At 49.8% G+C, this 57671-nt stretch carries 49 protein-coding genes and 2 pseudogenes (1 of these 51 only partly in view); 17 read left to right on the plus strand and 34 right to left on the minus strand.

From position 1 onward, the window contains the following. Positions 1–1558: the 3' portion of an ATP-binding protein gene (locus tag AB4124_RS01385; RefSeq protein ID WP_441970725.1), read on the plus strand. It extends 1577 nt beyond the left edge of the window; only the last 1558 of its 3135 coding nucleotides appear in the window; the start codon falls outside the window, past its left edge; the stop codon is at positions 1556–1558. Positions 1559–1734: 176 nt separating this feature from the next. Here AB4124_RS01385 and AB4124_RS01390 read toward each other — a convergent pair whose 3' ends face one another. After that, on the minus strand, positions 1735–2415 hold the full coding sequence (locus AB4124_RS01390; protein ID WP_076324129.1) for an O-methyltransferase: 681 nt from the start codon (positions 2413–2415) through the stop codon (positions 1735–1737). A gap of 130 nt (positions 2416–2545) precedes the next feature. On the opposite strand from AB4124_RS01390, the gene AB4124_RS01395 reads away from it, so the two are divergent. Further along, complete coding sequence (locus tag AB4124_RS01395; protein ID WP_441970727.1) at positions 2546–3430, plus strand: LysR substrate-binding domain-containing protein; 885 nt, start codon at positions 2546–2548, stop codon at positions 3428–3430. Here the strand turns inward: AB4124_RS01395 and AB4124_RS01400 are convergent. From AB4124_RS01400 to AB4124_RS01425, 6 genes are all read right to left on the minus strand, one after another. Next, positions 3424–4551: a right-handed parallel beta-helix repeat-containing protein gene (locus tag AB4124_RS01400; protein WP_441971615.1), complete on the minus strand. Its 1128-nt coding sequence runs from the start codon at positions 4549–4551 to the stop codon at positions 3424–3426. The genes AB4124_RS01395 and AB4124_RS01400 overlap by 7 nt on opposite strands. A 213-nt stretch (positions 4552–4764) precedes the next feature. Further along, positions 4765–5694 carry a carbohydrate ABC transporter permease gene (locus tag AB4124_RS01405; protein ID WP_076324131.1) on the minus strand — a complete coding sequence of 310 codons (930 nt, stop codon included), beginning with the start codon at positions 5692–5694 and terminating at the stop codon, positions 4765–4767. After that, entirely contained in the window at positions 5694–6605 is a 912-nt protein-coding gene (locus AB4124_RS01410; RefSeq protein ID WP_076324132.1) for an ABC transporter permease, read from the minus strand. Before AB4124_RS01410 ends, AB4124_RS01405 begins: the two co-directional genes overlap by 1 nt. Positions 6606–6615: 10 nt before the next feature. Continuing rightward, positions 6616–8232, minus strand: a complete 1617-nt coding sequence (locus AB4124_RS01415) for an ABC transporter substrate-binding protein (RefSeq protein WP_441970729.1) — start codon at positions 8230–8232, stop codon at positions 6616–6618. Positions 8233–8562: 330 nt separating this feature from the next. Beyond that, the gene (locus AB4124_RS01420; RefSeq protein ID WP_441970730.1) at positions 8563–10836 is read right to left on the minus strand and encodes a helix-turn-helix domain-containing protein; all 2274 of its coding nucleotides are present in this window, start codon (positions 10834–10836) and stop codon (positions 8563–8565) included. Positions 10837–10988: 152 nt separating this feature from the next. Then, positions 10989–11333: a winged helix-turn-helix transcriptional regulator gene (locus AB4124_RS01425; protein WP_339266984.1), complete on the minus strand. Its 345-nt coding sequence runs from the start codon at positions 11331–11333 to the stop codon at positions 10989–10991. 200 nt (positions 11334–11533) lie between these two features. On the opposite strand from AB4124_RS01425, the gene AB4124_RS01430 reads away from it, so the two are divergent. Further along, positions 11534–12703 carry an MFS transporter gene (locus AB4124_RS01430; RefSeq protein ID WP_441970732.1) on the plus strand — a complete coding sequence of 390 codons (1170 nt, stop codon included), beginning with the start codon at positions 11534–11536 and terminating at the stop codon, positions 12701–12703. Between the two features lie 157 nt (positions 12704–12860). Next, positions 12861–13610: pseudogene (locus AB4124_RS01435) on the plus strand (cupin domain-containing protein); the annotation flags it as partial. 284 nt (positions 13611–13894) lie between these two features. On the opposite strand, the gene AB4124_RS01440 reads toward AB4124_RS01435, so the two are convergent. Beyond that, positions 13895–14128: a hypothetical protein gene (locus AB4124_RS01440; RefSeq protein WP_441970734.1), complete on the minus strand. Its 234-nt coding sequence runs from the start codon at positions 14126–14128 to the stop codon at positions 13895–13897. Between the two features lie 176 nt (positions 14129–14304). Between AB4124_RS01440 and AB4124_RS01445 the strand changes: the two genes are divergently transcribed. Together AB4124_RS01445 and AB4124_RS01450 are read left to right on the plus strand one after the other, a co-directional pair. Continuing rightward, positions 14305–15666, plus strand: a complete 1362-nt coding sequence (locus AB4124_RS01445) for a dipeptidase (protein WP_213643780.1) — start codon at positions 14305–14307, stop codon at positions 15664–15666. A 788-nt stretch (positions 15667–16454) separates the two neighbouring features. Continuing rightward, a complete protein-coding gene (locus AB4124_RS01450) occupies positions 16455–17594 on the plus strand; it encodes a zinc-dependent alcohol dehydrogenase (RefSeq protein ID WP_441970736.1) in 1140 nt (379 codons plus the stop codon). A gap of 210 nt (positions 17595–17804) precedes the next feature. Here the strand turns inward: AB4124_RS01450 and AB4124_RS01455 are convergent, their stop codons facing one another. Together AB4124_RS01455 and AB4124_RS01460 are read right to left on the minus strand one after the other, a co-directional pair. Continuing rightward, a complete protein-coding gene (locus AB4124_RS01455; RefSeq protein ID WP_430203301.1) occupies positions 17805–18176 on the minus strand; it encodes a hypothetical protein in 372 nt (123 codons plus the stop codon). 90 nt (positions 18177–18266) lie between these two features. Then, positions 18267–19187 (minus strand): aminoglycoside phosphotransferase family protein, encoded by a 921-nt coding sequence (locus AB4124_RS01460; protein ID WP_441970738.1) that lies wholly within the window; start codon positions 19185–19187, stop codon positions 18267–18269. Between the two features lie 213 nt (positions 19188–19400). On the opposite strand from AB4124_RS01460, the gene AB4124_RS01465 reads away from it, so the two are divergent. The 3 genes from AB4124_RS01465 (at position 19401) to AB4124_RS01475 (ending at position 21263) form a co-directional block, all read left to right on the plus strand. Beyond that, positions 19401–19898: a DinB family protein gene (locus tag AB4124_RS01465; RefSeq protein ID WP_430203297.1), complete on the plus strand. Its 498-nt coding sequence runs from the start codon at positions 19401–19403 to the stop codon at positions 19896–19898. Between the two features lie 64 nt (positions 19899–19962). Next, complete coding sequence (locus AB4124_RS01470) at positions 19963–20955, plus strand: helix-turn-helix transcriptional regulator (protein ID WP_441970740.1); 993 nt, start codon at positions 19963–19965, stop codon at positions 20953–20955. 5 nt (positions 20956–20960) lie between these two features. Beyond that, positions 20961–21263 carry a putative quinol monooxygenase gene (locus AB4124_RS01475; RefSeq protein WP_076324148.1) on the plus strand — a complete coding sequence of 101 codons (303 nt, stop codon included), beginning with the start codon at positions 20961–20963 and terminating at the stop codon, positions 21261–21263. A gap of 69 nt (positions 21264–21332) precedes the next feature. Here AB4124_RS01475 and AB4124_RS01480 read toward each other — a convergent pair whose 3' ends face one another. Continuing rightward, a complete protein-coding gene (locus AB4124_RS01480) occupies positions 21333–22160 on the minus strand; it encodes an AraC family transcriptional regulator (RefSeq protein WP_076324149.1) in 828 nt (275 codons plus the stop codon). Between the two features lie 119 nt (positions 22161–22279). Between AB4124_RS01480 and AB4124_RS01485 the strand changes: the two genes are divergently transcribed. The 3 genes from AB4124_RS01485 to AB4124_RS01495 all read left to right on the plus strand — a co-directional run bounded on the left by AB4124_RS01485 (position 22280) and on the right by AB4124_RS01495 (position 25529). Continuing rightward, positions 22280–23629 carry an alpha-L-fucosidase gene (locus AB4124_RS01485; RefSeq protein ID WP_379406295.1) on the plus strand — a complete coding sequence of 450 codons (1350 nt, stop codon included), beginning with the start codon at positions 22280–22282 and terminating at the stop codon, positions 23627–23629. 227 nt (positions 23630–23856) lie between these two features. Further along, positions 23857–24741 carry an ATP-binding cassette domain-containing protein gene (locus AB4124_RS01490; RefSeq protein ID WP_430128901.1) on the plus strand — a complete coding sequence of 295 codons (885 nt, stop codon included), beginning with the start codon at positions 23857–23859 and terminating at the stop codon, positions 24739–24741. Next, positions 24738–25529, plus strand: coding sequence for an ABC transporter permease (locus AB4124_RS01495; protein WP_441970744.1), 792 nt, complete (start codon positions 24738–24740; stop codon positions 25527–25529). Before AB4124_RS01490 ends, AB4124_RS01495 begins: the two co-directional genes overlap by 4 nt. A 500-nt stretch (positions 25530–26029) precedes the next feature. On the opposite strand, the gene AB4124_RS01500 is transcribed toward AB4124_RS01495, so the two are convergent. The 5 genes from AB4124_RS01500 to AB4124_RS01520 all read right to left on the minus strand — a co-directional run bounded on the left by AB4124_RS01500 (position 26030) and on the right by AB4124_RS01520 (position 30715). Continuing rightward, a complete protein-coding gene (locus AB4124_RS01500; RefSeq protein ID WP_339267013.1) occupies positions 26030–26827 on the minus strand; it encodes a TetR/AcrR family transcriptional regulator in 798 nt (265 codons plus the stop codon). Positions 26828–26971: 144 nt separating this feature from the next. Continuing rightward, positions 26972–27331 (minus strand): VOC family protein, encoded by a 360-nt coding sequence (locus AB4124_RS01505; RefSeq protein ID WP_441970746.1) that lies wholly within the window; start codon positions 27329–27331, stop codon positions 26972–26974. A 144-nt stretch (positions 27332–27475) separates the two neighbouring features. Further along, positions 27476–28309 carry a carbohydrate ABC transporter permease gene (locus tag AB4124_RS01510; protein WP_076324155.1) on the minus strand — a complete coding sequence of 278 codons (834 nt, stop codon included), beginning with the start codon at positions 28307–28309 and terminating at the stop codon, positions 27476–27478. 16 nt (positions 28310–28325) lie between these two features. Further along, positions 28326–29216 carry a carbohydrate ABC transporter permease gene (locus AB4124_RS01515; protein WP_076324156.1) on the minus strand — a complete coding sequence of 297 codons (891 nt, stop codon included), beginning with the start codon at positions 29214–29216 and terminating at the stop codon, positions 28326–28328. A gap of 98 nt (positions 29217–29314) precedes the next feature. Next, entirely contained in the window at positions 29315–30715 is a 1401-nt protein-coding gene (locus AB4124_RS01520; RefSeq protein ID WP_441970749.1) for an ABC transporter substrate-binding protein, read from the minus strand. Between the two features lie 404 nt (positions 30716–31119). Here AB4124_RS01520 and AB4124_RS01525 point away from each other — a divergent pair, with 404 nt between their 5' ends. After that, positions 31120–31605 carry an anthrone oxygenase family protein gene (locus tag AB4124_RS01525; protein ID WP_339267017.1) on the plus strand — a complete coding sequence of 162 codons (486 nt, stop codon included), beginning with the start codon at positions 31120–31122 and terminating at the stop codon, positions 31603–31605. Between the two features lie 201 nt (positions 31606–31806). On the opposite strand, the gene AB4124_RS01530 is transcribed toward AB4124_RS01525, so the two are convergent. After that, positions 31807–32586: a MerR family transcriptional regulator gene (locus AB4124_RS01530; RefSeq protein ID WP_441970751.1), complete on the minus strand. Its 780-nt coding sequence runs from the start codon at positions 32584–32586 to the stop codon at positions 31807–31809. Positions 32587–32707: 121 nt separating this feature from the next. Between AB4124_RS01530 and AB4124_RS01535 the strand changes: the two genes are divergently transcribed. Then, positions 32708–33568 (plus strand): Hsp33 family molecular chaperone HslO, encoded by an 861-nt coding sequence (locus AB4124_RS01535; RefSeq protein ID WP_441970753.1) that lies wholly within the window; start codon positions 32708–32710, stop codon positions 33566–33568. A 111-nt stretch (positions 33569–33679) separates the two neighbouring features. Next, entirely contained in the window at positions 33680–34366 is a 687-nt protein-coding gene (locus tag AB4124_RS01540; RefSeq protein ID WP_441970755.1) for a G1 family glutamic endopeptidase, read from the plus strand. A gap of 123 nt (positions 34367–34489) precedes the next feature. Here the strand turns inward: AB4124_RS01540 and AB4124_RS01545 are convergent, their stop codons facing one another. Then, positions 34490–35716 (minus strand): amidohydrolase, encoded by a 1227-nt coding sequence (locus AB4124_RS01545; protein ID WP_441970757.1) that lies wholly within the window; start codon positions 35714–35716, stop codon positions 34490–34492. A gap of 33 nt (positions 35717–35749) precedes the next feature. Continuing rightward, positions 35750–36436, minus strand: a complete 687-nt coding sequence (locus AB4124_RS01550; protein ID WP_441970759.1) for an ankyrin repeat domain-containing protein — start codon at positions 36434–36436, stop codon at positions 35750–35752. Positions 36437–36561: 125 nt separating this feature from the next. On the opposite strand from AB4124_RS01550, the gene AB4124_RS01555 reads away from it, so the two are divergent. Continuing rightward, entirely contained in the window at positions 36562–37431 is an 870-nt protein-coding gene (locus AB4124_RS01555) for a LysR family transcriptional regulator (protein WP_215158856.1), read from the plus strand. Between the two features lie 86 nt (positions 37432–37517). On the opposite strand, the gene AB4124_RS01560 is transcribed toward AB4124_RS01555, so the two are convergent. The 9 genes and pseudogenes from AB4124_RS01560 to AB4124_RS01600 form a co-directional block, all read right to left on the minus strand. Further along, entirely contained in the window at positions 37518–39368 is a 1851-nt protein-coding gene (locus AB4124_RS01560) for an ABC transporter ATP-binding protein (protein ID WP_339267025.1), read from the minus strand. Beyond that, positions 39352–41127 carry an ABC transporter ATP-binding protein gene (locus AB4124_RS01565; protein WP_379406283.1) on the minus strand — a complete coding sequence of 592 codons (1776 nt, stop codon included), beginning with the start codon at positions 41125–41127 and terminating at the stop codon, positions 39352–39354. Before AB4124_RS01565 ends, AB4124_RS01560 begins: the two co-directional genes overlap by 17 nt. A 291-nt stretch (positions 41128–41418) precedes the next feature. Continuing rightward, positions 41419–43476, minus strand: coding sequence for a HelD family protein (locus AB4124_RS01570; RefSeq protein WP_441970762.1), 2058 nt, complete (start codon positions 43474–43476; stop codon positions 41419–41421). A gap of 201 nt (positions 43477–43677) precedes the next feature. Next, the gene (locus tag AB4124_RS01575) at positions 43678–44511 is read right to left on the minus strand and encodes an ABC transporter permease (RefSeq protein ID WP_441970764.1); all 834 of its coding nucleotides are present in this window, start codon (positions 44509–44511) and stop codon (positions 43678–43680) included. Continuing rightward, a complete protein-coding gene (locus tag AB4124_RS01580) occupies positions 44511–45458 on the minus strand; it encodes an ATP-binding cassette domain-containing protein (protein WP_076324168.1) in 948 nt (315 codons plus the stop codon). The genes AB4124_RS01575 and AB4124_RS01580 overlap by 1 nt, the downstream gene beginning before the upstream one ends. A 61-nt stretch (positions 45459–45519) precedes the next feature. Further along, the gene (locus AB4124_RS01585) at positions 45520–46338 is read right to left on the minus strand and encodes an NAD(P)H-binding protein (protein WP_441970767.1); all 819 of its coding nucleotides are present in this window, start codon (positions 46336–46338) and stop codon (positions 45520–45522) included. A gap of 53 nt (positions 46339–46391) precedes the next feature. Next, on the minus strand, positions 46392–47282 hold the full coding sequence (locus AB4124_RS01590) for a helix-turn-helix transcriptional regulator (protein WP_441970769.1): 891 nt from the start codon (positions 47280–47282) through the stop codon (positions 46392–46394). Positions 47283–47554: 272 nt separating this feature from the next. After that, positions 47555–47769: pseudogene (locus tag AB4124_RS01595) on the minus strand (transposase); the annotation flags it as partial. Between the two features lie 364 nt (positions 47770–48133). Further along, positions 48134–48892 (minus strand): MBL fold metallo-hydrolase, encoded by a 759-nt coding sequence (locus AB4124_RS01600; protein ID WP_379406276.1) that lies wholly within the window; start codon positions 48890–48892, stop codon positions 48134–48136. Positions 48893–49016: 124 nt separating this feature from the next. On the opposite strand from AB4124_RS01600, the gene AB4124_RS01605 reads away from it, so the two are divergent. After that, positions 49017–49448, plus strand: coding sequence for an Lrp/AsnC family transcriptional regulator (locus tag AB4124_RS01605; protein WP_441970771.1), 432 nt, complete (start codon positions 49017–49019; stop codon positions 49446–49448). 92 nt (positions 49449–49540) lie between these two features. Here AB4124_RS01605 and AB4124_RS01610 read toward each other — a convergent pair whose 3' ends face one another. The 6 genes from AB4124_RS01610 to AB4124_RS01635 form a co-directional block, all read right to left on the minus strand. Continuing rightward, a complete protein-coding gene (locus AB4124_RS01610) occupies positions 49541–50812 on the minus strand; it encodes a Gfo/Idh/MocA family protein (protein ID WP_213643757.1) in 1272 nt (423 codons plus the stop codon). 30 nt (positions 50813–50842) lie between these two features. Continuing rightward, positions 50843–52465, minus strand: coding sequence for an extracellular solute-binding protein (locus tag AB4124_RS01615; protein ID WP_076324173.1), 1623 nt, complete (start codon positions 52463–52465; stop codon positions 50843–50845). Between the two features lie 48 nt (positions 52466–52513). Beyond that, on the minus strand, positions 52514–53398 hold the full coding sequence (locus AB4124_RS01620) for a carbohydrate ABC transporter permease (protein ID WP_113060632.1): 885 nt from the start codon (positions 53396–53398) through the stop codon (positions 52514–52516). A gap of 19 nt (positions 53399–53417) precedes the next feature. After that, positions 53418–54377, minus strand: a complete 960-nt coding sequence (locus AB4124_RS01625; protein ID WP_339267041.1) for an ABC transporter permease — start codon at positions 54375–54377, stop codon at positions 53418–53420. 739 nt (positions 54378–55116) lie between these two features. Beyond that, positions 55117–56154 (minus strand): LacI family DNA-binding transcriptional regulator, encoded by a 1038-nt coding sequence (locus AB4124_RS01630; RefSeq protein WP_441970774.1) that lies wholly within the window; start codon positions 56152–56154, stop codon positions 55117–55119. Positions 56155–56375: 221 nt separating this feature from the next. Further along, the gene (locus tag AB4124_RS01635) at positions 56376–57560 is read right to left on the minus strand and encodes an MFS transporter (RefSeq protein WP_339267045.1); all 1185 of its coding nucleotides are present in this window, start codon (positions 57558–57560) and stop codon (positions 56376–56378) included. Positions 57561–57671: the final 111 nt, after the last annotated feature.

Below are 57671 nucleotides of genomic sequence, written 5' to 3' on the forward strand. Positions count from 1 at the left end.
TGTCGTAAATGGCGTTATCGATATCTTGAAGTATTTGGTCGAAGGAAAAGCCGTAGAGTTGAAAATGAATTTAGACATATCCGAAGCCCTCCCTCTCGTTATGGCCGATGAAAAGAGGCTTGTGCAAATCCTCATGAATGTACTGCATAATGCCATCAAACATACCGAGGAAGGAATCATTGCCGTATCGGCCATCGCCAAGAACGGGCAAATGATCATCGAGGTAACGGACACGGGAACAGGAATGGATCAGGAAACACAGCAGCGTGTATTTCTACCATACGAACAAGGCGATCCCGGATACGGCGACACCAACGGCATCGGTTTGGGCCTTAGCATCAGCAGAGAGCTGGTAGAGCTTCATGGCGGCAGCATGACGGTTCACTCCGAAGTCGGAAAGGGTTCAACGTTTACCTTCACCCTTCCTTTGGCTGATTCGACGGATATTGAGATTTCTCCGAGCATATTGACCGAGCGGCTGGGAGCCTATGAAGAAATGGCAGCAAGCCGGAACAACCTCAACAGCCAGCCGCTCCTAACCGTAGAAGCGCCGTCCATGGAAGAGCAGATGAATATCCTGGCGGTTGACGATAATCTTGTAAATTTAAGAGTGCTTGCCAGCATACTGATGACTGAACCTTACCACCTGCAATTAGCAACTTCGGCCGGAGAAGCGCTGGAATTGCTCGGAACGAAACCATGGGATTTGGTTATCGCAGACGTGATGATGCCGCAGATTTCAGGCTACAAGCTGACACGGATGATAAGAGAGCGTTACTCCTCTTCCGAACTCCCTGTGCTTCTGCTGACGGCGCGCAGCGAGCCCTCCGACATGTATGCGGGATTTCGGGCAGGTGCTAACGATTATGTCACGAAACCGGTGGACCCAATGGAGCTTAAATACCGTATCCAGTCATTAATTACATTAAAGCAGTCCGTAAACGAGCGTCTTCGTATGGAGGCCGCTTATCTGCAAGCGCAAATCCATCCGCATTTTTTGTTTAACACCTTGAATTCCATCCACGCTTTGAGTGAAATTGATGTGGATAGAATGCGAAAACTTAATGAGGCTTTTAGTTCATACCTGCAAATCAGTTTTCAATATCAAAACTCCGGCAAATTTGTCTCACTAACGGAAGAACTCGAACTCGTACGCGCTTACTTGTATGTTGAGAAGGAGCGACATGGTAACCGGCTCCATGTCATATGGAACGTGGATCAGGACGCGAACCTCCTGCTTCCTCCCTTAACGATTCAGCCTCTGGTCGAGAATGCGGTACAGCACGGTATTATCCCAATAGCTAAAGGCGGCACCGTCGAAATCCATATAATCCGTCAGGAGCAGTCCACGCTAATTCAGGTCAAGGATAACGGCATGGGAATGAATAGAGAAAAAGTACAGGAGTTGCTGGATGCTCCGCGCAAGGACAAAAGAGGGATCGGTCTGTATAACACAAATCGCAGGTTGATTCAGACGTATGGGAGCGGTCTTTCCATTCAAAGCGAGGTCCGTGCGGGGACAAGCGTATCTTTTGTCATCCCTGATCCGGAGGAATAGCATCTCTTAACAGAAAAAGGAGGGGGTCCCGTCAGATCTAAGATCGATCTAAAATCTTTGGGACACCCTCCTTTTTTTCAAATATAGACGGATCCGATTGCTTCGGGTTCTTGTTCCTTCTGCCATTAACTTGATCAGGATCGCCGCAAACGAAAAAGATGCTCCAGTCTAGCAGCTCACGATACAACTCCGATATAAAACCCGTCATACCCCTTACTTCCCACCGTTTGAATAGCTGTGCCGGAAATGGCAGAGTGTTCGGACAGCATATCCATGAATTTGCGGATACCGTGCACCCGAGGGTCTGTGCTGTGATGATCGATAACTTCTCCATCCCGGATCACATTATCGCTAATAATGACGGTGCCTGGCCGTGAGAACTGTAACGCCCATTTCAAATAATTCGGATTGTTGGGTTTATCGGCATCGATAAAGATCAGGTCAAACGGCTTCACCTTCTCTTTGGCCAGCTGCTCCAACTGCAGTAGGGCATCGCCTACCCGGATTTCCACTCTATCCTGTAGTCCGGCCAATACCACGTTGGATTTGGCAACCTCGGCATGATGCGGATCGAGCTCCAGTGAAATTAGTTGCCCCTCAGCCCCAATCGCCCTAGCCATCCAGATCGTACTGTAACCTCCCAGCGTACCGATCTCCAAAATTCGTTTCGCGCCTTTGATCTGAACGATGACGTTCAGCAGCTTACCTTGAGCCTTGGATACATCAATTTCCGGCAATCCGGCCTCGCGATTTGCAGCTAACACCTTCTCCAGCACCTCATCATAAGGAATCAAATGTTCTGCGATGTAATCATCCACTTTTCCCCAAGTTGCAGCTGCAGCATCCTTCTTTTTCATGTCCGTTTCCTCCCTTATTCTCCATCTGGATCTTACAAAATCATTGTATGTGATTTATTGTTATAGATATAATATATATTTAAAAGACTTATATAACTTAAATATATGATTGGATAGGAGTGCGGCTCTCATGAATTTACACGCATTACGTCTCTTTTACGTCATCGCCACAACGGGCAGTGTTACCCGTGCTGCTGAATTGTTAAATATAAGCCAACCCGCCATAACAGCCCAGATTAAAAAATTCGAGAAGGAACTGTCCCTTACTCTCTTTAAACCGCAAGGCAGGGGCATCGGATTGACGGAGGCCGGAGCCGAGCTCGTCCCGCTTGCCAAAAGACTCTTCTCTGTCGAACAGCAGATTGAACAATTCTGTCTGGATTACCGCAGCGGTTCGAGGGGACAGATCCGCATGGCGGCAACCTATCTTCCTTCCCATTTTCTCCTGCCGGCCTGGCTTGCGAAATACAAGCAGCGGTACGAAGAAGTAGAAATGAGCATAACCACCACGAATTCAAGCGATGCGCTTAAGCAGCTGTTAAATATGGATGTCGAGCTTGCGATATACGGCGGCCTGCCAGAGGAATCTCTGAATACGATACAGACCGAGGAGCTGTTCCGGGATGAGTTATGGTTTGTCGTATCCCCCGATCACCGTTATGCCAATCAGCGTATCTCTCTGGAAGAGATGATGAGAGAGCCTTTTGTTATGCGGGAGGAAGGCAGTTCAACGCGGGAACGGTTATTTGCCTTATGCCGTACCCATAGCGCACCTTCCCCGCGGATCACGCTGCAATTCAATGGTCTGCACGAAGCAATCACAGCCGTCATTGCCGGATACGGTGCAAACTTTGTGTCTTCACTCGTCGTGCGGGAGTATGTGGAACGCGGCGAGCTGGGCCGGGTCTATGTTGATGGAATCGAGCTGCAAAATATCATAGCAGTTTGCACCCGCAAGCATGAACCGTTATCCGCTGCCGCCATGAACTTCGTGGATATGATCCGGAATCAGTAAGTTACCGTTACATTTCCCCTATACATATTTCCTGCCGGGCTTCTCGTATTCTGATATGCCGTTGCTGATGCATTGTTATAAGCCCCGATCACATACGCGGAAGGGTCTGTCAGGTAAAGCGTATTGTTGGAGAACCCGTTATCGATTCCCCACCCCGGCACGATCTCGTGGAGCTGAAACGCATCCACAATGGTGCTGTTCCCGTTCTGATAAGCCGTATTATTCCGTATGATAGCCCCATTGCCTTTCACATCGATAAAGCTGTCAGCATAATTCGCACCGCTAATTCCCTCGCCATAGAAGATGCAGTTCTCAACGAGCGTTCCCATCGACAGTTCCTTGATATCGATGTGCTCTGCCGTTATATTCGGACCAAAAATAACATTACGTATCGTATTGTAGTGGGTATTCTGGTTGTAGCTCGCTCCCTCTGCAGAACCTACATAGACCCCTTCCCCAAAGCCCGCTCCCGTCTTGCCGGTATTATGAATACGGGAGTTCTCAATGGAGCTATAGGAAGTGCCGTCCCGGAAATGCACCGCTTCGTAACCGATATGGTAAACCTCTACATCCGTGATGCGGGTAAAGTTGGAATTGTCCAGGATGATTCCCTTTTGCGCATTGGTAAACTTTAGATTGCGTATGATCCAGTAGTCGCCCCGAACGCGTAAACTGTAACCAGAACCTGCGGAATACCCGGAAATAATGGCTGGTTCAGCCGGGTTCTGACTCTCGATGACGATAGGCTTCAGGGCAGTTCCCTCGACATCCGTGGAGAAACTTCCCGTGTATGTCCCGGGTGCCAGGACAATTCGCTTCCCAGGTACCACATTCTTCAATGCGCTCTGCAAGCATGACGTTGTGGAACAAGCGATAAGATCCGACGGATCAGGGTTCGATACTTCAGCTACGCTCTTGTAAGCGCTACCAACATTCCAGGGAATAGTCGTGCATTCGGCAAGAGCCGTACCCTTTCTGCTTAATGTATCCTTTCCACCGGATACCACTGACGACTCGGCATTAGCGTAGTCCGATCTAACCCATGTAGACGTCAATAACAGCAGCGTCAAAATGACTAATATCGGTTTGATTAGGCCGCGGTTCGTTCCCGTATTTCTCATCAAACATGCCATCCTCCTTCAAATTGATCATGATATGCATCATTAACATATTAATGTGAAGGAGAATCAAAACATTCCATTCACGAGGTTAATAATCGAACCGACAAAATAAGCAGAACAGAACATGGGGCGTCCCACCAGATCCAGGATCTTTTGGGGCACCCCTTTTTTGTCTACTTTTCTTAAGCTTGATTATTAAATTCGCCGAACGCGTTAACCTTTAATGGAGCCAATCATGACGCCTTTCTCAAAATATTTTTGCATAAACGGATAAATGAGTAGAATCGGAAGCGTTGATACGATAATGACCCCGTACTTGATCTGATCGGCATACCGCTGGGCATATCCTCCTGCATCCCCACCTGTTCCGGCACCGCTTGAGAACACCTGGTTCGACAGCAGAATATCCCGCAGAACGATTTGCAGCGGCTGGAGCTTCGTGTCCCGGATATAGATCAGCGCGGTGAAGAAATCATTCCAATGCCCCACCAAATAATAAAGTCCGATGACGGATACCAAGGCTTTGGACAGCGGCAAGGCCACTTTGAAGAAAAAGGTGAAGTGGGAGCAGCCGTCCATGACGGCCGCCTCATGTAGCTCCTGCGGCAGCGAGTTTTCAAAAAACGTCCGCGCAATGATCAAATAGAACACATTCACGGAGAACGGGAGAATGAACACCCAGATGGTGTTGGTCAGTCCAAGCCCCTTCATCAACAAATAGGTGGGAATCAGCCCCCCATTGAAAAACATCGTGATCACGAAAATGAACATGATGATTCGTCTGGCGCGAAATTCCTTTCTGGACAGCACGTAAGCCGCCGGAAGCGTGAACAGCATGTTAACCAAGGTTCCAAACACTGTGTAAAACAGCGTATTTCGGTACCCGGTCCAAATTCGCATATCCTTGAAAATCTCCTGGTAACCGAAAAAGCTGATGTTTTTGGGGATAAACATAACCTTCCCCGTCGATACGAGCGTTGAGTCGCTGAACGAAGCAATGATGATAAAGTACAGCGGATAGGCGATCAGCAGAAAAATCAAACCGCTCAGAAAACCCAATATGATCTTAAACGCTATCTCCTTACCGTTGATGCGCGTTCTACTATGTTCATGTTCCACAACCGTTTCTCCTTCCCCGATCATTAGAATAGGCTCGTTTCCGACATTCTCTTCGATATCGTGTTCATCGCATACAAGAATACGAAATTGATGAGCGTGTTAAACAAACCGATAGCCGAAGCCAAGCTGAATTGATTGGAGATGATCCCGATTTTATAGACGTAGGTGGCAATGACCTCCGAGACGGGAAGGTTCAGCGAATTCTGCATCAAGAATATTTTCTCGAAGCCGGTCCCGAGGATATTCCCCATGCTGAGAATAAACAGGATGATGATGGTCGGGATGAGAGCGGGAATGTCAACATACCGGATCGTCTGCCATCGGCTGGCCCCATCAATTTTGGCAGCATCATACAGCTGGGGATCAACGGTGGACAAGGCTGCAAGATAGATAATGCTGTTCCAGCCGCAATGCTGCCATATGTCGGAAAGCACATACACCGGGATAAATGTCGAGGTGGAGGCTAACAGATTGATATGCCCCAGCCCCACCGCTTTCATAAAGTGACCGACAACTCCGGTTTCGGAGGATAGCAGCACATTCAGCATGCCGACCAGCACGATGATGGATATGAAATGGGGGAGGTATACAGTGGTCTGCATCAGCTGCTTCATTCTTTTTCTGCGGATCTGGTTAAGGATGAGGGCCAATATGATCGGAGCCGGAAAGCCGAGCACGATCGTAGCCAAACTGATCAGAAATGTGTTGCGCATTAAATCCGTGAACAGATAACTGTCGATGAATTGCTGAAAGTAGGCAAGTCCTCGCCACTCACCGCCAGTCAAGCCTTTGCTGAAATCGTAATCCCGAAAAGCAAGCTGGATGCCGTACATCGGGATATAGTTAAACAACAGGATGACGATAATAGCCGGAAAAATCATAATCCACAGCTGATAATCTCGTCTGAAGGTGTTCTGTCTTTTACGGGATTCCATATCCTCCCTCCTAGTTTTGATTCATGTAGTCGTCATAATATTTTTGCATAATTTCCAAGTTCTGCTTCAGGCCTGCTTTCTCGCTTTCCTTGATGTACGTGTCCCATTCGGATTCCACTCCGCCCTTGGTCACCCATTTGGCAAAGCTGGATTCCGCCAGATTCATCACATTGGTGTTGTTCAGGCTCATGGCGTTATTGTCCATGGTGGAATATTTAATAAACATGCCGGGAAACACGTCCTTGTCGGGATCCACTTCTAAAGCAGCCTCCAGAGGCTCCGATTGTCCCAGCACCTCCTGCATATCGGTGCCGAGCGTCAGCTTCAAGGAATCGGGGATATAAAATGCGCCGTTGTCCGCCATCGTTGAGGTCCATTTCCATGTTCCCGGATCCATCTTGGCATCGGAAGGAGGCAGAACGGCATATGTACCGTCACCGTTATCTTTAATATTCGGACCGATGGATCCGAACAGCACTTGCATACCCACCTCGGGCGCATAGAGCTCGTTGATGAATTTCATGGCCGCTTCCTTGTTCTTGGTCTTGGCGGACATGACAATATGGTTGGGTCCATAGTTCAGCGAGTAATGATCATAGCTCCAGGACAGCTTCCCTGCATAATCTGCAGATACTTTCATCGGCGGCATGGAAGCATACTGCGGTGCCAACTGCTCACCGAAACGGTCGGAAGCCACCCATCCCCAGGTGAAGCCGACCTTCGCCGTGTCCCCTTCGCCGCGCGCAATGGATTGATATTTCGTATAATCATGGGTGAACACTTCCGGGTTGATCAGCCCCGCCTTGTACAGCTTGTTCAGGAATATAACCATCGTTTTGTACCGTTCATCCGTCAGGAAGTTCTTCACCTGTCCGTCCTCCACAAAATAGCCCTGCCCGCTGCCATCTGTCAGCGTAATGCCCATGCTGCCCAAGAGTACCGCAGGGTTAAAATATCCGCCGATGCCTCCCGGCCAATCCATCGGAATCTCGTCACGGGGATCGCCGTTGCCGTTGGCATCGTTCTCTTTGAAGGCAACGAGCACTTCATACAGCTCATCCCATGTCGTCGGCATGCTCAGTCCGAGGTGATCCAGCCACTGCTGGTTAATGAATTGCCTGCTGGCGGAAGCCGGCCAGAACCGCTGATATTTCGGTAGACCGTATATTCTGCCGTCCGACTGCGTTGCAATCACTTTCGTATCCGGTTTTTCATTAAACATGTTCTGTACGTTGGGTGCTTGATCAAGCATGCCGGACAGATCCTGGAAGAGCCCCTGGAACTGCGCAAAATCGGCATCCGTAATCACGTTCGGTCCGATAAACAGATCCGGTATATCCCCGCTGGCTAGCATCGTCCCTTTCTTCTGTCCCCAATCCGCGGTAATCTCCTGCCATTCGATGTCCACGCCCGCCGTCTCCTCAGCCTTTTGCAGCCATTCCATTTCAGCCAGCGGCTTTGTAAGCGGATGCTTGGTAATGATGGCAGTGAGTTTTACTTTTTTGCCTATTTGATCTCCGGGTGTTTCGGCCGATTCGTTAGCGTCACCTCCGCCCCCGCTGCATCCTGCTAATAATAATGCAGAGACGACGATAAGCGAGATGAAAACGTTTACCCTTTTCTTCATTCCATTACCTCCTGATTTGGTTTGTTGGTCTGGTCCATGGGGGAATGTGGCCATGTTTTGGCCTTGCCTTGGGACATATTTCACTCTAAACGGAGGGGAAGAGCCCCGTAAACGAACAGTTTTTTAAGCATCCTCATTTTTTGAAAGCGCTTATAATTAAAGAGGTAAAAGTGCGACCAGTCCGGATCGCTACAGGGAATTCAAATATTGTATATGTTCAAAAATTGAAGCTACTCGGCTTTAAGAAAGCGCCGGCAAAGAAGCGAATAACGAAAAAAGTTTACAAAAGACCGCTGTAAGCTGCCTTATTCGGCATCAGCGGTCTTCGTTTTATGCTTTATGCGTATTTCGATATTGACCAGGTGTCGTACCCACCATCTTTTTGAAGGAACGGATAAAACTCGAGGTGTTGGTGTATCCGACCTGTTGGGAAATGGATTCGAGGGTCTCCTCGCTGTCCCGCAGAAGCTGTATGGATTTCTGGATGCGAAGCTGATCGATATACTCTTTGAAATTTTGCCCCATCGTTTTCTTGAAGTGATGGCTGAAGTTGGAGACCGACATATCAAAATTATCGGCCATCATCTGCAGCGAGCAGTTTGGATCCATTCCTTTCTCCGCAATAAGGGACAGAATCTCTTCCTGCGTTGCCGTACGAGACACGGGGAGCGTTTCGCTGATCATATCGCATAGCTTGGCATAACTCTCCCTGATAATTCCGATCATCTGCTCCAGTGTATAACGGTGGTTAAATGCCGCCTCGGTTAGCCGAAGCAGGCTCTGGTCGTCATGACGGAACCGCTGGAGGCCGTTGAAGATGACGGTAACCGTATTGAGGTACACGCTCCGTATCATATGCGGCGGCAGGCTGTCATTGCTTAAGTAACCGATCATTCGCTCCGCCAAAGAGGACAGCATGGCCGCATCGTTCTTGAGGATCGCAAGCTCTAGGGATTGCAGGATTTCGGCAAAATAGGAGACGGCTCCGGTTTGGGGGACCTCAAGGTTGTCAAAGACCAGCACGGTCCCGGTCTTCCGGATGCGCAGAAACTCCGCTGTGCGGAGCGCCTGCAGGTAGGAGAGATGGAGGTCCACCGGCGATTGGGCAGCGCTAGGCTTGCCGATGCCAATCGCCGTCTGTTGGCCGGTACGCTCCAAGATTTCTTCCTGCAGCCGCTCTAGGCAGGATTTAATAGGGAAATCATCTGTATGGGAGCACGCCAGAATCAATTCCTGCTGATAGATGCTCTTGAAGAAGTAACCCTGGGCATCATCAGGCAGCAGGCCTTCATATTCCCGGCAGCAAGCCAATATCTTGTCCATCCCTGCTCCATCCGCTTCACAGCATAATACGGCAACCGTGAAGTTATCATGACGAAACTGGATGCCGACCATGCAGGCTTCCTGTTCAAAGTTCTCCCAGTCTGGAATATGCCCACTCACCAGCTCAAACAGCAGGTTATCCCGCATAATTGGCAAAGATCCTCTCACATGCTCATCCAGCTTGCTGTTAGCCTGCGAAAGCTCCTCCAACGTATACTTGATCGTATCAATCTCATTCATCGGTTTTCGCTCCTGCGGTTTAAACACATGTACGGCCAGATCAACCAGACGTCGAATTGGCTGGTAGTTCTTCCGGATGGATACGTAGATGATGAACACTTCAAGCAGCAGAATCAGCCCGACAAGGATGGCTGTATTCAGCTGAATCGTCCGAATGCCCTGCAGGGACTTAGATACCGGCAGCAAACTCACGTATTTCCATCCATTCTTCTCCGAAACCGAGGACGATACCAGATAGTCCGATCCGCTGATTGTATGAATACCCGAGGAGGAAACTGACTCTTCCCCTAAGTCATGCACAAGCTTCTTGAAATCATCGGAGGATTGGTATGACGTGTCATTGGAGGATACCAATCGCCTTCCCTGGCCGTCTAACACAAAAAAATCGCCGCTATAGGTTTCCGAAACGGACTTCATCATCCGGACAATCGTATCCTCCCTGACCATGATCATGACGGCTCCGGGGGAATTCGAGCCCCCTACCGGCAGCGGCTGAACGAAGGTCAGCATTCTGACCCGGTTATTGCCGGGCACAACCACATTCTCCACAGGCCTGACGATAGGAGCATTAAGATCATTCAGGGTCTGGATCATATCTTCATGCGCCCAGTTTTCATAATAGTAACCGACACCCGGAATGGAGAGGTCGTCCAGACTGTATGCGCTTCCAGTTTTGGAAAACAAATAACCGATGTTCTTCACATACAGCAAGGTGTTGTAAATAAAAGCATCGGTTGCATTGTATTTTTTCATCTCATTGGCAATAAGCACCCGCTGGTAGTCGCTTTCCTCCGCCTTATACATTTTGAATTCCCGGTTCTGCACCAGCTCAAACGGCAGATTGTACACATACCTTGTAAACGTATCCATCGATGTCATAAACTGCTCCGTAATATGCGCATTCCAGTCCATTTCCTTCTCTTTCACCACTTCTGCCGAATAAGGATAGTAATAGCACAGAATGACAATCACGGGAAACATCAGCACAAGCAAATAGGAAATCAATAATTTTGTCAGCAGGTTAATCTTATGGATTCGCAAGCGGCGACCACCTCCCTATCCTTCATACCCAATCTGAAAATGTTATCTATAAGAATACGTAATTTTCAAAAAAAAGAAAACTCATTTCCTGTTATAACCTTTGGAAATGAGTTTTTTGATATGTGTACTATTTTAGTGGCATGTGGCAGCAGTCAAGAGGATTGTTCCACTCCCCATTTTTCGGCCCACTTCTCCATCTCCTTCAAAGAATCCAGGAAGTCCAGCCCCTTCTCGGTCAATGAATACTCAACGGATATCGGAACGGTAGGGAATACCTCACGTCTTACGATACCGTTTCCTTCCAAATGCCGCAGCACATCCGTTAAGGATTGCGTCTTGATAATAGCTGCATCCCGATGAAGCTGGTTAAAACGTTTCGCTCCTTGAGCTAATTGCGCGATGACAAGAAACGCCCATTTGGCTCCAAGAATTTGCAGCACTGAGCAGATATGATTGAACGCCGGCGTTTCCTGAAAGTCTTCTTTAACCGGTTCCACTGCCTCACCCCATTACTAACTAATCGTAAGTTAGTCAAAATGATTGGATAATATCCAAATACTTTGCCTTCTTACATAATATATGCGTCTTACTTATAATACAAACACAAAGAGGTTTCAAGTTAATCCAACTCGCTTGCGGCATGTGCTAGCCATGATCGCAGAGGGTAGTGATCTCCTAACGAAGGGATGAATTAAATATGAATCGATTTACGATATATTTATTGGCGCTTGGGGTTTTTCTTACTGCCACCTCGGAACTGGTCGTCTCCGGTATTCTGTATGCAATCGCAGACGATCTTCATATTTCCTTGGCCTTTGCCGGCCAGCTGATTACCGCTTATTCGCTTGCTTTTGCGATTGGAACACCGATTCTGGTCTCGCTCACCGCTCGGTTCAACCGTAAAAAAGTGCTGCTCGGCTCTCTTTTGCTGTTTATTGCCGGCAGTCTCGTTTCCTATTTCAGCACTGAAGTCTGGATGCTCATGGGTTCCCGCATCATCCTGGGGGTAAGCTCAGGAGTGTATCTCGTTGCCGCAATGGGGACAGCAGCCAAGCTGGTATCACCGGATACATTAGGCCGTGCCATCGGCACCATCGTGCTAGGTTTCAGCAGCGCCATGGTACTTGGCGTACCGATCGGAATATGGATCACGAATCTGCTGAACTGGCAATCGATCTTTCTGCTGCTGGCTCTGCTCAGTCTGCTGGTCGCCTTTATCCTGATCAGACTCCTGCCGGATGTTGAAGGGGACGCCCCCGTTCCCTTTCACCAGCAATTCAAAGTGCTGGGGAGTCTCGTCATCATGAGCGCGCTGCTGCTTACGTTCTTCCGGGAATCCGGCAACTCGGTACTGTTCACGTATGTTACGCCATTTATCCAGGATATCTTCCATATCGCTCCCTCAGGCATCAGTATCATTATGCTCGGTTTTGGACTATTTGGAGCGATCGGCTCGAGGCTCGGCGGATATGGGGTCGACCGGTTTGGGCCTGCGAAAGTGATTACCCTCAGCACGCTCATTCATATCGCGGTATTCGCATTTCTTCCGCTGCTCATAGGCCAATCGTTTATAGGACTCGGGCTGATGGGAATCATGGTGCTGTCCATGTTTGCGGCGGGTCCGGCCGTTCAGAGTTATTTTATACAGAAGGCACCGTGCTCCTCCAATCTGATTCTCAGCTTAAACACCTCCATTGTGCACCTCGGGTTAGCCGCAGGCGCGGGTTCAGGAGGCTTCATGGTCAATACGACATCCACGCTTCAATATCATCCATGGCTCGGTGGATTCGTGCTCACACTAGGCCTGGCTGCAGGACTTGTCAGCTTCTCGGCCGGTCGAAAGACATGGGTTCCAAAATCGGCTTGACCTCACCCGCTCCATCATATGAAATTTGCCCAAGCCACCCTGCCAACGGGTGGCTTGCATGCTGCTGGTTCCAAAAATGGGCTCACGCATGATTGCCCATGGGAATAACGTATTTTATGGGTCAACGCCTATTACAATATGAAGGGCAGGAATCACAGTGGCAACCTCTTATATGGATTTCACCTCACCGTCCGTTCAGTATACTTATGATATGAGCAATAATCCGTTTTTCAAAAAAGATAGCCGAAATTATATTAATTCTCTCTCCATAAAAGAATTGAACACGCTCGGCAACGCTTCCCTGCTGGATATATACCTCAGCACCGGAAACGTGATAGAGCCGCATATCCATCAGAATGCATCGGAATTGGTGTATGTCATTTCTGGTGCAGTCATCGTCTCTATCGTCAATCCATTTACGAAGGAGCTGCTAAACTTTACGTTAACGCCCGGTCAGGTTGTGCTCGTGCCCCAAGGCTGGTGGCATTATGAAATGGCGACGGTTGACAACACCCACCTGATCGCGATTTTTGACGCACCGGTGCCTGAGTTTATTGGAGGTTCGGATCTTTTGAGATTGACGCCAGCCAGCGTGTTCGCTCACACCTACTGCCTGGATGAAGCCAAAGTCAAGGATACCCTAGCTCCGATTACCGATACGGTTATCATCGGCCCGCCCAACGACTGCTCGCAGCAAGAGCAAGTGCAAGGGCAGATGAAACATCCTCAGCATTTGTCACATCATAATCAGCACTATTATCATCAAGAAACATCTGGTAATCGTCGAGACTATGAGCTTCTTCAGCAGCAGCAACAGCAATACCAACAACAGCAGCTGCAATTTCAGCAGCAGCAGCAGCAACAGCAATATCAGCAGCAGCAACAGCAAACGATGTTCCAGCAGCAATTTCAAACTCAGGATCAACCGCAGCATGGAGCATATGCTGCTGAACCGCAGCGAACAGCAGGTCCATCACATGAGCAATTCCGTTCACAACAACAGTTACAAGAACAACAGCGGCAGCAATTCATCCAACAGCAGCGGCAGCTGCCATTCTTACAGCGCCAGCTGATTGGAAATGGCTGGGATCAATTCTGATCAACCTTTTGGTGATAGGTCCTCGAGCATAATACGCAGCATCACTATTCGTCAGTGATGCTGCGTATTTCTCTTTTTTATATGGAATTATATTATTTAGGAAGACGGGATGCTCCCGTTATTTTCAGCTTCCGACACGCAATGTTCTCAGGCCGTGTAACCGAAATGGACCACTGAATGCCCGATGTCAAATTCACCAGGCTTAAATAATATCCATGTCCTGCGCCTGTATCGATCCCCAGCTTACCCTCGCCATACCAGAGCTCCTCTGGCGGTACACCTAGACGAAACGTAGAAGGGTGGCCGAAAACAATCATTTTATCCATGTAACGTGGCGACTGATGAAACGGCTACGGATCTCCGTCAATTCTTCCGGCTTTTGCGCATGACAAGTTTCAAGATTAATCCCGCTATATTTCGTATTCCTCGAAAAACGGTTAGAATAGTAAGGTACGGCATCCATCGAATGCCAATGAGAATTTTGAAGGAGGATCCCTATAACATGAGCGTTGATTATAAAGCGTATTTCGCTGAACACCGCGAAACCCATCTGAATGAGTTGAAGGAATGGTTGTCCATTCCGAGCATTTCGGCCCTGTCCGAGCACAAAGGCGATGTGGCAAAGGCTGCCGAGTGGCTCGCAGGCAAGCTGACGGAAGCAGGCCTTGAGCATGTGGAAGTTCATCAAACGGCAGGACATCCTATTATTACGGCAGACTATCTGCATGCCGAAGGCAAACCAACCGTGCTCGTATACGGTCACTATGACGTACAGCCTGTAGACCCGCTTCATCTGTGGGAAACGCCGCCCTTCGAGCCGGCTATCCGTAACGGAAAATTGTATGCACGCGGAGCAACGGACGATAAAGGCCAGCTCTTCCTGCATGTCAAAGCCGTTGAAGCCATTTTGAAGCAAGAGAAAGAGCTTCCGGTCAACATCAAATTCTGCATTGAAGGCGAAGAAGAGGTGTCCAGCCCGAACCTCCCGCTCTATCTTGACAACAACAAGGACAAGCTGGCCGCAGACGCCATCGTGATCTCGGATACATCCCTGCTCGCACCTGGCAAACCGGCCATTTCCACAGGCCTTCGCGGATTGTGCTCCCTAGAGTTGTCTCTGGAAACAGCCAATACCGACCTTCATTCCGGTACATATGGCGGCGGCGTACCTAACGCCTTGCATGCCCTCGTCTCCCTGCTCTCTTCGCTTCATGACGAGCAAGGCCGTGTCGCCGTAAAAGGCTTCTATGACGGCGTGCTCGAGCTGTCGCCTGAAATGCGCGAGGAATTTGCCAAGCAGGAATTTGACGAGGATAAGCTGAAGCAGGATCTCGGCCTCGATTCCCTGTACGGTGAGGAAGGATTCTCCTTCGTTGAACGCGTGGGAGCGCGTCCGACCCTTGAGCTGAACGGAGTATACGGCGGATTCCAGGGTGAAGGCAGCAAGACGGTTATTCCGAAGGAAGCCCATGCCAAAATTACGTGCCGCTTGGTGGCGGACCAGGATCCGCAAGCGGTCCTCGACGCGATTGAAGCCCACTTGCATGCCCACACTCCAGTCGGTTCGAAGATTACGTTTAAACCGAAGGAAAAGGCATTCGCCTTCAACATAGATCCGTCCCATCCAATGCTGCAAAAAGCCGCGGACGCCTTCGAACATGTCTACGGCACGCGTGCCCTCTTTACAAAGGATGGCGGATCCATCCCGATCGTCGAGAAGCTGTCCAGCACGCTTGATGCTCCTGCCGTCATGATGGGCTTTGGCTTGCCGGACGAGAATCTGCATGCTCCGAACGAGCATTTGAATTTGGAGAATTTCGATAAAGGTTTGCTGACGATCGTTGAGTATTTGAAGCTCGTGTAAACTTTTGCCGCCAACGGCCAAAGCGTAGACGCCAACATCACCTGGACACCGCGACCTTCACGCGAGAAGGAAAGCCCAAAGAGTAATCGTAAAGATCCTAAAAAAGAACGCGTATGGCGGGATAACCGAATCCCTGCCAATACGCGTTCTTTGTTTTTAAGAAAAGTCCCTTATGCCATCCACATACCGACCATCGGACTGCGGCTTCGGTTTACCGAAGAAAATCGGCCATGGGGTGTGTCCTACAAAAACTTATTACTGGCTGCTATCACCAAACAGGTAATTTCATCAGCAACAAGCCGCTGCTATCACCAACAAGCCACACTATCACAATAAGCCGCATCTAACGGACCACAGATCCGTTATTTGCACGATTCAGGCGATTTTCTTATCCTAACGGACACCAAGTCCGTTATTCAACCCTTTCGCCGCGGGAAAACGGACTTTTTATGCAAATAACGTACCTCATGTCCGCTAGGATCCCAGTTTAGCTCTTATCGGATCAAATAACGGATCCTGTGTCCGTTAGAATTCGAAGTTATCCACTTATCGAACCAGCAGTTATCACCGTCCTATGTCCGGTAAGCCCGAAAGTATACATTTAACACGCTTGCCGTCGGGCTCTGTTAACACCGTGACTTTACTCTGTTTAGCATTGACCGTTCTTCAAACAAACTATGTTTTTGCGCATAGCAGCGCAAATGCATAAATAGCGATGGGGATGTTAATAAAAGTGCATATCGGGTATTAAAAAGAGAACATATGTACATCGCATGAGGAGGGAACAAATGAGAGCAGTCACATTTCAAGGCGCAAAAGATATTCAGGTCAAAGACGTGCAGGATCCATCCCTTCAGACACAGGATGATATTATCGTCCGCATCACCTCTACAGCCATTTGCGGTTCCGATCTTCATATATACCTCGGGACTATGCCCACGACTAAAGATTTCGTGATCGGCCATGAGCCCATGGGAATCGTAGAAGAGATCGGTGCTAACGTAACCCGCGTAAAAAAAGGCGACCGCGTCGTTCTTCCGTTCAATGTTTCTTGCGGCCACTGCTACTATTGCAATCATGATATGGAGAGTCAATGCGACAATTCCAATGGCAACCCGGATGTCCATACCGGTGGATACCTGGGTTACACCGAACGCTATGGAAATTATCCTGGAGGGCAGGCTGAATATCTGCGCGTACCGTACGGGAACTTTATGCCGTTTGTCATCCCCGAATCATGCGAACTGGAGGATGAGGCGCTTCTCTTCTTGTCCGATGTTCTGCCTACTGCCTATTGGAGCGTGGAGAATGCCGGCGTGAAGCCAGGCGATACCGTCACGGTGCTCGGCTGTGGACCGGTCGGTCTGATGACCCAAAAATTCGCCTGGATGAAGGGGGCTAAACGGGTAATCGCCGTGGACCGCCTTCCCTACCGGCTGCAAAAAGCAAAGCGGATGAACAATGTTGAGATCTACAATTTTGAAGACTATGATGATATGGGCGCGTACATCCGCGAGATCACTAAGGGCGGCACGGATATTGTGATCGACTGCGTTGGCATGGACGGAAAGAAGTCAACCATGGAAGCCATTGGTCAAAAGCTGAAGCTCCAAGGCGGAACGTTAAGCGCAATGGATATTGCCTTCGATGCCGTTCGCAAATTCGGCACCGTTCAGCTGACCGGCGTGTACGGTTCATTGTACAACATGTTCCCGCTGGGCCATATTTTTGAACGAAACATTACCCTTACCATGGGACAAGCCCCTGTCATCCATTATATGCCGGAGCTGTTCAGGAAGATCACCGCCGGGGAATTTGATCCAACCGAGATTGTATCCCACCGGCTTCCACTGGAACAAGCAAGCGATGCCTATCGGATATTTAGCGATCATGAAGAAGACTGCACCAAGGTGGTTCTGAAGCCGTAGCGTCAATTCAAAGCTACAAGAATAAACCAAACATTCCCTGTCACAACCTTTGGATTGGATAGGAATTGCTTGGTTTTTTATGTCCTGTTTTGATGGAGCTTAGTGAGTGAGCTTAAAATCTTCTCGGATGAGTGTTGGACGCTTCGACATGACCTCAAGTCTCAAGGGATGCGTGTCGTCAACGGCTAACATATTCGCCGGGTAGGCTGTCTATTCATTCGCTTTTCTGGGATTCACCCGGATGATCGTTCCGCACGGATCGGATATCCAGTAGCCTCGCGAGTTCTCGTAAACCTCCACCTCATCCCTGCGATCCACCTGATGCTCTCTCAAATATGAAGCGGCGGTCTCGGGATGATCCGTATTGACCTCTAACCAGACATCCTGCTGAGCATAGTGAGTCATGCAATCCAGCCATAAATTATTCGGGCCGTGCTGAAAGAGGTGTGAACCATCCTTGAAGCCTAAATAAGGCAGCCGCAAAACCTCTTTGTAAAAATGCACGGTTTCCTCATACTTGTACTTCGGAATTTTAAGGGCAATATTGTTTCCGCCGACAAACTGAATATCCGCTGATGACATGAGTACAAACCTCCTTTTGGGATTTGATGTCATTGTATCATGCAGCATCACCGAAAAATTCTTCTGGATTGCTATCCTAGCAGCGTTGGTTTAAGACGACCTCGCCATTGGTTTATACCAGTTGGGCATATGCGTCTGGAACCCCTCATACCAGTTCAGCACCTCTTGAGCCTGATTCACCATAACCTCCACTTCCTGCTCTCCGAATGGAATCGCCCAATGAATCGAGGAAATCTGATTGCTCGCGATATAAAGTGCCATTAATCTGAAAAATGAATCCGGTACCTCACGTCCTTGAAAATATCCGTGAATACGACCGGAAGCGAACCACGGGCTAATCGCGGCATCCCACGTAATCCGATTAAACTCCTCCCAAGGGTCACCATAATCCGCCCGGTTGAAATCGATGATGCCCAACTCACCTTCAGGAGTAACCACCATATTGCCGACATGATAATCCCCATGCTGAAAAGCACGGGGCCGCTCATCAAGCAAATACCGATGCTCCTCCATAAAACGAATGATGTTCTCAGCACCTGCAAGCTGGAAGCCACAGTTCTTATAATTTTTGATGTACCTATCCATTTTGGAATTATAATAATCCGCCCATGTGTCAAAGCTGCTTTCAGCCGGAATGCGATGCATTTCGCTCAAATATTGCCCTGCCTGAACGCCAAGCCGGTACTGCTCCTCAGAATCCAGCAATGGAATCGCATCCCTTGCATCTTCTCCCGGAACCCATGTAAACAGGGAAAATACTTGCCTGCCCTCATGGCATACGCCAAAATCAATCGGGCGAGACGTACGCATTTCGATAGAATCAAGCTTTTTTACCGCTTCAAACTCCCACCGCTTTCGCTCATATTGAGAGATGTCGGATAATCGGAGAAGCCACTCCTGGCCTTCCGTATCCTGAACATAGTATTTACGATCTGCCGACCAGCCCTTGTCAACCGTTTGAACGGTAATCCACTTATGAGCCCCTGGGATTTCGCGAATCGCTTCCTGCATGCTGTACACCCCCTATATTCGATAACCTGCACGATCTTTAAATCTCATACATTATAAAGGAAGAGGGTTCATTAGACCATGCAGATCAATCTCCGGCTAAGCATTGGAATAAATAAATTCGTTGCGCCCCATAATCACTGACCGTAATTGTCAGGAATGATGTAATATACTCGACTTACAGCATCCATCCTAATATAAAGCGAGGGTTTACACATGAACATGAGTTTAGAGGATTTTACGACAGAATGGTTAAAAGAGGCACGGATTACGGAACAAGTAATGGACGCATTAACCGACGATTCGCTCAAAACCGCCATGACGGAACAGCATCGCACGCTCGGTCAGCTGGCTTGGCATTTGGTGATGTCGATTCAGTACATGACCATGCTCGGTTTGCAATTTGAGGCCCCATCTCGCGAGCAGGAAATCCCAGGTTCCGCCGCCGAGATTCAGCACAGTTACCGCCGGATCCGGCATGCCTTTCTGGATGCGGTGCAGTCGCAGTGGAGCGAGGAGGATCTTCGCGCAACTCGTGATTTCGACGGAGAGCCTTGGGCAAATGCGGCATTCCTGCATTTTACCCTGGTTCATCAAGCCCATCACCGCGGACAGATGACGGTGCTGATGAGACAAGCCGGCCTGCGAATTCCCGAGCTCTACGGTCCGACTTACGATTCCTGGATCGACAAGGGAATGGACCCGCTCGTGTAGAAAAGATACAATCTACTTAAAAGCAAACATTCGGGATCATCCCATCTGGAAGGAGCGAATCTAGATGTCCAAAGCGGATAATATGCTGTCGATCCTGTGGATGCTCCGCTCGGGCAAGAAGATGACCGCACAGCAAATCGCCGATGAACTGGAAATCCATGTTCGAACGGTGTACCGCTGCATCGATTCGTTATGCGCCAGCGGCGCGCCCATCATCGCCGATTCCGGGCCGAACGGCGGCTTTCGGATCCTCGGACATTTTGCCGAATCCCCACTGATGTTTGATGCAGAAGAGCAGAAGGCATTGGTGCATGCTTCGATCTTTGCCAAAGAAAGCGGCTATCCGTTTACAGACGCACTGCAGCGGGCGATTGACAAGCTGAAGCTTTATACGAACGAAGAGCAGCTTCATCAGATCGAACGGCACAGCGGCGGCGTCTCGGTGTTGCAGCCTCCTGTCCAAAAGGGGCTGCGGCCGCTGCTTCAGACGCTTGAAAGTGCCGCGGCGCACGGGCAAACCCTGAAGATGACGTATTCGAAGGGCAGGGAAGGCGCAAGCGTTACCCGAGACTTCGATCCCTACGGGATCATCCACTGGAAGGGTCAATGGTATGCTGCGGGCTTCTGCCATCTGCGTCAAGAGATTCGCAATTTTCGCGTGGATCGGATCATCGAGCTGGAGCTGACAGAGCATGGATTTGAACGGCCCGCTGATTTTTCGGCCAAGGATGTACTGCTTGGCAGTCTGCTGCCCGATCAAGGCAGCCATGAACCGCTGGTCCATGTCGTCATCCAAGGCCACGAGCATGTTCTGAATGAATTAAGTCAGCATTGGTTATTTGGATATACGCTTGTGAAACGCTGTGATGGAGAAGCTCATTTCCGACTGGATACGTCTTCGCTGACGTCCTATGTTCCCTATTTTCTTCTCCCATATGGCAAATCTTTAACCATTCTGGAGCCCGCTTCTCTTGTTCTGAAACTGTCAGAAATCACGACAAGCATGGCGCTCCATTACGAACGCATGTTAAGCGACATGACCAAAAAGGAAGGGTGAACCCGATGGAGAAATTCGCGATGTACGGAAAGCTGATTGCCCATCCCGGCAAACGGGATGAACTTGCAGAGATCCTGCTCGAAGCAGCAGCGATGCTTAGCGATAACAAAGATTGTGAACTCTATATCGTCAACGTTTCGGACAGCGATCCGAATGCCGTCTGGGTCACGGAATTGTGGAGCAGCCAAGACGCGCATGCCGCTTCATTGCAGGGAGCCGATACGTCCGAACTGCTGCAGCGCGGGCGGCCGCTGATTGCCGGTGCGGAGCCGCTCAGGCTTAAACCGCTAGGAGGAAAAGGTTTTTAGGTAACCCAACCCTGATCAGAAGAATAGAGGCTGTCCCCGAATCGAAATTCAGGGACAGCCTCTTTTTTGCTATATATTGTTCCGGTATTCCGAGGGGCTGTAACCAACCTCTTTACGAAACGTTTTCGAGAAATAGTTCGCCGATTCAAAGCCAGTTGCGTCCGCAATTTCTTTGATGCTCAGAGGGGTCGTTCTCAGCATGAGTTTGGCCTGCTCCATTCGTTTGAGGCTTAAATATTTCTGCGGCGTGATCCCAAAATGGCGTTTAAAGTACTTAATAAAATAATTCGGATGCAAATGCAGCGTCCCCGCCATCTGCTCCAGCGTAATTTCCTCATGCAGGTGATTCTTAATGTACTGCTGCACTTTGTGGAGCCTGCCCATATCTTCCATTTTGTCCGTATGAATCTGCGGGTGCTGGTGCTCGAACACTCGGGACAGGATGTCCAGCATCACCGACTTTTCCTTTAACCGCGCGGCGATGGTACCGGTACGATGCGCATCCACCAGCTGCTGGAATAATGACGGAATCTCCGCGTTCTCCGATAAATCATAGCAATAAGGAACGTTCAGCCAGGAAAACACATCGGAATCACCTACGGTCGCCGAGAAATGCGACCAATATTTAAGATAGGGACGGCCGCTGATGACAGAGTAGGATTGCCTGGTCCGTGCCGGCATCAGAACCAATTGACCCGGAACGGGATACAGCTCCTCATCGCCGATTTTCACCCATCCTTCCCCATCCAGGATAAAATAGAGCTTGTTGTAAGACACGGTGTAGTCGAATTCCTTCCACTCCGGCCAGCACTGCGTTCTTTCGGCCTCCCAGATCTGAACCTGCATGTTCAGGAGCATCTGCTGAATGGCTTCATGTTCATTTCGTTCATTCTTCATCTGCGATTATCCTCTAAAGTTATTATAATACCCGTCAGAGTTAAGTAATTATCTATTCATACTAACACATTCTTGTTAAAATCAAACTCGACAATTCCAAGAATCGGAGGTTTGAATCCATGACAACAACTACCACTCCAACCAATCAAGTCATCCAGGAACGAAACCAGCGTGTGCAATGGTTCCAGAACGACCGTTTCGGCATGTTCATCCACTGGGGGCTCTACTCGATCCCAGCCAGAGGCGAATGGCTCCGAAGCTCGGAACAAATGAGCATCGAAGACTATCAGACCTATTTCGATGAATTTGATCCCGTTGACTATAATCCGCGGGAGTGGGCCAAAGCGGCCAAAAAAGCAGGCATGAAATATGCGGTGCTGACGGCCAAGCACCATGACGGATTCTGTTTGTTCGACAGCAAGCTGACGGAATATAAATCAACGAATACCAAAGCCGGGCGGGACCTCGTGCAGGAGTTTCTGGAAGCTTTCCGTGAAGAAGGCCTTAAAGTCGGCCTCTACTTCTCGCTGATCGATTGGTACCATGAGGACTATCCGGCCTATGGGGACCGCATTCACCCGATGCGCGCCAACGAAGCCTTCAAGCGCGATCCGAAAAACTTCGACCGATACCTGGATTACATGCACGGGCAGGTTCGAGAGCTGCTGACAGGCTACGGTAAGCTCGATATTATGTGGTTTGACTTCTCCTATGGTAACATGCGCGGCGAAGTGTGGCGCGCCACCGAGCTGATGAAGATGATCCGCGAGCTGCAGCCGCACATTCTCATCGACAACCGGCTCGAAGGCAGCGGCGAGAGCGGAGGCAGCATCTATACTACCGATCCTTCCGTTTACAGTGGAGATTTCGCGTCACCTGAACAGATCATTCCGCCGCACGGCGTCGTGGATCAGACAGGTGCCCCGATCCCATGGGAAGCCTGCATTACACTGAATAACAATTGGGGCTATGCAGCCGCCGACCGCAATTACAAATCGGCAACCACGATCATCCGCAAACTGGTGGAATGCGTTAGCAAGAACGGCAACATGCTGCTGAACGTCGGGCCTGACGCGAGGGGCGTCATCCCTAAGGAGAGCCTTGACGTGTTGGAGGAAATCGGTGACTGGATGAGCAAGAACGGCGACAGTATCTATGGCTGCGCGGCCGCCGATTATCCGAAGCCGGATTGGGGTCGGTACACCCAAAAAGGCAATAAGCTGTACGCCCACGTCTTTGAGGAGTCCATCGGACCGATCAATCTCATCGGCATGGCCGACAAGGTGAAGAAAGCCCGTCTGCTCGCAGACGGATACGAATTGTTCCTCAGCCGCCCATGGAGCGCCGCCGAATTCGTCGAAGACGCATTCGTTAATTTCGCGCGGCCTGAACACTTCACCTATCCGCTCCCCGACAAACGCAATACCGTCATTGAATTGGAGCTTTATGACGAATCGGATCGTTCGTAACGATAAGATCGCATATACCATGAACTAATCCCTATAAGAGCCTGACTTGATGATGTTTTGTTACATCGCGTCAGGCTCTTTTTTATGCCCCGACACCCTATCCTCCTGGATCATCATGCAATTCCTCAACGCAAAAAAAATCGTATTGCACAATAACTGTTTATGCAATATACTAATTATCAATTAAACTGTTTATTATGTATACAATTAAGGGAGATGTGCTGACAATGAGTAACTATGCTGTTGAGATTCGGCAACTTCGCAAAAGCTTTGGGCACCAAACCGTGCTGGACGGGATCGACCTAAGCGTGCCGCAAGGAAACGTATTTGCTCTTCTTGGTCCTAATGGGGCCGGCAAAACAACCCTGATCAACATCCTGTCCACATTGGTGACGCCCGAAGCCGGCAGCGTGAAGATTAACGGATTTGATCTCCGCCATCACAAACAGGATGTGCAGCAGTCCATCAGTCTGACCGGCCAATTCGCTGCCGTTGACGAAGTGCTGACCGCGGAAGAGAACCTGCGGATGATATGCAGGCTGTCCGGTCTATCCGCAGCGGAAGCGCGCCTGCGAACTGCCGAACTGCTCGAACAATTCGATCTCGCCGCTGCTGCCGCCAAGCGCGTGAAGACGTATTCGGGCGGAATGAAGAGAAGACTTGATCTTGCGATCAGCCTTGTTGTGCCGCGGCCCGTGCTGTTCCTGGATGAACCAACCACGGGACTGGATACACGCAGCCGCCGTACCCTGTGGGATATCATTCTGCAGTTGAAGAGCCAAGGTATCACCATACTGCTGACCACGCAGTATTTGGAGGAAGCGGATCAGCTCGCGGACCGGATCGCGGTCCTGGATGGCGGGCGAGTCGTTGCTGAGGGAAGTCCGGCCGAGCTGAAGACCCGTGTCGGAGGAGAAGTTCTGGAGCTCCGCGACGAACACGACGAGGTGATTCACAGGATTCCGACAAGCGGCAGCATCGGGGACGTCGCTCAGACGCTCCATGAGTTCACTCACCTGCTACCGAACGAGACGCGCGTAAGTCTTCACAGGCCAAATATGGATGATGTATTCCTGTCGCTAACAGACAAGAAATTGGAGGAAATCGTATGATGAGAGGAACAGCTTCGAACACAAAAACAACGTCCTTTGCGGTCACCCAGAGCGTCTTTATCGGTCGCAGCTTACGTCACAGCATCCGGAACGCGGAGGCGATGATTACGGCAATGATGCTGCCGATCATGTTGATGCTGCTGTTCACCTATGTATTTGGCGGCGCCATTGATCCCAGCGGACAGTATGTAGACTACGTGGTGCCGGGAATCATTCTGTTATGCGCAGGTTTCGGATCGTCCAGCACGGCCGTCGATGTCTCCCAAGATATGACCAATGGCATCATTGACCGCTTCCGGACCATGCCCATTCAAAGCATGAGTGTCATAACAGGACATGTGGTAGCCAGCCTTGCCCGAAACATGCTGGCGACTGGCGTCGTTATCGCTGTGGCTCAGCTCGTTGGATTCAGGCCTTCAGCCGGACTTCTGGATTGGATTCTCGCCATCGGCTTGATCGCGCTCTTCATCTTTGCCTTCACTTGGCTTTATGCCGCCATCGGCCTCGTTGCAGGCAGTCCGGCAGCGGCGAGCAGCTATGGATTTGCCCTGCTCTTCCTCCCCTACCTCTCCAGCGCCTTCGTTCCTACTGAGACGATGCCGACATGGCTGCAAGGGGTCGCAAGCAACCAACCGATCACGCCCGTCATTGAGTCCATTCGCGTGTTGCTGACGGGAGGTTCTATCCAGGATCACATCGGCTGGGCGATAGGATGGTGTCTGTTCATCCTTGTCGGGTCCATGGTATGGAGCATGTGGACGTTTAAGAGAAAAGCCGGTCGACGCTAACTATGCATAGGGTCGACAGCTATCCAAGGATGCACTGGACCACGCACCGTGCGCATAATGGAGCAGTGCGCACGATGTAGCAATGCTTTTTTAAGAGCCAATCTGGACATGGCATCTGCCTTCCAGCGGATGTCATGTCCGTCCCGGAACGATATCAACCAAACCCGACGCTTGATAAAACATCCGCTTTGGGCCTAATCAACCAGCAAAAAAAACCGATCCTCATGCGAGGATCGGTTTTTTTACCCAGCTGCGGCGCGCTTTTACTGCACTCTCTTACGGCAAGCTCTTACTCCACACTCTTACTCCACTTTCTTACTGTACACTCTTACTGCACACTCTTACTGCACTCTCTTACCGCACGCTCTTACTCCACACTCTTACTGCACTTTCTTACTGTACACTCTTACTCCACACTCTTATCTGCATGCTCTTACGGCACTTTCTTATTGCACTCTCTTATCCACCACGACCTGTAACTGTAACTTTGGCCGATATCATTACTTGTCCGACTTTCCCGGCTGTGTCTTGGTCTGGAGATAATGATCAATGCCGTCCAGAATGCGTTCTAACCCGAAATCAATGTCATTGCCAATCGGATTCACTTCCTCGTTGTCTTCCGTATAGACCCCCGACATCACAACCGGATACAGGAACGGAAACCGATCCGGCTTCATAAGCTGTTTCAGCGCTGCCGTATAATCTATTCCACTGAACTGTTCCGGGGTGGAGCCTGCCTGTATGGCGCGGTCCATATCCCGCTGCATCATGCCGCTTGATCTAGCGTAATTGCTTAACAAGAGAATCAAAGACATCCGCTCATAATCATTCAGCGGGAGATCCGTCATGAACCGCAGACCCCAATCGATAAATCGCAGATTGTTCGGCGTAATGGGAATACCCGTAATTGGAATGTCTCCAAACCAGGGGTGATCCCGGAATACCTGCATCGTCGATTTGACGTAGGCCCGCATATTCTCGCGCCAGTCGGCAGAATCTTCCGGCGGAATGGGAATATCGCACGCGGCGTTCTGCATTAGCAGCAAAAGGTCGTCCTTGCTGGAAATATACCGGTACAGCGACATGGCGGTAAAACCCAAGGAGGACGCGATTCGATTCATGGAGACAGCGGAAAGCCCTTCTTTATCGGCGATATCGATAGCCGTCTCCACAATCTGCGACAGGCTCATCTCCCGTTTCGGTCCCCGCTGCGGCGGCTTTACCAATCCCCAGCTAAGAGCCGCCCCTCTGGGCAGCTTGGATCCAATATCCGAATCCATACTCTGATCGTTTGACATAAACAGTGTATCCTTTCTGCATCCTAGCTTCTGATGTCATCGATAATTGTTTATATTATAAACAGTATATCATATATGCTCATCCTTATGTACTGGGTAGCATATAAGCATCAGTGCGAAGATACCGACTTGACCCACGTATACTCAATCATGTGACAGATGCATCAAAATGTTGACCAGCTTCCCGAACGGATCGCGGACAAAAAAGCGTCTTACTCCCCAAGGCTCATCAACCGGTCCATATTCAATGGAAAAGTCTGCCCGCCTCATCGCATCCAGCACAGCCTCTAGCTCATCCACTTCGATCGACAGATCCGGGACGGGCGTGCCGCTGCCTCCCTCGGAAGCAAAGCTGATCTGTATGCTCATCCTCTCCTGCGAGCCATAAGTGGTGAGCCAGCCATGATCCATTAACATATCCAGACCCAGCACATCTTGATAAAACGTCTTGGCTGCGGCGACATCCTTCGTTGCGACATTTGCGACAATGCGTTTAACTACCAACTTATACTCCTCCATTCATCATGCTAAAAATATCATTACATCTACGTTATACACACCCTCATGTAACTACACGACTAGTATAACAAATCCTTCCAATAGAAAAAACTGTTGAGGTTTACTCAACAGCTGATTCGTTAGCTTCCCCTATCCCTTCGTTCCGCCCTGCAGCCCGAAGCCCTTGGACATGAATTGCTGGGAGAGAATGTACATGATGATCGCCGGGATGGCGTACAGCACCGAGAAGGCGGCCAGGCTGCCGTAATCGACCATGCCATACTGCCCGAAGAACTGATAGAGCTTCAGGGAAGCCGGGAATTTCTCAGGCGACTGCAGCAGAATATACGGGACGAAGAAATTGCCCCAACTGCCCGAGAAGGTAAATATCGCCACCGTACAAATACCCGGAACCATCAGCGGTGCCACGACCTTGCGCATTCCCGTAAACACCGAAGCCCCGTCCACCCAGGCGGCTTCCTCCAGATCGCTCGGCACGGAATCCATGAAATTCTTCATCATCCAAATCCCGTATGGCATGGATGACGCTACATAGAACAAGATGACGCCCAAAATATTGTCATACAGCTTCAGCCCCAGGAACAGCTGGTAAACAGGCACCATCACAGCCGTAATCGGGAGCGATGTCATAAATAGAATGGTCAGCATAAAGGGTTTCTTATATTTCATCTGATAACGGGATAGCGGATAAGCTGCAAGCAGCGCCAGAAGAACAACCAATACGGCTTGGCCAAGCGACATCACCAGACCAATCAGGTAAGCGCGCTGGTTCTCGCTGCTGGTAATCACCTCAACATAGTTAGCGCCGGTAACCTTGCTGGGCATCTTCAGCGATTGCATCGCATTCGGATCGACGGAAGCCACGAGCACCCAGAGCAGCGGCAGCACAAAGCAAATGCCGATCCCCGTAAGGATCGCGTACGGCAGAATACGATAGATTAATTTACGTTGTTTGGCATTCATATGATCTCACCTCTGGTTACTCTTTCATCGACCTGATATACAGCAGGCTTAAGACAATCCCGATCAACAGCAGCAGCAGCGAAATGGCGGTTCCATAGCCTAATTGATAGTTCACAAATGCCTGATTGTACATGAAGATCGGCAGGGTCGTCGTAGAATTGCCCGGACCGCCCCCGGTCATCGCATAGATGAGTCCGAACACCCCAAGCGTCTGCAGCGTAACCAGCATCATGTTGGTTGTAATGGTGCTTTTAATGTACGGAATAATGATACGCGTGAAGATTTTCCACTTGGAGGCTCCATCCACCACCGCCGCTTCCTCAATTTCGTTAGGCACGTCATCCAGCGCAGCTTGAAATACCAGCATCGAGAAAGCCGTACCGTGCCAAATGTTCGCAAGAATGATCGTCAGCATCGGGACGGTAAACAGCCAGGTCACTTCCGAAAATCCAAAAAAAGTAATAATTGCATTGAGCGTGCCCTCATCCCCGAAGAAGCTGTACAAGCAAAGAGCGCATACAATCTCCGGCGTCACCCAGCCCGCAAGCACAATCGTTCCAATCACTCGCCGAAACGTCTTGTTCCTCTGCTTCATCAGCAGGGCGATCAGAAATCCCAGCACCTGCTGCCCGATCACCGCCGAGCCGATAAGGAAAACCAGCGTGTTCCATATACTGATTCGAACCGTGGGGTCCTGGAACATCCGGGCATAGTTGTCAAGGCCGATAAACTTAAGCTCCCTCGCCGCTTCGCCGGTTAACGCCAGGTTGGTGAAGGAATAGAAAAATGTTAACAGAATCGGATATATAAAAAACACGAGCATAATCGCGATTGAAGGAAGCAAAAAAAAGAGCCAGGTATACGTTTTTCTTCGTTTCGGGTAAACGTCCACGGACAAACTGCTCATGTGTCTTCTCCTTCCATGCAGATGATCTGAAAAACCGCTTGCCCAAGCCGCCGCGATAAACGGAGCGCTTGAGCAAGCCGGTTCTGTGCGTATATCGATTATTTCTCCAAGATATGATCCGCTCCGACAATGCGGGTGACGTCCTGCGCATATTTATTCATGGCATCCGCAGGCGACGTTCCCGTTGCCACGGACTCTACCATCGTCTGGATCTGTGTCGACACTTCCGGATACTTCTCCTGCGCCGGTCTGAACTCTGCATTCTGCAGGTATTCGGTCGCGATTTCGTTAAACGGCATTTTTGTATATTCCGGATCTTTGGCAACATCGGCACGTACCGTGATATTCCCTGAGGACATAACAAGCTTCTGCGTATTATCCTTGTTTAGCGCATATTTGATAAATTCCCAAGCCTCGTCTTTGTTCTTGGAATTGCTTGGAATCGACAGCGCCCACCCTCCGGCCAGCGTAATGGACCCAGGGTCCTGCCCTTGGCTGGTCGGCATCGGCGCGAAGCCGAGCACATCTTTGTATTCAGGCCATGGCGCCGCGCCTGATTCCATATAGTTGCCCGTAATCCAGGAGCCATCCAGCGAAATCGCCAGCTTGCCTTGCGGCAGATATTCGCGGGAAGCCGTGTTGCCTGCCTGGCCATTCAATACTTTGGAGAGCGGCGGTCCGAGTTTCTCCTTATTAACCGTCTCCACAAAGGTCAGCGCATCGAGAATGCCCTGGCTTTTCGTAATCCATTTGCCGCCGGCATCGTCATACAGTCTTTCGCCTGTTCCGTAGAGCAGCATTTCATAGGTTTGCATGGAGGTTGCTTCGCCTGTAGCCTTGCCCATGTTCATCCAGATCGGCACAACGTCAGGCGCCTTCTCCTTGATCGTTCGCGCAGCGCTTAAGACCTCCTCCCAGTTCTTAGGCTGCCAATCCTCCGGAAGACCTGCTTGTTTGAAAATGTCTTTGTTGTACCAGAGGCCCCTGGAATCCGTATTGTACGGTACGCCGTACACCTTGCCATCGCTAGCGGTAACCCCCTTCTTCATCGCTTCAATGAAGGAACCGTTGCCCCAGTCTTCCCATGCCGCCAATTTATCGTCAAGCGGTTCCAGATAGCCTGCGCTTGCATCAGAGTTCAGGATAAAGGTATCCTCTGTCACAATATCCGGCGCCGTATCTTTGGACTTGAGCGCCAAGGCCACCTTGGCAAAATAATCGCCTTCCGATGCCTGAATCGGTGTCGGCTTAATCTCTACGCTTTTGTCGGGGTAACTTGCCGATAGTTCCTTGAGCCATTTATAGAACGCTCCGTTCTCGCCGATTCCGTCATCCCGAAACGTCACGGTAATGATTTTCTTGGCTGTCTCTCCATCCTTTCCCGGCTCCGGATCGCCGGTATCGGCTGGGGTTCCCTTACCCCCGGTACAACCGAATAACAAAGAAACGCTTAATAAAGCCGTCGTTACTAGCCAAAAACCCCTCTTGCTTGACTTCATACGAATCCCTCCTTTTGGCTGCAGCAATTTGATATATTATCCAAATTTTGTATACGCTTACGAGAGCGTATATATAACTCTATTTTGAAAATAGTGGGGATATTCGGAACTTTTTTTCGTAACAAATAGGCCGCTCAATATGAAAGCGACCTATAGCAGCCATTCTTCTGCATTTTCTCATCATATTCTTTATTTTCATAACAGGATATGAAATCAACTAATTACCAGAAATAGAAAATATTAATATATAAATGTGAGTCTATTGATTGATATTAAGTTCCTGCCTATTTAGGTCTTTACTTTTGCTGGAAATCCAATTATATTTGTATGTACAAACAATTAAATGAACATACTGGACTGGAACCATACCAGTAATAACCTATGCCATTGGAGGTATACCATCCATGAGTGACCGCTTGATTTTTTTGTTGGCTTTATTCTCGGTAACAGGATCGGGACTCATAGCCGGGCTGTTCTTCGCTTTCTCGTCTTTTATAATGACAGCACTGGCCCGGATTCCCAATGAACAGGGGATTCATGCCATGCAGTCCATCAATGCAACCATTCTCAATCCTTTGTTCGGCACATTGTTTACAGGCACTGCATTAACCAGTATCGTGCTTGCGGTCTTATCCATCATGCGCTGGGGGGAACCCGGCTCGTTGTACTTGCTTGCCGCCAGCCTGCTTTATTTAGCGGGATTCATCGTAACGATGGCGTTCAACGTCCCGCTAAACGACGCACTGGCCGCGGTTGACCCAGGTAGCGGTGCCGGAGGCGAGGTATGGATTAACTACCTGAGACGCTGGGTGCCATGGAATCATGTACGAACCATCACTTCTTTAGGGGCGATGATCCTGTTTGTTTTTGCCTTACGGCATCTCCCTTAAGACGGGATCACGGGAATGGGGCGGCTATAATCCATAATCCTTGAATGCCTCCCCATCGTTCCACATGTTATTAAATGCCGATTCAAAACTTGCGCCTGTCGCTTCATCCTAAATGATCACGGCAATATCATCGTTCTCTTCCACAGCCGATTGGAAGTAATTGAATGAACCCACTTCCACCTTCGTTCCGTCAAGCAAAATTTATGCATCTGTGGTTATAACGCCCACCGCTTGTTTGATAAAATTGTACAATTCTCCGTCCATCCCATAGGATAATGCATCATCCGGATACTCCGCATAGTACTGCTCTGCTGAATGAATAAACTCTTCATTTATATGAACCCATGACGACATCTTTTCACTCCAAATCTTCGCCAATATCCTCACCTCGTCCTCATGTGGTGCCATGCCCTTCTCATATAACCTTCGAAATTCGGAAAGAAGCCGAGCCCCTTCAGCCTGCAATTCCTCCAGTTCGTTTTCTTTCACCAAGCTGAACCATTTCTTCATCTCTTCGGATTGCGGTGCTTTAAAATGCCGACTCTCCGTCATCCTCATCAACAGAATCGCCATCAATAAACGCTCACTAGACACGTGTTCTCCTGATAGGAACAACTTATCGATTCCCTCGATTCGACTACGCAGCTCCGTCAAAAATTCGATTTGATCGTTCAATTGAGCGAGCTGAATATCCATCATATCTCTAAGAGAATGTCCCGATTCATTTATGGTTAATTTGATATCCTCCAATGAGAATCCTAACTGCTTCAAGGTCATGATTTGATGCAGTTTAGCTACGTCGTCTTCGGTATAGAGACGGTGACCCGCTTCCGTATTTTCCGAGGGGGAAAATAGCCCGATTTGATCATAATGGTGCAGCGTTCGAACGGTTATCCCTGTGCGCTTCGCAAGTTCACCGACTTTCCAATTTCGCTTACGGATACGATCCCCTCCCAAGAATAGTTGAACGATTCGACTCAATCATAATGTAAGAAGCTTTGTTCCCTCTTGCACCTGACGCTACGTCAGGAATTATACTGCAAATAATACGATCCAACTAGTTTTCAACAGTAAATACCATCAGAAAGGACTATAGGATACAATGCAGAATGGAAACTTCGTACTACAAACGTTAGCCTACAATCATCAAGTGCGCATTTTGTTTGTAGAGAATACTGAACTTCTTAACGATATGTGCCATCCCCCGTCGATGCACAAACTGCTCAAAACAGCATGGGGACAAACCATAACCTCCGCTTGTCTGATTATAGGAACATTAAAAGACAATCAGAGATTAAGCTTAAAAATCAAGTTTAGTAATGCGCGTCATAAAATTTTTGCTGATGTAGACAGCATGGGGAATGTACGGGGATACCTCAGTGATGAACTGGTACACATAACCCCGGATCAGCTGAATCATATACATCTTAAACAAATAGTCGGTGATAAGGGCAGCATTCATATAACGAAGGATTTAGGCATGAACAGCTTGTTCACCGGAATTACGGATATGCCTTATCGTAACATCATAGATGACTTGTCACATTACTATCAACAAAGCGAACAAACATCCACCGATTTCTACAGTTATATCCAATTTAATGAGAACGAAGAAATTGTTTTAAGTAGAGGTATCATGGTTCAACTTCTTCCCGGCTGCCCCCCGCATCGGATTCAGCAGATAAAAAAGGAGCTCAGAACGCATCAGTACATTTTGGCGGATAAATCCAACGGTCTCATGGAGATACCCGGCAAGATTTTCAAAGACATAGAGATTGTCGGGAGCATCCCGATTCAACATTTCTGTGGCTGTTCAAAAGAAGTGTTATACCCCATACTTCATTCACTAGAAAAGAAAGATTTGAAGTACGCTGTTATGAGAGCAGAACCGATTGAACTTGTATGCCATATTTGCGGCAGCAAATACGATTTCGAGCCCCATGAAATTGCCGGACTCCTCTAGCCCTCTTCATGGGTACACCAAGATCTAAACAAACTTTCTAACAGAAAACCCATACCAAATCTACCGATTCTTCATTAGATATACTATCAATCTAGTAAAGGCGGTGGAGATATGGGGATTCCCATGATAGATAAGTGGAATCATGCATGCCAACTTGACACTTCTGCCAAGCCGCGTCGTAACATCGGATGGATTTCAAGCAATTGGAGCGGATACAGCGTCACAGGAAAAAAAGGGGCCTTCAAACGGATATCCGCCAAATGGAATGTGCCGTTTGTTCGTCCAAGCCGTGCGGCGACCTATTCCTCTGCTTGGATCGGAATCGACGGGTTCCGCAACAGCCATTTGATACAGACCGGAACCGGTCACGAATTCATAGATGGTAAGGCTTATTATTATGCCTGGTGGGAGATTCTCCCCGCCTCAGCTACGATCATTCCGCTGCCAATTCAGCCGGGGGATCGGATGCATGCCAGCATCAGCAAGCGCAGCGGTTCTAACTGGTTAATCTGCCTTCGAAACGTATCACGAAATTGGATCTTTCGAACACTACAACGTTACAATGGTCCACAGACCTCGGCGGAATGGATCGTCGAAGCGCCGCAGGTCAATGGGGCACTTGCAACAATGGCACGATTATCCCCTGTCGCCTTCTCCTGCTGCCGCGTCAATGGGAAAAGTCCAAAACTCACAGCCGATGACGGAGGCATTATGCTTCAGAATTTAAGCGTTACTTCCATACCTTCCAATCCGAACAGGGCAGGAGACCGGTTCGTTGTCAAAAGAGTTCCTCAATAGAGACTTGACCTTCAAGCAGCGTCAAGGATGATCCTCATGATGATACGAAGCAGCTGTAAACCCCATAACCAACAACAGCCGCTGCATACCGGAAAAGTCCGGCATGCAGCGGCTGTTTCTTTATCATGATTCGTAAACCTGTTTTCCCTTGAACAGCACGGCCCGGCGCCGTGACCGTCTGGCAACGGCTTCTGCGGAGCAGCTGGCTTCTACAATCACCGCGTCTGCCGCATCCCCGACGTTAGGCCAGGCATAGCGGCCGTCCTGGTCTAACGGCGTCACGCCTCCCGTAATAAACCCGAGAGCCTGTCCGAGGGAACGCTCATCGGACATATGGAAACGTTCGGCCAGCAAGCCCGCTTTGTCCAGATTATCCCCTTTGCCGAACGGGGACCAATGGTCCATTATGCTGTCTTGCCCAAGCGAGATGTCTACACCACGGCGGTGCAGCTGCGGAATCGGAATGGTTCGGCCAAGCGGTACGGAAGAGGTGACCGAGATGCCCAAATCCGCCAACCGAATCGCCACCTCATCTACTTCGCTTGGTGAGACATCCGCGAAAGCCAGCGCATGGCTGAGCGTGACTCTCCCATTCCAACCCGCCTCTTCCGTAAGGTCAGCCACGCGCTTAAAGGTGTTCAGCCCAACATGTGACGACTCATGCAGGTGCAGGTCAATGCCGGCGTTGGCTTCAACAGCCAGCTCCATCACGGTGTTCAGTGATTTCTCCATGTTCTCATCCACCGTTGTAGGATCCAAGCCCCCAACCAGCGCTGCGCCGTTTCGGAGCGCATCCCTGACCAGGGATACGGACTGGCTGCGAAGCAAGCCGTGCTGAGGAAATGCTACAATCTCAACAAACGCTTTTTCCCTGTATCCTTCAACCGCCTGCAAGGTGGCCTCTAAATTTCTCAAGCCGACAACAGGATCCACATTGCAATGGGAGCGGATATGCGTAGACCCATAGCGCAGCAACAGGTCAAGCAGTCCCTCCGCTCTTTCCTTGGCGGTAGGAAGAAGCTCCGGAAGCAGCCTCTCTTCCTCCTCGATTCGGCTGAAGATCCCATGAGCCGGACGTCTCGGTGCCTTCCATGGGCCTCCATAATAGGTTTTGTCCAGGTGGATATGCATATCCCTAAATGATGGGAGCATCAGATCCCCGTTCATGTCCCATGTCGGCAATAACGTATCAGGCAAAGCATCCGCAGGGCGGATCTCGGAGAAAGCCTCATTCTCTATTTTCACATGAAAAAGTCCCGTTTCGGTTCCGATCACGACGTCATCCTCGTAGCGATAACCCGTCTCCAGACGGACATGCAGCAGCCAATATGCATTACTCTGTTCGATCATAGTATTCATCCCCTTCTCGTTTATACCTGCCTTCTATTTGCCTCGCTCTTCGTTTACAGCGTCCAATAAGATGCGCTCGATCTCTTGGTATCCCCGCTCCCTGGCATGCTGCAGGGGAGTTACGCCATTCCCGTCGGGAAGCCCGGCGTCCGCCCCATGCTCCAGCAGCAGCTTCACGATGCGCTGATAATGCTCGCTGCCGTCACCGAGAATGACAGCCTCAAGCAGCGCGGTCCAGTTCAAGTTATTAATATGGTTCACATCGATGTCGGTCCGGGTCAGCAGCTCTTGAACAATCTCTACATGTCCGCGGTCGGAGGCCGGTATGAGAGCCGTCCCGCCAAAACGGTTGGTCAACGTCACATCCGCATCGGCTTCGATCGCCAACCGCAAAATTTCCACCATTCCTTCTGCACCGGCATACAAAAATACATTATTTAGTTGCTTATCTCGAATATTGATATCAGCGCCAGCCTGGATCAAAGCCTCTACCGTTCCGACATGATTGTGGTAGGTTGCAGCCATTACCGCTGTTCTTCCCTGCTCATCCGTCGCATTGATGTTTGCGCCGGATTGAAGAAGCTGGCGTACTTGCTCCGTATTGCCTTGCTCGGCATATTCAATGAGTTCATGATTCATATTCTGCACCTCTTCTTTCTTCAGATTAGGTTGACAGGCCGACAGGAAAAGGATCAATAGAATCGCTGATAAACGCAGCACTCGATGCTCCCTCCTCTTTCTATCGTGTATATTGGTATGCTAACATGAGACAGAACCATATGAAAAATACTTAAAAAATTGAATTCACTAAGGTTTTTCATATACAAGGAGGATTGTTTCAACCTATGGACATCAGACAGCTCCGGTATTTTATTGCCATCGTGGAGGAAGGTACGATCTCGCTTGCCGCCAACCGGCTTCATATTTCCCAGCCGCCTCTCAGTCAGCAGCTGAAAGCGATGGAGGAAGAGCTCGGGTCCGTCTTGGTATATCGTAGAGGCAAGCGGCTCGAAATCACCGAATCAGGTAAAACGCTGTATAAATATGCGCTCCAGATGACCCAGCTCATGGAAGAGGCCAAAGCCGAGGTTAAAGAGGTCGGGAACGGTGATAAGGGAGCACTGAGTCTTGGCATCAATACATTATCTTCGGTAGAACTGCCGTCATGGCTGCAGGAGTTCAAAGCAAGATATCCCCAAGTTTCATATAAAATTCAGCAGAACGAGTCGTATCAGCTCTGTGAGCTCGTGAGAAACCGGTCGCTCGAATTAGCGATCGTCCGCCTGCCGCTCGAATTGGATGATTTCTCGATCCTTCATCTGCAGACGGAGCCTTTTTATATGCTCACCTCTGAGCCATCCATCGAACAAGAGATAACCCTCCCTCATATTGCGCAGTATCCGCTCATTCTGCCAAGCACGGAAGGGTTGGGCGTGTATTATACGATCCAGATGGCATTCTCGGAACAGAAACTCCAGCCGAACATCGCAGCCGAATGCTCCGACATTTCGCTGCTGCTGCGTTTGGTCGCTTCGGGTTTTGGCGTGGCGATCGTTCCCGAAACGCTGGTCAAGCAGCACTTGCCTGCTTCTGTTCATGCTTACAAAATCAAGGACACCCCGGCTGCGGCTTCCACAGCCTTGATCTGGCTGAGAGATCATCACGTCTCCAGAACGGCTCTGAACTTCATTGACTTGTTGACAAGTGCGCTATAACTACTTACTGCTTCCATAATCTGCCCCTCATAAAAAAGAAGACAGAGCTAATGAAAGCTCCGTCCTCTGGGAAGAATTTATAGCTGTTATCTTGTCCGATACAATGAACCGGCAGCCTCCTGCTCCTGCTTCTGTCCTTGGGAGTGAAGATACAGCTCTTCATAATACCCATGGGAGTCCAGCAGTTCCTGATGCGTGCCTTGCTCCACGATCCGGCCTTTGCTCATGACTAAAATCCGGTCTGCCCCCATGATGGTAGATAGGCGATGGGCAATGACTAGGGTCGTTCGCCCCTCGGCCACGAGTTGCAGCGCGTTCTGGATCAGCTGCTCCGTGTGTGAGTCCAGATTGGCGGTTGCTTCGTCAAGAATGAGAATCTTGGGCTGGAACACGATGATCCGGGCAAAGGAGATCAGTTGCCGCTCACCGGCGGACAAGCCGCTGCCCCGCTCCGACAACCGGGTATCATAGCCTTCCTTCATCCTCATGATGATCGAATCCGCACCGATAAAGCGGCAAGCCTCGATCACCCGTTCTCTCGAGATGGTCTCATCGAACAACCGTACATTGTCCAGTACCGTGCCGGAGTAGAGATACGGCTCCTGCTGAACAAGGCCTACCATCCGGTGCAGATCGGACTGTGCCAGCTCCCTAATGTCGATTCCATCAATCCGAATGCTTCCTTCGTTCACATCATAGAAACGGCACAGGAGACTGATGAGCGAGCTTTTTCCCGCTCCGGTAGTTCCGACGATCCCGATCATCTCTCCGGGTTTGATATGGAGATCCAGGTCCTGAATGACCGGCGCCCCGCCTTCGTAACCGAACGTGATCCGGTCAAAGTCAACGCGTCCCTCAACTTTTGCTTTCTCAATAGTCACCGGCTTGCGTTGATCGGTAACCTCGGGCTGAATCGCCAGGAGGCCCCATATCCGGTTAATCGCCACGGTTGCCGATTGCAGCGTATTCCACTGCTGGGTGATCGTGTTGATCGGCTGGAAGAATAAACGGATATACGTTATAAAGGCATACAGCACGCCGAACTCCAGCGTTGTCCCCAGGACGGCTTGTCCACCGAGCCACGTCACGAACGCAATCGCCAAGTTGTTCAAAATTTCGTAGGAGCGGTTAAACAGCACGTTCGTCCGGATCTCTCGAATGTTGGCCTTGAAGTAAGAGCCGTTCCGTTCCTCGAACTGCTTCTCCTGCTCCTTCTGCTGATGGAAAACTTGAATCAGGTTCATCCCCGAGAGATTCTCCGCCACAAAGGCCACCAGCCGGGATAACCTTGTTCTGGCCATCTGATAGGTGTGGCGCATATAACGCCGAAACGCAATGGCGATCCCCGCAATGATCGGCAGCAGGATCAAGCAGTATAAGGTCAGCGTGACATCCAGCTGGAACATTAAGACCAGAATGAAGATCAAAGTGAATCCGTCGCGGAACAGGCTGAGCAGCACCTGGTTAAAAAATTGATTGATCGCTTCGGTATCACTGGATACGTGCGTAATCAAGCTGCCGCTCGGCACTTTATCGAAATAAGACATCGACAGCTTGGATATATGGGCAAACAGCCGTTTGCGAATGCTCGCTACAATGCTCTGCCCCGCCTTTTGCAGCAAATTATTTTGCAAATAGGTGAACACCATACTGAGCAGCGATAACAAAAAATAAATGCCGCAAATGACCATCAGGCTCCGAAAATCGTTCTTGCCGACCATCAGATTATCATCGATTGCGATTTTCATCAGGTACGGCTGCAGCAGCTCTGCCGATATGGCAATCAAGGTGCAGCCGATAAACCCGGCAAAGATCAGCCGATATTCCTTCATATAACCCGATAAAGCACGAAATGTGGATATATATTTGGGCTTGGACTGAGGGGCATTCAGATCCGCCTTCTGGTCCAGCTGCCAATTGTTAATGGCCTGTGCCATGATGCTTCATCCCCTCTTCCTGAATGTCATGCAGCGTTCGGTACAGTCCGTCCTTCGACAGCAGTTCTTCATGCGTACCCCGCTGAACAATCTCTCCCTGATCCAGGACGATGATCTCATCGGCATGTTTCAATGCACTGATCCGGTGGGCAATAATGATCGTGGTCTTCCCAGCGCGGATATCGCGAATCGTCTCCATAATTTCGGTCTCCGTCACCGCATCGACGGCGCTTACGCTATCATCCAGAATGAGGATAGGTGCGTCCTTAATCATTCCCCGTGCAAGGCTTGTCCGTTGGCGCTGTCCTCCGGAAAGCGTAATGCCTCGCTCCCCTAAGCGGGTTTCGAACTTATCCGGAAACTCCGCGATGTTGTCATATACGCGTGCTTTTCGCGCTGCTTCCTCAACGACAGCCGGCTCCGTGTCCCGTTTATAGAAGGCAATATTCTCGCGGATGGTCGAGCTGAACAGGAAGCCGTCCTGGGGAACATAGGCAATCCCTTCGCGCAGGCTTTTTAATGTAAGTTTCCGAATATCCACGCCCCCGATCAGCACTTTCCCCGGAGGCGGATCGTAGGTGCGCAGCAGCAGCTTCATCAGCGTAGTCTTGCCGCTTCCCGTTCGGCCAATGATGCCCAGCGTCGATCCTGGCGGAACATCCAATTGAATGCCGCGCAGAACCTGTCTATTCCCCTCCTCTTGACCATTCACATCATCATAGGAGAAGGATAAATCACGCACTTCGATGCCTGGAATCTCCTGATTCAGCGCCTTGGCGCCAGGCAGTTCCTTAATGTCGGCCTGCTTGCCAAGCAGGTCGTTCAATCGGTCAAGCGAAGCTCTCGCGCGCTGAACGACATTAATGACATTGCCGATCTGCTGCAGCGGATTCATCAGCATGCGAATGTAAAGCGTCAATGCGACAAAGTTTCCGACCGTAATGCGGCCCAGAATCGTCAGGTAACCGCCGAATAAGAGGGCGATAATGAGTGAGGTGGCACCCAGAAACGGAATGATCGATTGAAAGAGCGATGACACGCGAACCAGCCGCAGCTGCTTGTCCCGGATGCGGTCCACCGTCGTCCCAAAGCGCCGTTTCATCGTGTCTTCCACCGCGAACTTCTTGGTGACACGGATCCCGCCAAACTGCTCCTCTGCGGATTCCGTCATCAAACCCAGCGCTTCCTGAACCTGCAGCGATCTTCTCCTGATAATCGGCCCGAGCCAAACGACAATTACCGGAATCAGCAGCAAGGGAGCGATGCTCGCAGCCACCAGATACAGCGGTACGTTCGTTATTAGCAGCATGACGATCGTGGAGACCAGAAGGATGGAGGAGTTTGCCGTCTGATTGATCCCCATCGAGATCGCTTCTCTTACTGTCGTCACGTCATTCATGAAATAACTTAGCAGCTTGCCAACGCCATTCTTGGAATAAAATCGCTCGCTGAGCCCCGTAAAGTGGACAAACAATCGGCGCCGGTTCATAAATTCGAAATACCGTCCCGTGTACATCACCAGAAACTGGCCGATGCCGCCGATGATGGCAAAGCCGACACCGATGCCCAGCAGCGTCCAACTGTACTGCACGATACCGTCGACAGACAATAAACCATCCTTCAGTTCATCCGTGAAATTGCCCAGCACCCTCGGGAAATTAACGTGAATGATGTTAGCAACCAAATGGCAGCAAACCGACAATACATAAAACGGCCACGTCTTCCTGAAAAAATCTCCGAGTATTCGATGAGAGTCCAATGTCCTATATCACTTCCTGTCCCGTTGTTGGATTGATTAGTCCGTTACGTTTTCCTCCTTCCATACGTTTGCTGTGATACTCTCATATTAATAGGTTCTAGAAATAAATCGGTCCTCCTTCCTGAACGGCCATATGATTTATTCAAATTTAGACATACTAGAGTAACAATAATCGATGTAATTTCACTCCAATCATCTAAAGAAAAAAGCCGCAAACCTCGGTCGCGACTTTTTTAAAAAGGTGTTCCTATGGATGACATGGATGACGCTATCCTGATTTTCGGCTCACGCTCACACGGCCAACCAAGGTGCCGGCTCGCCCGAATAGGTCAGCGATAGCTTATGCATGGCCCGGGTACAAGCAATGTAGAGTAAGCTTCGATCCATCTCGGAACGATAGTTTTCGGCGTCCGCAAAAGGAACGATAACTTGATCGAATTCCAGGCCCTTGGCCATATGGGCGAAGGTGATCGTAATCCCATCCTGAAAGCGGTCGCTGCTAAAATCGAGCAGATTCACGCTGCCCTTAAGCTCCCTGATGAACTCATACACCTGCCGGGCCTGTGAAGATGTTTTGCATAGGATCCCCATCGTCTGCATTCCGGAATCTAAAAAGTGACGGCTAAGATCTTGTATGAACTCCAGTTCCTGCTGGGCGTCACGACACCGGATCACCTGTGGTTCTTCTCCATGCCGCTCCACGGGAATCATGGTGCTGCCCGGATGGATCCGCTTCGCAAGTCCCATAATCTCCAGCGTGGAGCGATAGCTTTTTAACAACTCAATCGTATCGGCATGTGGAAACACGCCCTTGATGTCATGCAGTGAAGTGGACGTATATACGTTGACCGACTGATTGCTGTCCCCAAGAATCGTTTTTTTGCACGAAAACCATCTGGAGAGCACGGCATATTGAATGGGTGTATAATCCTGCATTTCATCGACCAGCAGATGCTTCACCATATCGTATGACGTGCTTCCCTCCAAATACATTTTGAGATACAGCAGCGGAAAAACGTCTGCATACTCGATCATTTTCCTTCCTTTCATGACGAACATGTCCGGTATGTTCCTATACGAGAAGAATTCCTTGTACATGCTGAGTGCATTTTGAAATTTGAACATTTTCTTGATCGCGGTTTTGACCTTTTTTGCTTCTGCCGCAGTCAGTCTCTCTCCATCCTTTGTACGAACACGACCTGACAGGATGGAGGCCGTCTTCTCCAAGCGCTGCCTGAGCGGCATGGTCATGATGCCAAGGTAAATGTCCCTGATCTCCGAAGCCAAAATATATACGCCCTTCAGCTGAATATCCGCAGGCAGGAGGAACTGCTCATCTGCATATTTCATATAAGCCTCCAGCTCGTGTACGAAGTGCATACTGGCCTTATACCGGATCCGTTCAATGACCTGCTCGTCATGGGTGCTCACGATTTCGTTCACCTGTTCGGAGAAGGTCTGAAACTGACATAATCCACCCAGCTCTTTGGCAGCAAGCTCCTCCATCGTAACCTCCATGATTTTCTCTTCGCCAAGCTCTGGCAGAACGTTGGATATATAATCGGAGAACACTTTATGGGGGGATATAATGAGCACGTTGCTGGAAGTCAAGGTCTCCTTATGGCGGTACAATAGAAACGCTACCCTATGCAGAGCCACTGAGGTTTTGCCTGAGCCTGCCGCCCCCTGTATGATCAGCTCATTTGCGGTTTCGTTTCGTATGATGGCATTTTGCTCCTGCTGGATGGTAGCCACAATATTCTTCATCTTCTCGTCCGACGTGCTGCTGAGCTCCTTCTGCAGAACATCGTCATTGATGTTCATGGCGCTCTCAATCATATATTCCATATGACCGTCTTTGATTTTGTACTGCCTTTTGACGGTAATTTCGCCTTGCATCCTGCCCATGGGCGCTTCATACGACGCAGGACCGACATTGTAATCATAGAACAAGCTTGCTACCGGCGAGCGCCAATCATAGATGAAATGCTCCTGACTCCCTCCGTCCGTGAAAGAATGGATGCCGATATAGTAAACACCTTCTTCAATCGTTTCATTCGTTCGGAAATCCACCCTGCCAAAATACGGCGAGGCAAGTAGTTTGCGAATCTTTTGCAGCCTGGCCACCGTCTTCTCTCCCGTATCAATCGATAAGGAAATATCAACCCGGTTGGCCGCTCGTTCCGCCGCATCCAATTGGGCCATGTTCACCCACAGATATTTCTTCGCTTCAATGATATCCTTGTACGAATCAGACACCTTCCCCTCTAACTCCTCCGATGCTCGATGAAGCTCCTTTAATACAAACTCTAGATACTCCCGCTCTGCGCTTTCGCTTGGATTCAGCATTCGTAAGTTCCCCCTCTATGCTAAAGAATAGCTCTAAGTATAGGGGTTTCCCGAAAAAAATATAGACTTATACTTTCCGTTGTAGTATTGTGTATTTATCGTGGGTCCAAAAATACCCATACGATCTATATCAACCATAATGACGATACATAGAGAAAAACCAGGCTGCATGCTCATGCAAACCTGGTTTTTTTGTGCCTATTACCGCTCGTTTTTTGTCTGGTACAGATACAGTGTAAGCGGGGTGAAAATAGTGATAATCACCACGCAGACCCCGATTCCTGTCATGATCACAGGTAGGGTTGCCGTGCCGTTCATCAGTCCCCTGACGGTGGTTGCCGCCATACTGATCGGATTCAGATCGATGAGAATGCCCGTCCATTTTGGCATCGTCGACGAATCCACCAGAATGTTGCTGGCGAACAGCAGCGGGTATATCGCAATCATGCTGGACCCCGAAACCGTCTCCGGCCGTTTGGCCGCGACGCCGATCAGCGCAAATATCCAGCTGACGCTGAATGCAAAAAATAGGATGAAAGCAATGGCGAGTACAATTTGGATGACGCTGCCCTCGGGGCGGAAACCCAGCGCAAGCCCTGTACCCAGAGCAACGATAACGCCGACCGTATAGCGTAAACCATCCGTCAGGATGGAACCAAGCACGGAAGCGGGCTGCCAAAAGGGCAGCGTTCGAAAACGATTGTATACCCCTTTGGTAATATCTGAGCATATCGTGGTTCCGCTATACACCGTCATGGGAACGACTGTCAGGATCAGAATGCCGGGCAATAGGAATTGAATATAAGCCCCGGTTGTCCCGGCCATGGCGCCGCCGAACAAGTAACTAAATATAAGCAGCAGCAGAACCGGCGACAGAACCGCGTCCATCACCAGACCAAATCCGTTATGCTTGGTATGCTGCCAGGTTCTCCACATAAAAATTCGAATTGCCGTCAGGGTATTGGGAGGATCGGTGTCAGCTTGGCGAACAGGCAGCACGCCGTCCTTATTCGCTGTATGATGGCTTACACTCATCACGTGCCCCCCTTCGACTTCACGTGGGTTAGTGACAGAAAGACCTCGTCCAGACTCGGTTCGCTTAAGGCGAAATATTCAATGGCGAATCCGTTCTTCATCAGCGTACAAATGGCCTGATTCGCAGCACTTGCATCCTTCACCGGAATCTTATGTACCAACGGATGATCGTCCTGCAATACGTTCAGCGCGTGTTCCTCGTTTAACAAAGTACCGAGCTTGTGCTGATCGGTCGGTTCGATGAATTGGATGGTTAACGTTCTGTTGCCAACGGAAGCTTTAAGTTGCCGGGGTGTCCCTTCCGCAATCAAACTCCCTTTATCCATCACGGCAATCCGGTCCGCCAACTGGTCAGCTTCTTCCAGATATTGCGTCGTCAGCAGCACGGTGGTTCCCCGCTTCAAAAGCGACCTTACCACCTCCCACACTTGATTGCGGCTTTGCGGATCGAGGCCTGTTGTCGGCTCATCCAGAAATATAACGTCAGGCTCGGTAACGATGCTGGCGGCAATATCCAGCCGCCTCCGCATCCCGCCAGAATAATGCTGCACCGCGCGGTCCTTCGCTTCGCCGAGTCCAAAGGATTCGATCAGCTCCTCGCTTAAGGATCGAACCGTTTTCGCCGAATAACCGAAGAGCCTGGAAATCAACATTAAATTCTGAAGACCGGAAAGTCCTTCATCCAGTGCTGCAAACTGGCCTGTCAGGCTGATCTTTCTCCGAACGTTCCGGGCATTGCCTACGACGTCAAATCCGGCCACGCTTGCGAACCCCCCATCCGGCTTAACCAGGGTGGATAACATATGGATGGTGGTTGTTTTTCCGGCGCCGTTCGGACCTAACAAGGCAAACAGCTCTCCTTGTTCGACTCGCAGATCGATTCCTCGAACGACCTCCATGCCGTTGTAAGATTTGCGAAGCTCCTTCGTTTCAATGGCGTAAGGCAAGTTTCACAGCTCCTCCTCTTCCTATAAAAATCTGTCCCTAGAATGCCATGCTGGCTTACTCTTAAAAATCGTCCAGATGATCACGGACCCAATCAGCAAGCGTGGCTGCCGGCCGCCCCGTGACTTCCTCCACCGTCGGCAATACCGTATAACCGATCTCGGGCGGATTTTTTCCCATTTGCACAAAAAACTCAATCGATTCCTCGTCATAGCCTTGCTCTCTCCATTTATCCCTCGCCTGTTCCTCGGTCAGTTCGACAAAACGGATGTCCTTGCCTGTTACCTCGCTTATCATCCGAACCGCTTCTGTTCGCGAGAGGGCTTCCGGTCCCGTAAGGAAATATTCTTGTCCATGGTGACCTTCCTCAAGAAGTGCGGCGACGGCAACCCTCGCGATATCGGCTTCATGTATTCTCGCACTCAGCGCATGGCCGAACGGCTCGCGGACAACCCCCTCCGTGCGGATCGACTCCTGCCAATCCACCAGAATATTTGCCATAAATTCGCCTGGCTTCAGCAAGGTCCATTCCATCCTGCTGTCTCGAAGGGCGGCTTCGACAGGACCTTCTTCATAGCCCACCAATACCGTTACCCGCTTTACGCCTGCCTTCTCGGCAAGCTCGATAATCCGGGGATCTGTCTGCAGGGTCCCGTAAGCCTCATCACTGGAGATGATCAAATGCATGGCCGTCACGCCTTGCAGAGCGGGAATCAGGCTATCCGGGTCATTGAGATTCCCGGCAACCATCTTGACGCCCTCCGGTACTTTCGCTTGCTGCGGATTGCGAGAGATCGCTCTTACTTCTATACCTTGTTGAACAAGTTGCTGCACGATGTGCTTTCCAACGGTTCCTGTAGCACCTGTTACCAAAATGGTCATATGGAACTTCCTCCTTGATCGTTGATTTACGATTCATATTTTTGGATTACTCATCATTCATAACGTTTACGTATTTCCTTCAGCTCCTGCAGCAGGTCTTCTTTCAGTTCCGGCGGGGAGATGATCTCCACCTTGGAACCGTAGCTTAAGATCACCGAGATCGCATAAGCTTTGGTATAAAAAATGGCTTGGACATCAAGAAGTCCTTCGCCGGAGATGAAGGCCTCCGGAAATTGCTCGGTCACCCGCGGTCCGGCGGAAGAATCGAAACGAAGATGAGCCTGTATACCCGGCACCACCTCCTGATCCTCCCGAACCAGGTTACCTCTTGGGAAGAACGTGTCAGTGGATACTTCAAGACTGGATATGCGCGATACTCTGAAGATTCGTTTTGCCTGCTTTAACAAGCAGTAAGCCTCCAAATACCACACACCTTGTTCCCAGTATAGCTGAAGCGGCTCCACTTGCCGCTCCGAGCAGCTGCCGGATGTGCTCGTATAATGAAGGGTCATCAGGTTCGAGCGTTCAATGGCATTTAGAATGGGCTGTACCCATGCCCGCTCATGTTCCGACGTGCTCATATCGAATAGGATTTGTTCATGACATCCTCCGTTCAACAGGGCGGGCTGCAAGGTTCCGAGCTTCTTCATGATGGTGGTGTATCTCCCCTTCACAGTCCTTTCGATGCCCTTCAAAAGATTGTAGATCGCCAAAAAGTCATCAACGGAGAAGTGCTGCCTCGTCAGATAGAACCCGCTCATCAATTCAAAGCCGCCATCCGCACCGGGATAGGAAGCAACCGGGATTCCAGCCTGATTAATGAGGTCCACATCGCGGTAGATCGTACGAACCGAGACTTCATACCGGGCGGCAAGCGTCGTGGCCGTCACTCTTTTTTTGGTCAACAATTCCATCGTAATGCCTAGCAGCCTGTCGAGTTTCATCGTTAACACTCCTCGCGTGTCGTACTTTTTGACTTCTGAATCGAATGATAAATCATAAATCCTGACATCTAGTATGTCAGGATTAAATATCGTTCCTGTTGGAATGGGGATTATTTTGGCAAGCGAAAGCCACCCGACCTCCAGGCTCACATTATGCAAGCCCCGAAGCAGAATGCGCCGGAATCCCCGGTTGTTTTTGATCTACCCAAACACACTTTCCGGCTCGACCATTCGCCGAACCGACAACGCATGACCCTCCTCGCTTCGAAGATTCTCCCGGCAATCCACATGAACATAACATTCTTGCGAACGGCCTTGGCGATCTGACGAGAAGATCCGTTGTGTGTAAGCGTAGACGATGACTTTAGTGAGCATCTTGGGATGGTAGCTGTCTCGACCGCCGCCGGGATAGGCACTCACAAAAATTCGGTCGTCCAAACGGTTGATTGGCTTCATTACGACGCGAACTAGATGGTGCCTAAGGAATATCTTCCTACAAATCCATTGGCAGATCGAGTTGGTCCATGGTAATTGAATGTACAAAAGAAACCGTTCCTTTCGTACATGGTTTGGTTAGCACCACCATTTTACCAAAGAACGGTTTCTTTGCGTCTAAAAGTAAGCAATCTGCACGGTGTAGCGGAGAGGACGAATCAGTTTCGGACAAGCGTCAGCGCTCGCCTTTGCCCCCACATTTCGCCCTTGCTCAGAACCATTCCAAGAAATGTGGGGGCAACAGCGATGGGAGAAACGATTCGTACACGGAGCGTCTTCTAACAGCAAGAAGGGGCCCCCGCAAGATCTAAGATCTTTTGAGACAGCCCCCCCCTGCTATGCCCAGCTGTTGCGTATTACGCTTTCCATTCGACCCATTCGCCATCCTGCGGAATTTCGATTTGTGCGCGCAGACCTTCCGCTGCCAGACGGCCAGATAGCCCCTCTCTTGTCACAAGGCAGTGGTTGATGGCTTCCATATGGACCGCAACCGCCTTTGTGTGGGGAGCATAACGTAGCAGTTCCACCACATCGTCCTCATCCATGATGATCGGATCTCCCGTGAGAAACCGGGCACCGCCGGCGTTGACCACCGTCATATCAGGCTTGTGGGCATCCAAAACTTCTTTCACTTCATCACACCAGATGGTATCGCCTGCTATATACAGGGTCGGCTGTCCTTCTGCCTTCAAAATAAAACCGGATACCTGCCCCATCATCTGACCGATCTCACCCGTACCGTGATGACCGCCGGTTCGGATTATCGTAACCCCTTCATATTCCAGGGTTTCCTGGACTGCCGTCACGGACGTAAAACCTTGCGATGCCAAGGTATCCTCGTCCCCCGGTTGACACAGAATCGGCGTCGTCTTTGGCAGTACATCCATAGCAGCTTGATCCCAGTGATCCAGGTGCAGGTGCGTGACCAGCACCGCGTTCGGACGGAGCTTGTCAGGCATGGAGAACGGCAGCGGCACAAGCGGATTCCGTCTGTCATTCGCAGTGTTGATGACCGGCGGGTTCGCCTTGGCATTGCTAAACATCGGATCGACCAGCAGTTCAAGATGGGCATACTGTATTCTTAACGTAGCATTACGTATAAGCTGAAGTTTCACTTTCATTTCCCCTTTGTTTCATTTAATATGGTTCTGAACCCATTATAGAGAACCCTATTATTCCCGCCTACAGCTTCGTGAAAGGAATTAGGGGAACTCACTTTCATCGTGAAAGGAAATGACCATGCCAAGCGCTCATGAACTCGACAAAGTCGATCTTCGCATATTACATCACCTGCTGGAGGATGCGAGCCTATCTCACAAAGCCATCGGACAGCAGGTACATTTGACAGGTCAAGCCGTCGGGGCCCGTGTTCGGAAGCTGCAGGATCTGGGTGTCATTGAAGGCTTTACGCTGCGCTGGAATCCGGACAAAATCGGTCTGACGGTTCATGCGTTTATTACCATGTTCATGGTGTTAAACACGGCTCATTCCGCCTTTGTATCCTTTGTTCAGTCACATGACATGGTTGTCGAAACCCATCGCGTCAGTGGTGAAGGGTGTTATTGGTTAAGAGTACGGGCCAGCTCACCCAAGGAATTGAATGATTTTCTGGAAGAGCTTCTGAAGTACGGCAATTATAAAGTCAGCCTGTCCATTGATCAGGTGAAATAAAAAAGAAGAAGCCGCGGATCCACGAGATCGGCGGTTTCTTCTTGGTATCTATTGTGAATTTTTCATATGATGCATTTTTAATGTAATTTCATTTATTTCACCGCGTTTTCTTCCGCCATCAATTCCCGCGCATATTCGTTCAAATTGATGGATTGGCCGTGATTCAACCTCGATTTCTCCGCCGCGAACGCAATAAGGTGGCTTCGCACGGAGGCACTAGCTGACGTCAGGCTCTCCTGCCCGTTATAGCTCCGAACCTCCTTCAGGAAGCTCGCCACAATTCCGCTGTCGCCCCCGCCATGCCCGCTGGACTGCGAAGGAATCGTGATCTCCGTTTTCTGTCCGGTCAGGAAATCGTAAACCGTAATCTTGCCTTCCTCTCCCCGAAGCTCGCCGCGGGTGCCCATGATCTGAATTCTGCGCTCCTGTTCATACGTGAATCCGCACATGCTGAACATCGCGGTGGCACCGCCCTCAAACTCCATGTTAACGACCTGATGATCGACCACATTGTTATCGCTCCGATATACGCAGCGGCCATAGTCCGTATCGCGAAGCCCTTGAATGATGTTCGGCTTGGTCAGCTCCTGGGTGAAATGCCCCGCCCATCCCTTGTACTGGTCGCTCAAGTAAAACCGCGGTGCCGAATACGGACAGGTTGGTTCCACCTGGCAATCGAGGCACCGATCGGCCGAACCTTCGGGAGCCTGCTCCTCCCGGAAATGCATCAGGGAGCCAAACGAAGTGACCTGCGTACACGGCCGGTCCATCAGCCACGACAGCACATCCATGTCATGGCAGGATTTAGCCAGTATCATCGGGCTTGCCTTGTCGGAGTTATTCCAATTCCCCCGCACAAAGCTGTGCGCGATATGCCAGTATCCCACATTCTCGTTCAGTTGGATCGAAGCCACCTCACCGATGGTCCCTTCCTGAATCACCCGTTTGATGGTACTCCAAAAAGGGGTATATCTCAGAACATGGCATATGGTCAGCAGCCGGTTGTTGCGAATGGCCGCCTGCTCCATCTCAAGACACTCCTTCGGTTCCGGAGACATTGGTTTCTCCAGAAGCACATGATACTGTTTCTCCAGAGCTTGCATGGTTGGGCCATAGTGCATGCGATCCTGTGTACAGATGACGGCGATATCGGCAAGGCAGGGCTCCGCCAGCAGCGGCTCCCAGGATTCATAACACCGTTCCGGCGGAATTCCATGCTTCTCGGCAAAACGGATTCGCCGCGCCGGATCGGCCTCGGCCACGGCCACGAAGGTCAGCTCATGCGGATAATCCAGGGCATAGGGGGCATACCCCCCGGCGCCGCGCGCGCCTGCCCCAATCAATATGGCTTTCAATTGTGTCATATCATGTCGCTCCTTTTATGCTACTCGCTTTTATTTGGTATATCGATCAGCCGCGGACTGGTAAATGGCCAGATAGCGCTCCGACCCCATCTTTTGCAGGTTAGCTACGTATTGATCCCAGTTATCAAAGGACTCGTTGCCAGCTATGAATTTATCCCGCATCTCATCCACGTACGTATTAATGTCGGTCTGGATACCGGTAAGCTCGGACTGCTCATCGGCGGTAAAGTTAAACGGCGGCCAGACCTTGTCTTGAGGTATGACGTACGGCTCGGCTTTTTTTGCATTCTCTACGGACGTCGGCAGTCCTTCTGCTCCCTTGAAATACTTCTGCTTCACGAAGCCCGGATAATATCCGCCAGGCCATATCAGATACTGCCCTACCGCCTGGTCCAGATTGAGACCCTCCGGATTGTTCTTGATCTCGTCCACGTAATCCACATTGCCATCAGCATCTTCCTTATACGTTTCATCTTCCCAGCCCATGAAGAACATGCGGATGCCCTCGTCACTGTAGAAGTAATCCATCCAGCGGATCAGCGCGGCCGGATTCTTCGCTTTATCGGTCAGGACAAACATCCCAATGTTCCCCAGCGGAGAGCCCGTGGCGCTGAACATCTGATCGCCGTGCGGCCCCTTCAATACCGGAAGCCCTACATAACCCTCTTGGTTGTAGATGGCGATCGGGTCCACATTATCAACGACGCCGAGAAGACCTTCCACGCCTTTGGCGTCCACCTCCGTGCTCTTCACGGACATGATATCCTGCTCCAACAGGCCGTCCTTGTACAGCTTGTTCACGAACTGAAGCAGTTCCTTGTATCTTGGATCCGTCGGAATGAACCGGACCTTTCCGCTCGCCGGATCGGTATCCACGTTAATGTTCGAGGTTCCGTGATAATTGAGGCCGAACGAACCGCGCAAATAGTTGACGATACCGGTAGTTCCCACGCCGCCCCATGCATATTCATCCTTCTGGCCGTTGCCGTTCGGATCCTTCTCCTTAAACGCTTTCAACATATCGTAGAATTCATCCAGCGTCTGCGGCTCTTGAAGGCCAAGCTTTGTCAGCCACTCCGACTTCACCCACGGCGTTCCGTAGAGCACGGACCGGAATTCCGGATCGTACAGCGTCGGAAGCCCGTAAATGTTGCCGTCCGGCATCGTAATCCCCTTCTCGATGACAGGATATTTCTCCATCAATGCCTTGAAATTCGGCGCATATTGATCAATCAGGTCATTCAGCGGGATAAAAGCGCCCTGCTTGCCGTATTTTAGCAGATCTGGCCTCGGGAATGCGGAAGCATAGAACATTTCCGGATAATCGCCGCCGGCGAGCAGCAGATTCCGTTTTTCCGCCAAGTTGTCCTTGTGCACCGTGTCCCACTGTACCTGAATATTGGTCATTTTCTCATATTCCTGCCACAGCTTGATGTTGTTCCAGTCCGCGTTGGCAAAGAACTTTCCGGCAAATCCGGTCACCGTCATCTTGTCACTGACAATCGGAAACCCGGTCTCATTAATCGCTGTTTTCCCTTCACCCGCGGAGTCCGATTCAGCCGTTCCTCCCGAACCTTTCGAACTGCAGCCCACCGTCAACGATACCGACAACATGCAGGTCAACAGAAGACTTCCCCATTGCTTCAGCTTCATCCGTAATCCTCCCCTTTTCATGTTCCATCCATATATCCATGCAAGGAATTATCCTTTGATGGCCCCAATCATAACGCCTTTGACAAAATACCGCTGCAGGAACGGATAGAGCGCCAGCACGGGAATATTAGCCACGACCAGCACCGCGTACTTAATGCCCTCCACTTCCCTTTGCTGCTTGATCGCCGATTCGGTCGACATTTTGACCATGTCGTTCGTTTGCCCCTGAATCAGAATTTCGCGCAGGATGAGCTGCAGCGGAAATTTATCTTTATCCGATAAATACAGAAGTGCATTGAAGAACGCATTCCAATGACCGACCGCATAGAACAAAATGGTCACCGCGATAATCGGCATGGACAGCGGCAGTATAATCCGGGTCAAAATTTTAATGTTCGAGCATCCATCGATCGTCGCGGCCTCCTGCAGCTCGCCGGGTATGGACTGCTGAAAGAAGGTACGCATAATGATGATATTCCAGATGGATACAGCATTCGGGATAATCATGACCCAGAGCGTATTCAGCATGCCGAGGTTCTTGATCAGCAAGTACGTCGGAATGAGTCCTCCGCTGAAAAACATCGTGAAGACCAGCAGCGCCATGATGGCATTTCGCCCGACAAAATCCTTCCGCGACAGCGGATAGGCTGCAAGGATGGTCATTGTGAGATTAATGAATGTGCCAAGCGACGTATACACCAGCGTATTGGTAAAGCCGCTGATGATATCCTTGTTCTGGAAAATTTTCACATAGGAATTCAGGTTGACTCCCTTGGGCCACAGCAGCATCTCGCCCCTCAGAACCGCCTGCGGGTCACTAAACGATGCGCTGAGCACAAAGACCAGCGGGTACATAACAATGATGGTGACCAGGATCAGAATCGTATAGTTGATAACATTAAAAATGCGGTCCCCTCTGGTTTCAATTTGCATGGCTCTTTCGCTCCCCTCTTTACCAAAGACTGGTCTCGCTCACGCGCTTCGAAATAAAGTTCACGACGACCAGCAGGACAAAATTGATGACGGAATTAAACAATCCGATGGCTGCGGAGAAACTGTACTCGGCATTCTGAATCCCCATTCGGTAGACATAGGTGGCAATAATGTCGGAGCTATCCATATTCAGGTTGTTTTGCATCAGGAGCACCTTCTCAAACCCGATCCCCATAATGCTGCCCATGTTCAGGATCAAGAGGATGATGATCGTTGGCATAATACCTGGGATGTTAATATGCCATATGCGCTGAAGCCTGGTCGCACCATCGACACGCGCAGCTTCGTGCAGCTGGTTGTCTATGCCGGCAAGGGCTGCCAAATAGATAATAGAGCTCCAGCCCATGGTCTGCCATACATCCGATAGAACGTACAGAGATTTGAACCAGGAGGGCTCCGTCATGAAATTGATCGGCTGACCGCCAAACATTTCAATAAAATGATTGATGATGCCGTAGCGGGGCGACAGGAAAATCATCATCATCCCGACAACAACCACGGTAGACAGAAAGTGAGGAGCATACGTGATGGTCTGCACGAATTTCTTGAAACGTTCAGCCCGAACCTCGTTCATGAGTAAAGCCAGAATAATCGGGATCGGAAAACCGACAGCAAGGCTGTATAAACCGATGCCCAGCGTGTTCTTAATCAGGCGCCAGAAATAATAACTGTTGAAAAAACGATCGAAGTGCTCAAAGCCGACCCACGGACTGCCCCATATCCCTTGCGTTGCTATAAAATCCTTAAAGGCGATCTGGATGCCGTACATCGGAACATACTGGAACAGGATGTAATAGGCGATGACCGGTGAAATCAGGGCATAAAGCTGCCAATTACGTAAAACACGATTCCACAGTAAGCGCTTACGTTTCGTTTCAGGTACCGCGGTTGCTGCGGGCTGCAGGGTCGTATTAGCCAATGAGCATCACCTCGTATGTATGGATTAGGTTAACCTCGTTTCACTAGCAAAGCGATCTTGACATGCCATTAAAGCATTGGGATATCCGCTCATTCGGCGGATCAGTTCCAATTCACATGAATGGAGTTTGGAAAGTACTCGTTTATGATTTCCCTCCTTTTCTCTGCAATCCGTCATATGACTAAGCTACCTCCACCTCAAGCTATCCGTTAGCCAATATGGTTTTTGGAGCGCACTATATGTTAGATATAGTAACGCAACATTTTTTTATAAATAAAACCCGAACAAGTCAGGTGTTATTTCATTTCTTGGATTTGTTTTGGATATTCATTTGGTTAATTCCGGATTTTATTTGGATATATATTGGTGTATGAAAGGCATAACGCTGAGCAAGCGCAGGGCCTAATACATTAATAAGGGGAATTGCTTTATTCTTATAATCTATTTTATATAAAAGAAATGAAAGCGCAAACAAAAACAAAGTGGAAATATGCGAAGTGTCGTTTATTCCGAATTCCAAAATCAGAAAATCTATTCCAAACACATCATTGATTTTCACTCATAATAATATAGCAATATGGCATTGTCAAACACTTTTTGGACTTTTTTGGCGCAAAAATCTCAAATTTTAGGTAAAACCCATAAAAAAACAGCTGTCGGATTTCAAGCCGACAGCTGTTCGATGATCCTTTTTTTATCTTTTCATGTCAATTAATCATACATATTAAGTCAGTTAATTTTACTTTCTTGTGAAACTTGAGGACTCCCGAACAATCAATGAGCATGGCAGTAATATTTTGGTTGCCACCTTGAAATGTCCGTCCAAATAATCCACGATGGATTTGGCAGCCACCCTGCCGATCTCGTATTTGGGCACGGAAACCGAGGTTAACGGAGGCGTTGTATATTGTGCTACATCAATGTTATCCATCCCCACGATTGCGATATCTTCCGGTATGCGACCTTGATTCTCGACAACGGCACGCATGGCTGGAATGGCAAGCATGTCGCTGGCACAAAAAACAGCCGTTGGCCATAACTCTTTGGGAAGCCCTCCCAATAGCTCGGACATCTTGCTGAAGCTCCGATCCACATTCCATCCCGTATTCATCAGCCACTCCTCGCGCACTTCCAGGTTGGCTTCCAGCATAGCGAATTTATATCCGACATACCGTTCTTCGCTCTCCATCTGCTTGGAATACGCAGGCCCCCCGATATAAGCGATTCGCGTGTGCCCCTGGTCAATCAGGTGGCGTACGGCTGCCCTCGCTGATAAAATCCGGTCACAGTCTACAACGGGCACGGTCAGCCGCTCATCATTCAAACTCACACCCATGATGGCAACTCCGGCCTGCTGTATCAGTTCAAACAGCTCCTTGTCGTACCAGCTGACGGCTACAATCCCCTGGGCTCCTGTCTCCCTAAGCATAAGGCTTATTTTGTCCGCATCGCCGATTTCCTCGCATGTACGAACGATCGCCGGGGGCTGTCCGAGTTCCTCCATTTTTTTATGGAAACCGGCAAGAACCGTTGAGAAATACGGGTGGTCGTCCATCAGGTTTTGGGGCACGACACAGACAACCCGCTTATCGGCCATGCCGTTATCATGTACACTTTTGGATGGCTCAGGTAGTTTATATCCAAGATCAAGCGCAGCTTGCCTGATTTTCTGCTTGGTATCCTCGCTGACCGGACGGCTTGCATCATTGCTGATGGCCCGCGAAACCGTAGATATGGATACCCCGACCCGTTCGGCGATATCTTTAAGCTTAGCCAATCGCATCTCCTCCTTCGCAAAATTTGGAACCAAATTTTCCGCCATCCATTGATCATAGCATAAACTTTCTCATTTTGGGGCGTCAAATTGATGTCCATCTCATTGCTGAAAGGAAAGGTGATGTCTTGCCGATTCTTTGCGGATTCTTTCGTTTCCGGCAGTATGAAAATGCTGCATATCAGGCGCCGTTACAGCATAGCTGTCACCAGCGGTTACTCACATTAAGCTTCCAATGGCACGCGCTCTGTGCTCTCCCGCTTCCCTAATCGGAAAAGTACAAACGACACTCCCACGGCTATAGCAACGCCCCCGGCACCGATCCAGGTGATGGACGATAAGGACCATTGCTCCACGGCAACTCCTCCGATGCCTGCGCCCGCAGCCATGGCGAGCTGCATCACGGACTGGTTCAGGCCTAGCATAACCCCGGATGAATTCGGCTCCAGCTGAACGAGGTTATACTGCTGCGTCGGACCCGAAGACCAGGCGGATAACGACCATATTACAAGAATCGCAAACACGAAGATGACAGATACGGCTGCTTGGGTAAAGGTCAGAACGATTAGCGCAAGAATATGCAGAAGCATGCCACCGGTTAATGTAAGCGGCACTCCCCATCGATCCGTACTGAATCCGCCGAACTTGGAGCCGATAAGGCTGGCAATGCCAAAGGCAAACAGTGCTGCACTAATCAGACCTTCGTTTAGGCCGCTGACTTGAAGAAGGTAAGGAGACAGGTACGTATAGGCAATGGAGTACCCGCCTAGCCAGAAGAACGTGATCGCCAAACCGAGTGCGACTTTAGTCTTTTTGAGCAGCGCAAATTGCTGAAGCAGCGGCACGGGAGCATCTCCTTTTGTTTTCGGAATTGCTTTATGCAGCACGATCATGGAAACAACCCCTAGAATGGCAATGAAACCAAATACGGATTTCCATCCAAAAACAGCAGCTACGACACGACCGAGGGGGACGCCAATGATCAGGGAAGCTGTGAAGCCCATGACAACCGTAGCGATTGAACTCGCCTGTTTACCCGGCGGTGCGATTTTGGCGGCTATCCCGAGCGCCGTTACAACTACCATCCCTGCCCCCATCGCCATAATAACGCGCGCAATCACAAACGGAATATACCCCGGAAGGGCAAATGACAATAGATTCGCGATCACAAAAATACCCAATGAATAAACCAACAGCTTCCGTCTCTCCACTCTAGCGGTCAGCGCCATAAGAATAGGGGTCAAGATCGCATATACCAAAGAGAAAATCGTGATCAGCTGGCCAGCAGCGGTTATCGTAATTCCTAACGAATCCGCAATTTTATCCAAAACCCCCGATATAATATACTCTGATGTTCCCACTAAAAAACTAACGATAGCCAAAAAATAAATCTTCCATGCACCTGTCATAATTGCAAATTCCACCTTTACATCAAATTTATATATTGTGAATTGTCGATATGTTAAACCAATAAAAAGACATATCGCAATATATAGATATATGGTACGGAGCAAGACTGA

Origin of the sequence: Paenibacillus sp. 2KB_20, assembly GCF_052115765.1 — a bacterium.
Classification (GTDB): Bacteria; Bacillota; Bacilli; order Paenibacillales; family Paenibacillaceae; genus Paenibacillus_AQ.

Coding starts and splice junctions, on each gene's coding strand:
- AB4124_RS01590 (WP_441970769.1), bottom strand. CDS start 47,282: ATGAAACTCGACAGGCTGCTAGGCATTACGATGGAATTGTTGACCAAA.
- AB4124_RS01515 (WP_076324156.1), bottom strand. CDS start 29,216: ATGAGCAGTTTGTCCGTGGACGTTTACCCGAAACGAAGAAAAACGTAT.
- AB4124_RS01455 (WP_430203301.1), bottom strand. CDS start 18,176: ATGTCATCAGCGGATATTCAGTTTGTCGGCGGAAACAATATTGCCCTT.
- AB4124_RS01545 (WP_441970757.1), bottom strand. CDS start 35,716: ATGATCGAACAGAGTAATGCATATTGGCTGCTGCATGTCCGTCTGGAG.
- AB4124_RS01575 (WP_441970764.1), bottom strand. CDS start 44,511: ATGAGTGTAAGCCATCATACAGCGAATAAGGACGGCGTGCTGCCTGTT.
- AB4124_RS01610 (WP_213643757.1), bottom strand. CDS start 50,812: ATGACACAATTGAAAGCCATATTGATTGGGGCAGGCGCGCGCGGCGCC.
- AB4124_RS01510 (WP_076324155.1), bottom strand. CDS start 28,309: ATGAATGCCAAACAACGTAAATTAATCTATCGTATTCTGCCGTACGCG.
- AB4124_RS01430 (WP_441970732.1), top strand. CDS start 11,534: ATGAATCGATTTACGATATATTTATTGGCGCTTGGGGTTTTTCTTACT.
- AB4124_RS01520 (WP_441970749.1), bottom strand. CDS start 30,715: ATGAAGTCAAGCAAGAGGGGTTTTTGGCTAGTAACGACGGCTTTATTA.
- AB4124_RS01570 (WP_441970762.1), bottom strand. CDS start 43,476: ATGCTGAATCCAAGCGAAAGCGCAGAGCGGGAGTATCTAGAGTTTGTA.
- AB4124_RS01475 (WP_076324148.1), top strand. CDS start 20,961: ATGGAGAAATTCGCGATGTACGGAAAGCTGATTGCCCATCCCGGCAAA.
- AB4124_RS01480 (WP_076324149.1), bottom strand. CDS start 22,160: ATGAAGAATGAACGAAATGAACATGAAGCCATTCAGCAGATGCTCCTG.
- AB4124_RS01400 (WP_441971615.1), bottom strand. CDS start 4,551: ATGAGAAATACGGGAACGAACCGCGGCCTAATCAAACCGATATTAGTC.
- AB4124_RS01390 (WP_076324129.1), bottom strand. CDS start 2,415: ATGAAAAAGAAGGATGCTGCAGCTGCAACTTGGGGAAAAGTGGATGAT.
- AB4124_RS01620 (WP_113060632.1), bottom strand. CDS start 53,398: ATGCAAATTGAAACCAGAGGGGACCGCATTTTTAATGTTATCAACTAT.
- AB4124_RS01405 (WP_076324131.1), bottom strand. CDS start 5,694: ATGATCGGGGAAGGAGAAACGGTTGTGGAACATGAACATAGTAGAACG.
- AB4124_RS01605 (WP_441970771.1), top strand. CDS start 49,017: ATGCCAAGCGCTCATGAACTCGACAAAGTCGATCTTCGCATATTACAT.
- AB4124_RS01535 (WP_441970753.1), top strand. CDS start 32,708: ATGCAGAATGGAAACTTCGTACTACAAACGTTAGCCTACAATCATCAA.
- AB4124_RS01615 (WP_076324173.1), bottom strand. CDS start 52,465: ATGAAGCTGAAGCAATGGGGAAGTCTTCTGTTGACCTGCATGTTGTCG.
- AB4124_RS01500 (WP_339267013.1), bottom strand. CDS start 26,827: ATGTCAAACGATCAGAGTATGGATTCGGATATTGGATCCAAGCTGCCC.
- AB4124_RS01395 (WP_441970727.1), top strand. CDS start 2,546: ATGAATTTACACGCATTACGTCTCTTTTACGTCATCGCCACAACGGGC.
- AB4124_RS01445 (WP_213643780.1), top strand. CDS start 14,305: ATGAGCGTTGATTATAAAGCGTATTTCGCTGAACACCGCGAAACCCAT.
- AB4124_RS01540 (WP_441970755.1), top strand. CDS start 33,680: ATGGGGATTCCCATGATAGATAAGTGGAATCATGCATGCCAACTTGAC.
- AB4124_RS01410 (WP_076324132.1), bottom strand. CDS start 6,605: ATGGAATCCCGTAAAAGACAGAACACCTTCAGACGAGATTATCAGCTG.
- AB4124_RS01585 (WP_441970767.1), bottom strand. CDS start 46,338: ATGACCATTTTGGTAACAGGTGCTACAGGAACCGTTGGAAAGCACATC.
- AB4124_RS01465 (WP_430203297.1), top strand. CDS start 19,401: ATGAACATGAGTTTAGAGGATTTTACGACAGAATGGTTAAAAGAGGCA.
- AB4124_RS01555 (WP_215158856.1), top strand. CDS start 36,562: ATGGACATCAGACAGCTCCGGTATTTTATTGCCATCGTGGAGGAAGGT.
- AB4124_RS01560 (WP_339267025.1), bottom strand. CDS start 39,368: ATGGCACAGGCCATTAACAATTGGCAGCTGGACCAGAAGGCGGATCTG.
- AB4124_RS01635 (WP_339267045.1), bottom strand. CDS start 57,560: ATGACAGGTGCATGGAAGATTTATTTTTTGGCTATCGTTAGTTTTTTA.
- AB4124_RS01525 (WP_339267017.1), top strand. CDS start 31,120: ATGAGTGACCGCTTGATTTTTTTGTTGGCTTTATTCTCGGTAACAGGA.
- AB4124_RS01460 (WP_441970738.1), bottom strand. CDS start 19,187: ATGCAGGAAGCGATTCGCGAAATCCCAGGGGCTCATAAGTGGATTACC.
- AB4124_RS01440 (WP_441970734.1), bottom strand. CDS start 14,128: ATGGATAAAATGATTGTTTTCGGCCACCCTTCTACGTTTCGTCTAGGT.
- AB4124_RS01470 (WP_441970740.1), top strand. CDS start 19,963: ATGTCCAAAGCGGATAATATGCTGTCGATCCTGTGGATGCTCCGCTCG.
- AB4124_RS01495 (WP_441970744.1), top strand. CDS start 24,738: ATGATGAGAGGAACAGCTTCGAACACAAAAACAACGTCCTTTGCGGTC.
- AB4124_RS01490 (WP_430128901.1), top strand. CDS start 23,857: ATGAGTAACTATGCTGTTGAGATTCGGCAACTTCGCAAAAGCTTTGGG.
- AB4124_RS01450 (WP_441970736.1), top strand. CDS start 16,455: ATGAGAGCAGTCACATTTCAAGGCGCAAAAGATATTCAGGTCAAAGAC.
- AB4124_RS01485 (WP_379406295.1), top strand. CDS start 22,280: ATGACAACAACTACCACTCCAACCAATCAAGTCATCCAGGAACGAAAC.
- AB4124_RS01415 (WP_441970729.1), bottom strand. CDS start 8,232: ATGAAGAAAAGGGTAAACGTTTTCATCTCGCTTATCGTCGTCTCTGCA.